At 75.4% G+C, this 56,253-nt stretch carries 54 protein-coding genes (1 of these 54 only partly in view); 31 read left to right on the plus strand and 23 right to left on the minus strand.

Annotation, left to right across the window (positions count from 1 at the left end; translation table 11 throughout):
• Positions 1-642: O-antigen ligase family protein (locus VE546_RS09460; RefSeq protein ID WP_324920617.1), on the plus strand; the 642-nt coding region annotated here is incomplete at its 5' end.
• A 58-nt stretch (positions 643-700) separates the two neighbouring features.
• Here VE546_RS09460 and VE546_RS09465 read toward each other — a convergent pair.
• Positions 701-1,492: a glutamate racemase gene (locus tag VE546_RS09465; RefSeq protein WP_324920619.1), complete on the minus strand. Its 792-nt coding sequence runs from the start codon at positions 1,490-1,492 to the stop codon at positions 701-703.
• 85 nt (positions 1,493-1,577) lie between these two features.
• Positions 1,578-2,828 (minus strand): TerD family protein, encoded by a 1,251-nt coding sequence (locus VE546_RS09470; RefSeq protein ID WP_324920621.1) that lies wholly within the window; start codon positions 2,826-2,828, stop codon positions 1,578-1,580.
• A 255-nt stretch (positions 2,829-3,083) separates the two neighbouring features.
• On the opposite strand from VE546_RS09470, the gene VE546_RS09475 reads away from it, so the two are divergent.
• Both VE546_RS09475 and VE546_RS09480 read left to right on the plus strand, forming a co-directional pair.
• Positions 3,084-3,584, plus strand: coding sequence for a DUF6643 family protein (locus VE546_RS09475; protein WP_324920622.1), 501 nt, complete (start codon positions 3,084-3,086; stop codon positions 3,582-3,584).
• A gap of 37 nt (positions 3,585-3,621) precedes the next feature.
• Entirely contained in the window at positions 3,622-4,449 is an 828-nt protein-coding gene (locus VE546_RS09480) for an MOSC domain-containing protein (RefSeq protein WP_324920624.1), read from the plus strand.
• A gap of 358 nt (positions 4,450-4,807) precedes the next feature.
• Here the strand turns inward: VE546_RS09480 and VE546_RS09485 are convergent, their stop codons facing one another.
• Positions 4,808-6,118 (minus strand): GAF domain-containing protein, encoded by a 1,311-nt coding sequence (locus VE546_RS09485; RefSeq protein WP_324920626.1) that lies wholly within the window; start codon positions 6,116-6,118, stop codon positions 4,808-4,810.
• 266 nt (positions 6,119-6,384) lie between these two features.
• Between VE546_RS09485 and VE546_RS09490 the strand changes: the two genes are divergently transcribed.
• From VE546_RS09490 to VE546_RS09500, 3 genes are all read left to right on the plus strand, one after another.
• Positions 6,385-8,763 carry a phosphoketolase family protein gene (locus tag VE546_RS09490; RefSeq protein ID WP_324920628.1) on the plus strand — a complete coding sequence of 793 codons (2,379 nt, stop codon included), beginning with the start codon at positions 6,385-6,387 and terminating at the stop codon, positions 8,761-8,763.
• A gap of 300 nt (positions 8,764-9,063) precedes the next feature.
• The gene (locus VE546_RS09495; RefSeq protein ID WP_324920630.1) at positions 9,064-9,648 is read left to right on the plus strand and encodes a hypothetical protein; all 585 of its coding nucleotides are present in this window, start codon (positions 9,064-9,066) and stop codon (positions 9,646-9,648) included.
• A gap of 132 nt (positions 9,649-9,780) precedes the next feature.
• Positions 9,781-12,234 carry a right-handed parallel beta-helix repeat-containing protein gene (locus tag VE546_RS09500; protein ID WP_324920632.1) on the plus strand — a complete coding sequence of 818 codons (2,454 nt, stop codon included), beginning with the start codon at positions 9,781-9,783 and terminating at the stop codon, positions 12,232-12,234.
• On the opposite strand, the gene VE546_RS09505 is transcribed toward VE546_RS09500, so the two are convergent.
• Complete coding sequence (locus VE546_RS09505; protein WP_324920634.1) at positions 12,231-14,678, minus strand: hypothetical protein; 2,448 nt, start codon at positions 14,676-14,678, stop codon at positions 12,231-12,233. The two genes, VE546_RS09500 and VE546_RS09505, sit on opposite strands and share 4 nt — an antisense overlap.
• Positions 14,679-14,911: 233 nt before the next feature.
• Here VE546_RS09505 and VE546_RS09510 point away from each other — a divergent pair, with 233 nt between their 5' ends.
• From VE546_RS09510 to VE546_RS09520, 3 genes are all read left to right on the plus strand, one after another.
• Positions 14,912-15,748 (plus strand): DeoR/GlpR family DNA-binding transcription regulator, encoded by an 837-nt coding sequence (locus tag VE546_RS09510; RefSeq protein ID WP_324920636.1) that lies wholly within the window; start codon positions 14,912-14,914, stop codon positions 15,746-15,748.
• A gap of 234 nt (positions 15,749-15,982) precedes the next feature.
• On the plus strand, positions 15,983-16,324 hold the full coding sequence (locus VE546_RS09515) for a hypothetical protein (RefSeq protein ID WP_324920638.1): 342 nt from the start codon (positions 15,983-15,985) through the stop codon (positions 16,322-16,324).
• Positions 16,325-16,542: 218 nt separating this feature from the next.
• Positions 16,543-17,139 carry an ATP-binding protein gene (locus tag VE546_RS09520; RefSeq protein WP_324920640.1) on the plus strand — a complete coding sequence of 199 codons (597 nt, stop codon included), beginning with the start codon at positions 16,543-16,545 and terminating at the stop codon, positions 17,137-17,139.
• Between the two features lie 103 nt (positions 17,140-17,242).
• Here the strand turns inward: VE546_RS09520 and VE546_RS09525 are convergent, their stop codons facing one another.
• The 3 genes from VE546_RS09525 to VE546_RS09535 form a co-directional block, all read right to left on the minus strand.
• Positions 17,243-17,512 (minus strand): SHOCT domain-containing protein, encoded by a 270-nt coding sequence (locus tag VE546_RS09525; protein WP_324920760.1) that lies wholly within the window; start codon positions 17,510-17,512, stop codon positions 17,243-17,245.
• Between the two features lie 169 nt (positions 17,513-17,681).
• Positions 17,682-18,914 carry an ROK family protein gene (locus VE546_RS09530; RefSeq protein ID WP_324920642.1) on the minus strand — a complete coding sequence of 411 codons (1,233 nt, stop codon included), beginning with the start codon at positions 18,912-18,914 and terminating at the stop codon, positions 17,682-17,684.
• A 412-nt stretch (positions 18,915-19,326) separates the two neighbouring features.
• The gene (locus VE546_RS09535) at positions 19,327-20,214 is read right to left on the minus strand and encodes a LysR family transcriptional regulator (RefSeq protein WP_324920644.1); all 888 of its coding nucleotides are present in this window, start codon (positions 20,212-20,214) and stop codon (positions 19,327-19,329) included.
• 198 nt (positions 20,215-20,412) lie between these two features.
• On the opposite strand from VE546_RS09535, the gene VE546_RS09540 reads away from it, so the two are divergent.
• Both VE546_RS09540 and VE546_RS09545 read left to right on the plus strand, forming a co-directional pair.
• On the plus strand, positions 20,413-20,802 hold the full coding sequence (locus VE546_RS09540) for a VOC family protein (protein ID WP_324920646.1): 390 nt from the start codon (positions 20,413-20,415) through the stop codon (positions 20,800-20,802).
• Between the two features lie 369 nt (positions 20,803-21,171).
• On the plus strand, positions 21,172-21,750 hold the full coding sequence (locus VE546_RS09545) for a DinB family protein (protein ID WP_324920648.1): 579 nt from the start codon (positions 21,172-21,174) through the stop codon (positions 21,748-21,750).
• 124 nt (positions 21,751-21,874) lie between these two features.
• On the opposite strand, the gene VE546_RS09550 is transcribed toward VE546_RS09545, so the two are convergent.
• Both VE546_RS09550 and VE546_RS09555 read right to left on the minus strand, forming a co-directional pair.
• Positions 21,875-22,540, minus strand: a complete 666-nt coding sequence (locus tag VE546_RS09550) for a response regulator transcription factor (RefSeq protein WP_324920649.1) — start codon at positions 22,538-22,540, stop codon at positions 21,875-21,877.
• Entirely contained in the window at positions 22,537-23,778 is a 1,242-nt protein-coding gene (locus VE546_RS09555) for a sensor histidine kinase (RefSeq protein WP_324920651.1), read from the minus strand. Before VE546_RS09555 ends, VE546_RS09550 begins: the two co-directional genes overlap by 4 nt.
• 283 nt (positions 23,779-24,061) lie before the next feature.
• Between VE546_RS09555 and VE546_RS09560 the strand changes: the two genes are divergently transcribed.
• On the plus strand, positions 24,062-24,850 hold the full coding sequence (locus VE546_RS09560) for an AfsR/SARP family transcriptional regulator (RefSeq protein ID WP_324920653.1): 789 nt from the start codon (positions 24,062-24,064) through the stop codon (positions 24,848-24,850).
• Positions 24,851-25,003: 153 nt separating this feature from the next.
• Here the strand turns inward: VE546_RS09560 and VE546_RS09565 are convergent, their stop codons facing one another.
• Positions 25,004-25,705, minus strand: coding sequence for a TetR/AcrR family transcriptional regulator (locus VE546_RS09565; RefSeq protein ID WP_324920655.1), 702 nt, complete (start codon positions 25,703-25,705; stop codon positions 25,004-25,006).
• Positions 25,706-25,839: 134 nt separating this feature from the next.
• On the opposite strand from VE546_RS09565, the gene VE546_RS09570 reads away from it, so the two are divergent.
• Entirely contained in the window at positions 25,840-26,307 is a 468-nt protein-coding gene (locus tag VE546_RS09570; RefSeq protein ID WP_324920657.1) for a nitroreductase family deazaflavin-dependent oxidoreductase, read from the plus strand.
• 49 nt (positions 26,308-26,356) lie between these two features.
• Here VE546_RS09570 and VE546_RS09575 read toward each other — a convergent pair whose 3' ends face one another.
• Positions 26,357-27,565 (minus strand): geranylgeranyl reductase family protein, encoded by a 1,209-nt coding sequence (locus VE546_RS09575; RefSeq protein WP_324920659.1) that lies wholly within the window; start codon positions 27,563-27,565, stop codon positions 26,357-26,359.
• A gap of 170 nt (positions 27,566-27,735) precedes the next feature.
• Here VE546_RS09575 and VE546_RS09580 point away from each other — a divergent pair, with 170 nt between their 5' ends.
• The gene (locus tag VE546_RS09580) at positions 27,736-29,100 is read left to right on the plus strand and encodes a dipeptidase (RefSeq protein WP_324920661.1); all 1,365 of its coding nucleotides are present in this window, start codon (positions 27,736-27,738) and stop codon (positions 29,098-29,100) included.
• Positions 29,101-29,198: 98 nt separating this feature from the next.
• On the opposite strand, the gene VE546_RS09585 is transcribed toward VE546_RS09580, so the two are convergent.
• Both VE546_RS09585 and VE546_RS09590 read right to left on the minus strand, forming a co-directional pair.
• Positions 29,199-30,236 carry an NUDIX hydrolase gene (locus tag VE546_RS09585; RefSeq protein WP_324920662.1) on the minus strand — a complete coding sequence of 346 codons (1,038 nt, stop codon included), beginning with the start codon at positions 30,234-30,236 and terminating at the stop codon, positions 29,199-29,201.
• A gap of 86 nt (positions 30,237-30,322) precedes the next feature.
• Positions 30,323-31,264, minus strand: a complete 942-nt coding sequence (locus tag VE546_RS09590; RefSeq protein ID WP_324920664.1) for an ROK family protein — start codon at positions 31,262-31,264, stop codon at positions 30,323-30,325.
• 195 nt (positions 31,265-31,459) lie between these two features.
• Here VE546_RS09590 and VE546_RS09595 point away from each other — a divergent pair, with 195 nt between their 5' ends.
• The 3 genes from VE546_RS09595 (at position 31,460) to VE546_RS09605 (ending at position 33,811) form a co-directional block, all read left to right on the plus strand.
• On the plus strand, positions 31,460-32,455 hold the full coding sequence (locus tag VE546_RS09595; RefSeq protein ID WP_324920761.1) for a LacI family DNA-binding transcriptional regulator: 996 nt from the start codon (positions 31,460-31,462) through the stop codon (positions 32,453-32,455).
• Positions 32,456-32,582: 127 nt separating this feature from the next.
• Positions 32,583-33,368, plus strand: a complete 786-nt coding sequence (locus VE546_RS09600) for an SDR family oxidoreductase (RefSeq protein WP_324920666.1) — start codon at positions 32,583-32,585, stop codon at positions 33,366-33,368.
• Positions 33,369-33,439: 71 nt separating this feature from the next.
• A complete protein-coding gene (locus VE546_RS09605; RefSeq protein WP_324920763.1) occupies positions 33,440-33,811 on the plus strand; it encodes a MerR family transcriptional regulator in 372 nt (123 codons plus the stop codon).
• Positions 33,812-33,917: 106 nt separating this feature from the next.
• Here the strand turns inward: VE546_RS09605 and VE546_RS09610 are convergent, their stop codons facing one another.
• From VE546_RS09610 to VE546_RS09625, 4 genes are all read right to left on the minus strand, one after another.
• Complete coding sequence (locus VE546_RS09610) at positions 33,918-34,880, minus strand: electron transfer flavoprotein subunit alpha/FixB family protein (RefSeq protein WP_324920668.1); 963 nt, start codon at positions 34,878-34,880, stop codon at positions 33,918-33,920.
• A 61-nt stretch (positions 34,881-34,941) separates the two neighbouring features.
• Complete coding sequence (locus VE546_RS09615) at positions 34,942-35,727, minus strand: electron transfer flavoprotein subunit beta/FixA family protein (RefSeq protein WP_324920670.1); 786 nt, start codon at positions 35,725-35,727, stop codon at positions 34,942-34,944.
• 177 nt (positions 35,728-35,904) lie between these two features.
• Positions 35,905-36,435, minus strand: coding sequence for a flavin reductase family protein (locus VE546_RS09620; RefSeq protein ID WP_324920672.1), 531 nt, complete (start codon positions 36,433-36,435; stop codon positions 35,905-35,907).
• A gap of 118 nt (positions 36,436-36,553) precedes the next feature.
• A complete protein-coding gene (locus VE546_RS09625) occupies positions 36,554-36,883 on the minus strand; it encodes a TlpA family protein disulfide reductase (protein WP_414720438.1) in 330 nt (109 codons plus the stop codon).
• A 398-nt stretch (positions 36,884-37,281) separates the two neighbouring features.
• On the opposite strand from VE546_RS09625, the gene VE546_RS09630 reads away from it, so the two are divergent.
• On the plus strand, positions 37,282-38,001 hold the full coding sequence (locus VE546_RS09630) for a lysophospholipid acyltransferase family protein (RefSeq protein WP_324920676.1): 720 nt from the start codon (positions 37,282-37,284) through the stop codon (positions 37,999-38,001).
• Positions 38,002-38,637: 636 nt separating this feature from the next.
• Here the strand turns inward: VE546_RS09630 and VE546_RS09635 are convergent.
• The 3 genes from VE546_RS09635 to VE546_RS09645 all read right to left on the minus strand — a co-directional run bounded on the left by VE546_RS09635 (position 38,638) and on the right by VE546_RS09645 (position 41,986).
• On the minus strand, positions 38,638-39,759 hold the full coding sequence (locus tag VE546_RS09635; RefSeq protein ID WP_414720439.1) for a threonine aldolase family protein: 1,122 nt from the start codon (positions 39,757-39,759) through the stop codon (positions 38,638-38,640).
• A complete protein-coding gene (locus tag VE546_RS09640; RefSeq protein WP_324920679.1) occupies positions 39,738-40,511 on the minus strand; it encodes an SDR family oxidoreductase in 774 nt (257 codons plus the stop codon). Before VE546_RS09640 ends, VE546_RS09635 begins: the two co-directional genes overlap by 22 nt.
• Positions 40,512-40,573: 62 nt before the next feature.
• Complete coding sequence (locus VE546_RS09645) at positions 40,574-41,986, minus strand: DUF6421 family protein (RefSeq protein ID WP_324920680.1); 1,413 nt, start codon at positions 41,984-41,986, stop codon at positions 40,574-40,576.
• 275 nt (positions 41,987-42,261) lie between these two features.
• On the opposite strand from VE546_RS09645, the gene VE546_RS09650 reads away from it, so the two are divergent.
• The gene (locus VE546_RS09650; protein WP_324920682.1) at positions 42,262-42,945 is read left to right on the plus strand and encodes a glycerophosphodiester phosphodiesterase; all 684 of its coding nucleotides are present in this window, start codon (positions 42,262-42,264) and stop codon (positions 42,943-42,945) included.
• Here VE546_RS09650 and VE546_RS09655 read toward each other — a convergent pair.
• Complete coding sequence (locus VE546_RS09655) at positions 42,929-43,540, minus strand: GNAT family N-acetyltransferase (protein ID WP_324920684.1); 612 nt, start codon at positions 43,538-43,540, stop codon at positions 42,929-42,931. The genes VE546_RS09650 and VE546_RS09655 overlap by 17 nt on opposite strands.
• A 74-nt stretch (positions 43,541-43,614) precedes the next feature.
• Here VE546_RS09655 and VE546_RS09660 point away from each other — a divergent pair, with 74 nt between their 5' ends.
• From VE546_RS09660 to VE546_RS09685, 6 genes are all read left to right on the plus strand, one after another.
• Complete coding sequence (locus VE546_RS09660) at positions 43,615-44,007, plus strand: VOC family protein (RefSeq protein ID WP_324920686.1); 393 nt, start codon at positions 43,615-43,617, stop codon at positions 44,005-44,007.
• Positions 44,008-44,150: 143 nt separating this feature from the next.
• Positions 44,151-44,735, plus strand: a complete 585-nt coding sequence (locus tag VE546_RS09665; protein WP_324920687.1) for a DUF5134 domain-containing protein — start codon at positions 44,151-44,153, stop codon at positions 44,733-44,735.
• 90 nt (positions 44,736-44,825) lie between these two features.
• Entirely contained in the window at positions 44,826-45,770 is a 945-nt protein-coding gene (locus tag VE546_RS09670; RefSeq protein WP_324920689.1) for a M56 family metallopeptidase, read from the plus strand.
• A gap of 109 nt (positions 45,771-45,879) precedes the next feature.
• A complete protein-coding gene (locus VE546_RS09675; RefSeq protein WP_324920691.1) occupies positions 45,880-46,557 on the plus strand; it encodes a phosphatase PAP2 family protein in 678 nt (225 codons plus the stop codon).
• Positions 46,554-47,249 (plus strand): HAD-IA family hydrolase, encoded by a 696-nt coding sequence (locus VE546_RS09680; protein WP_324920693.1) that lies wholly within the window; start codon positions 46,554-46,556, stop codon positions 47,247-47,249. The genes VE546_RS09675 and VE546_RS09680 overlap by 4 nt, the downstream gene beginning before the upstream one ends.
• A gap of 185 nt (positions 47,250-47,434) precedes the next feature.
• The gene (locus tag VE546_RS09685; protein ID WP_324920695.1) at positions 47,435-48,094 is read left to right on the plus strand and encodes a helix-turn-helix domain-containing protein; all 660 of its coding nucleotides are present in this window, start codon (positions 47,435-47,437) and stop codon (positions 48,092-48,094) included.
• 19 nt (positions 48,095-48,113) lie between these two features.
• Here the strand turns inward: VE546_RS09685 and VE546_RS09690 are convergent, their stop codons facing one another.
• Positions 48,114-49,598: a hypothetical protein gene (locus VE546_RS09690; protein WP_324920696.1), complete on the minus strand. Its 1,485-nt coding sequence runs from the start codon at positions 49,596-49,598 to the stop codon at positions 48,114-48,116.
• Between the two features lie 187 nt (positions 49,599-49,785).
• Here VE546_RS09690 and VE546_RS09695 point away from each other — a divergent pair, with 187 nt between their 5' ends.
• Together VE546_RS09695 and VE546_RS09700 are read left to right on the plus strand one after the other, a co-directional pair.
• Positions 49,786-50,496 carry a DUF305 domain-containing protein gene (locus VE546_RS09695; RefSeq protein ID WP_324920698.1) on the plus strand — a complete coding sequence of 237 codons (711 nt, stop codon included), beginning with the start codon at positions 49,786-49,788 and terminating at the stop codon, positions 50,494-50,496.
• A gap of 134 nt (positions 50,497-50,630) precedes the next feature.
• Positions 50,631-52,016 carry an FAD-dependent oxidoreductase gene (locus VE546_RS09700; RefSeq protein WP_324920699.1) on the plus strand — a complete coding sequence of 462 codons (1,386 nt, stop codon included), beginning with the start codon at positions 50,631-50,633 and terminating at the stop codon, positions 52,014-52,016.
• A gap of 53 nt (positions 52,017-52,069) precedes the next feature.
• Here the strand turns inward: VE546_RS09700 and VE546_RS09705 are convergent, their stop codons facing one another.
• Positions 52,070-52,429 carry a helix-turn-helix transcriptional regulator gene (locus VE546_RS09705; RefSeq protein ID WP_324920701.1) on the minus strand — a complete coding sequence of 120 codons (360 nt, stop codon included), beginning with the start codon at positions 52,427-52,429 and terminating at the stop codon, positions 52,070-52,072.
• A gap of 111 nt (positions 52,430-52,540) precedes the next feature.
• Between VE546_RS09705 and VE546_RS09710 the strand changes: the two genes are divergently transcribed.
• The 4 genes from VE546_RS09710 to VE546_RS09725 all read left to right on the plus strand — a co-directional run.
• The gene (locus VE546_RS09710) at positions 52,541-53,623 is read left to right on the plus strand and encodes an NADH:flavin oxidoreductase/NADH oxidase (protein ID WP_324920702.1); all 1,083 of its coding nucleotides are present in this window, start codon (positions 52,541-52,543) and stop codon (positions 53,621-53,623) included.
• 84 nt (positions 53,624-53,707) lie between these two features.
• The gene (locus VE546_RS09715) at positions 53,708-54,385 is read left to right on the plus strand and encodes a uracil-DNA glycosylase (RefSeq protein WP_324920703.1); all 678 of its coding nucleotides are present in this window, start codon (positions 53,708-53,710) and stop codon (positions 54,383-54,385) included.
• On the plus strand, positions 54,382-55,368 hold the full coding sequence (locus VE546_RS09720) for an N-acetylglucosamine kinase (RefSeq protein WP_324920705.1): 987 nt from the start codon (positions 54,382-54,384) through the stop codon (positions 55,366-55,368). Before VE546_RS09715 ends, VE546_RS09720 begins: the two co-directional genes overlap by 4 nt.
• Positions 55,369-55,526: 158 nt before the next feature.
• Positions 55,527-56,253: the 5' portion of a hypothetical protein gene (locus VE546_RS09725; RefSeq protein ID WP_324920706.1), read on the plus strand. It continues 236 nt past the right edge of the window; 727 of the gene's 963 nt are visible here — the first part of the coding sequence; its start codon is at positions 55,527-55,529; the stop codon falls past the right edge of the window.

Below are 56,253 nucleotides of genomic sequence, written 5' to 3' on the forward strand. Positions count from 1 at the left end.
GTCGCCGGCGCCGTGGTGCTGGGCTGTTGCGCCGGCTGGGCGCTGGTCTCCGCGGCGGGGCTCGCGGTCGGCTCGGCCGCCGGGGCCGCCGCGGCGCTCGGGGTGCTGCTGTGTTCCCTGGCCGCGGGCCGGGTGCGCCGCCGGCTGCCGGCGCTGGCCGCCCTGGTGGTGGTCGCGGTCGGCGCGGTGGGCGCCGTCTGGGCGGCGGCCGACGACGCCCTGCCGCCCGGGCTGGGGGGCCCGCTGGAGGGGCAGCTCGCCCCGGACCGGATCGCGCTGTGGCACGACGCGCTGGCGCTCGCGGCGGAGGAGCCGGTGCGGGGCGCGGGCCCCGACCGGTTCGGCGAGCTGAGTCCGGCCGTGGCACAGGGCGCGGCGCCGGACGGCAAGCCGCACTCGGCGCCGCTGCAGATGGCGGCCGAGCAGGGGCTGCCCGGCGTGGTGCTGCTGGGCGCCGTCTTCGGCTGGCTGCTGCTCGCGCTGTACCGGTCCCCGCGCCCGGCCCCGGTGGTGCTGGCGGCGGGCGCCGCGCTCACGGCGCTGGCCGTCCTGGCGAGCGTGAGCAACGCGCTGAGCTTCAACCAGGTCACCATGGGCGCCGGTCTGCTGGCGGGTCTGGCGACGGCCCGGCGGCTGCCGTAGCGGCGCGCCGACGGCCCGCACGACCCCGCGACTCGGCGGCCCGGCGCCCCGGCGCCCGTCAGCCGGCCCGGACGGCGCCGGCCCCGGCCAGCAGGCGGCCCTCGGCGTAGGACCGGGCGGGGCGGGTCAGCTCGGCGGGCCGACCGCTGAGGAGGACGGTGAGGCCGCCGGTGGGGGCCGCCTGCGGGTCCGGTTCCACGCCGATCCGGCGCAGCGCCTGGGCGGCGACCGCCGCGGCCGAGCCGTACAGGACGGGCTCGGGGGCCCGCGGGGAGCGGACGGCGGCGCGGATGCGCTCGCCGACCAGTTCGTAGTGGGTGCAGCCGAGCACCACCGCCCGCACCCCCGGCGGGGTGAGGGCGGCGGCCGCGGCGACGGCGGCGCCGACGGCCGTCTCGTCCCCGCTCTCCACCGCGTCGGCCAGTCCGTGGCAGGGCACCTCGGTGATCGCCGCGCCGTTGCCGAACTCCTCGATCAGGCGGCGCTGGTAGGGGCTGCCGGTGGTGGCGGGGGTGGCCCAGACGGCGACGGGCCCGCCGGTGGCGGCGGCCGGTTTGACCGCGGGGACGGTGCCGACGACCGGCAGTCCGGGTTCCAGCTCGGCGCGCAGCACGGGCAGGGCGTGGACGGAGGCGGTGTTGCAGGCGACGATCAGCGCGTCGGGGTTCAGTTCCGCCGCCGCCCGCGCACAGGCCAGGGCGCGGGCGGTGATGTCGTCGGCGGTCCGCGGTCCCCAGGGCATGCCGTCGGGGTCGGAGGACAGGACGAGGTCGGCGTCGGGTCTGGCGCGCCGTACCGCGGCGGCGGCGGCCAGCAGCCCGATCCCGGAGTCCACAAGCGCGATCTTCACGGGGACCAGCGTACGGGCCCGGTCCGGACGCGCCGCCCACCGGAGGCGGGGCCGGGCGGTACGGGCGGGGGCGGTGCGGCCGGGGTCACTTGCGGCCGGGTGTCCACTGCATGCCCCAGCCGTAGGCGTAGTCCACCGTCCGCTGCGGGCTCACCCCCCGTTCGGGCACCAGGTAGCGCGCCTCACGCTGGACGACGAGGTCGCCGCCGTGGTTGGTGATCAGGGCCAGGGCGCAGACGGTCGAGGGGATGGTGCACTCGTCGAGGGAGAAGTCGACGGGCGCGCCGTGCTGCGGCGTGAGCGTCACCGTGGCGTTGAGGCCCGCGAAGCTGCGGGCGCCCTCGTAGATCGTGACGAAGATCAGGATGCGCCGGAAGGCGTCCTTGTGGTCGAGGTTGACGGTGAGGTTCTCGCCGGTCTCGACGGCGCCGGTGCGGTCGTCGCCGTCGAGGTGGATGTACGGCGGCCGGTGGAGGGAGCCGAAGGCGTTGCCGAGCGCCTGGACGACGCCCTTGCTCCCGTCGCCGAGTTCGTACAGGGCGCACAGGTCCAGGTCGAGGTCGGAGTGCAGGGCCATGGCCCGGCCGAGCTTGCTGCCCCAGCCCGTGAACTGCTTGCGCACCCGCCAGTTGAGGTTGACCCGCATCGTGCCGGAGGTGCCGCCCTGCTTGGTGAGGGAGACCGTGGGCGCCTCCTTGGTCAGCGTGACCTTGGTCAGCCGCACCGGCTGCGGTGGCGCGGCCGGGGCGGGGGCGGGCCGCGGCGCGGCAGGGGTGGAGGCGGGGGCGGGGGTGGAGGCGGGGGCGGGCTGCGGGTCGTCGACCGTGATGCCGAAGTCGGTGGCGAGACCGGCCAGCCCGCTGTCGTAGCCCTGGCCGACGGCCCGGAACTTCCAGGTGCCCTGACGCCGGTACAGCTCGCCGAGCACGAAGGCCGTCTCCACGGTGGCGTCCCGGCTGTCGAACCGGGCGAGCTCGGCCCCGCCGCGGGCGTCGACCACCCGCACGTACAGCCCCGGCACCCGGCCGAAGGTGCCGCCGTCCGCGGAGGCCGCGATGACCACCGTCTCCACGGCGGGCTCCACCCGGGCCAGGTCCACGGCCAGGGTGTCGGTCACGGTGCCGCCCGCGGAACGCTTGCCCTCGTGGCGCACGGCGCCGGAGGCGTGCCGGGCCTGGTTGTAGAAGACGAAGTCGCCGTCCGAGCGGACCTTTCCGGAGACGAGCAGCAGCGCCGAGGCGTCCACGTCCGGCACTCCCGGCCCGCCGCGCCATCCCACCTCGACCCGGACCGCCTCCGCCGGGACCGGGACGTTGGTGCCCTTGAGCATGGTCATGCTTTCCCCTCCGATGGCCGGGCCGTCACGCGCCCGTCGCGTTCCGCACGGCCGTCGACCTGCCGTCAACCTATTGCACCCGGCCGCGCCGTACGGGTCACCGCGGGAAGTCGGGCTTTTCCAAGGCTTGACCGGAACGGGATGGGCGTTTTCTTCGTCTTTGGCCACAACGGTGGTCCATAACCCCGGAGACCCCGTCAAATGACCTTCTTATCGCTCTCCCCAACCAGCACATCGTGGGCTTAACTTATGAGTATGACGTCCCCCCGCAGCACCTACGGTGGTGGCTACTACTCCACCCCGTCCTTCGCTGACACCCCGATCTACGACAGCCTGGTCGCCGAGCGGGGTAGGCCTCAGATCGCCCCCATCCGCGTTCCGGCGGCCCCGTACGACACCTCGGACCACCTGCCCGCCCTCCCGGCCGCACTGCCCGCCCTGCCCTCCGGGACCTCCTACCCGTCGCAGCCGGCGCAGCAGCGGAACTACCCGGCTCCGGCCTACCAGCAGCCCGCGCCCGCCCAGCAGCCCGCGCCGCTGCAGCAGGCGCCCGCGCCGTACATCCCGCAGCAGGCCGCCGCACCGCGCGGCCACGGCTACGGCTACCCGAACCAGCCGCAGCCGCAGATGCGTCCGGTCGCCGCCCCGCGTCCGGCGCCGCCGCGGCAGATGCCCGCCCCCGCGCCGGCCCCCGCCCCGCACCCCGGTGCGTACGAGGAGCCGTACGGCCACCCGTACCAGGGGCGTGGTTACTGACCGATCCGCTGTCGGACCCGGGTGACAGGATGGGCGCATGACCACGCCCAGGCTGGCCGCGCTCCACCTGTACCCGGTGAAATCGCTCGCGGGTGTCGGGACCACCCGTGCCGTCGTGGAGCCATGGGGACTGTCGGGCGACCGGCGCTGGATGGTGACCGGTCCGGACGGCACGCTGTTCACCCAGCGCGCGCATCCGCGCATGGCGCAGGCCGCCGCCGAGCCGCTGCCCGGCGGCGGCCTCCGGCTGTCCGCTCCCGGGATGCGGCCGCTGACCGTCGAGGTGCCGGATCCGGCCGCCGGGACGACCGTGGCGCGGATGTGGCACACCGAGGTCGAGGTGGTGGAGGCGGCGGCCGAGGCCTGCGCCTGGTTCACGGCGTACCTGGGCACCGACGCGCGGCTGGTGCACCTCGACGCGCCCGAGCGGCGGCGGCCGGTCGACCCGGAGTACGGCCGCCCCGGCGAGACGGTCAACCTCGCCGACGAACTCCCCCTGCTGCTGACCACGGTGTCGTCCCTGGAGGCCCTCAACCTGCTGGTGGCCCAGGGCGACCACCCGGACGAGGGTCCCCTCCCGATGGACCGCTTCCGGCCCAACGTGGTCGTCGGGGGCACCCCGCCCTGGTCCGAGGACGGCTGGCGCCGGGTCCGGATCGGCGAGGTGTCCTTCCGGGTCGCCCGGCCCTGCGGCCGCTGCGTGATCACCACCACGGACCAGGCCACGGCCGAGCGGGGCAAGGAGCCGCTGCGCACCCTGGCCCGGCACCGCCGTTTCGGGGACCGACTGGTCTTCGGGCAGAAACTCGTCCCCGAGCACACCGGCGTCCTGCGGACGGGCGACCTCTTCGAGGTCCTGGAGTGAGCTGACGGGGTGCCGCGGGAAGTGGTGCGGCGGGAGGCCGGTGAGGGGCCCGCACGCGTCGGGCGCCCCGCCGGCCGCCGTCCGCCCTGCTCGCCGTCAAGCAGGCCGCACGGTCCGCCGCACCACTCCGGATCGTCCGGGAGCGGGACGCCGCTCCACGCCCCGCTCCCAGGTGTTGCACACTGCCCGGGAGGGCAGCCCTCCCGGTGCCCGACGGCCACGGGGTCATCGACCCGGGCCGGGCCCGGGCGCCGCCGGACGACCGGGGGCCTTTCCGGAGAACGTCCCCGCGGAAAAGGGCGGAGGCCCCGGCACGCCGGCCGCCGGAGGGCGGCCGGACGACGGTGCACCGGAGACGTTAGGTGACGGCACGTTGCGCGGACGTTGCACCCGGGGCGGCCGGGGCGCCGGGGGCGTCCGGGGCGAGTCCCCAGGCGCTGCGCAGGGCCCGCAGCCGGGCGGCGGGCACCGCCCGGGCGCCGGGGGGCAGCGCGCCGACCAGCGCCTCCCACGCCTGCAGGTCGTCCTCGCCCCAGGGGGTGCGCACCCAGGCGTCCAGCAGCGCCGGATCACGGCGGGCGAGCAGGGCCTGCCGCAGCCGGTCCTCCAGCAGCCGCCGCAGCCGCACGACGCCGGGGGCCTCCGACATCGGCAGCAGGGGCCCGCGGTAGGCGGCCAGCGCGGCGGGCAGGTCGCCGGCGTCCAGGGCGTCGGCGACGGTGTCGTGGTCGGTGCGCACCCGGGCGGTCAGGCGGTACGGGCGGGAGGCCAGCAGGGGGCCCAGCAGCCGGCGCAGCCGGGAGAGTTCGGCGCGCAGGGTGACGGGGTTGACGTCGCGTTCGCCGTACAGCTCCAGGGCGAGCCGGTTGCCGGTGAGCCCGTCGGGGTGGGCGGCGAGCAGCAGCAGGATCTCGCTGTGCCGCCGCCCCAGCCGCAGCGCCGCGCCCGGGCCGGTGTGGAGCAGCGCCTCGTCGCGGCCCAGCACCGCCAGGAGGCACGTGGCGGCGGCCGGGACGAGGGAGGCGAGGTGGGCCTCGGCCGCGCGGGCGGTGGCCTGGACGAGGGCGAGGCTGTGCGGGGAGGCGAGGTGGTCGCCGCCGGTGATGTCCACGGCGCCCAGCAGGCGGCGGGTGCGCGGGTCGTGGATCGGGGCGGCGGCGCAGGTCCACGGCTGGACGGGGCGGCAGTAGTGCTCGGCGGCGAAGATCTGCACGGCGTGGTCGACGGCGAGGGCGGTGCCGGGGGCGTTGGTGCCGATGTACGGCTCGGCCCAGCGGGCGCCGGGCACGAAGTTCATCGCCTCGGCGCGCCGCCTCACCTGCGGGTGGCCCTCGACCCACAGCATCCGGCCGTGCTCGTCGCACACCGACAGCAGGTGGGCGCCGTCCTCGGCGATGGCGCCCAGCAGTTCCCGGAACAGCGGCATGACCCGGGCCAGGGGGTGCGCCTCGCGGTACTCGGTGAGCTCGGCCCCGTCGAGTTCGACGAGGGCCACGCTGTCCGGCTCGACCGACGCCCTGGCCGAACGGCGCCAGGAGTCGGCGATCACGTCCCGGACGGACGCGCCGATCGCCCCCTCGGTCAGGAACGCCTCGTGGGCGCGGCGTACCGCTCCGGTCCGCTCGGCCGGGTCCGCGCCCGCCTCCAGTGCCAGCCATGGATTGAGCACGCGGCCATCGTGGTGCCGGGAGCGGCGCCGCGGCAACGGGGAAACGGGGCGGTGTGTCGCACGGGGGCGCGCGGAGCCGCGCGCGGTGCCGGAGCGCCACCGGACGGGCGAGGGGACGGGCGCCGGACGGACGCGGCCGCGGCGGTACGGGTGTGATCCCCCGCGGTGCGGGGACACGGGCCCGGGAGGGCCCCCGCCCGCACACAGCCCGCACACACCGCCCGCCCACCGCAAGGCCGCCGACCCGAGCCGCGGCAGGAGGTCCGATGGAGACGCACCACCCGCTCACCGACCGCGAGTGCGCGGAACTGGACGCGCACTGGCGCGCGCTGAACTACCTGGCCGCGGGTCAGCTCTACCTCCGGGACAACCCGCTGCTGCGCGAGGAGTTGCGGCCCGAGCACATCAAACCGCGGCTGCTGGGCCACTGGGGCACCTGTCCGGGCCTCGCCCTCGTCTACACCCACCTGAACCGGGTGATCCGCGCCCGCGACCTGGACGTGCTGTGCGTCTGGGGGCCGGGCCACGGCGCGCCCGCCGTGCTGGCCGGGAGCTGGCTGGAGGGCACGTTCGGGGAGCTGTGGCCGGACGTGGGCCGGGACGAGGCCGGGATGGCGCGGCTGTTCGCCGAGTTCTCCTTCCCCGGCGGCCTGCCCAGCCACACCGCGCCGGTGGTGCCCGGCTCGATCCAGGAGGGCGGCGAGCTGGGCTACTCCCTGGCGCACGCGTACGGGGCCGCCTTCGACAACCCCGGCCTGCTGGTCGCCTGCGTCATCGGCGACGGCGAGGCCGAGACCGGTCCGCTGGCGGCCTCCTGGCACGCCAACAAGTTCCTGGACCCGGTGCACGACGGGGCGGTGCTCCCCGTGCTCCACCTCAACGGCTACAAGATCGCCAACCCGACCGTCCTCTCCCGGCTCCCCCGGGAGGAGCTGGACGCGCTGCTGCGCGGCTACGGGCACGACCCGCTGTACGTGACCGCCGCTCCCGGCACACCGCCCGAGCAGGCGCACCGCGCCCTGGCCGCCGCCCTGGACGAGGCGCTGGAGAGGATCGCCGCGCTCCGGCGGGCGGCCCGCGAGGAGGGCGCGGCCGCCCGGCCGCGCTGGCCGGCGATCGTCCTGCGCACCCCCAAGGGCTGGACCGGCCCGCACGAGGTGGACGGCGCCCCGGTGGAGGACACCTGGCGCTCCCACCAGATCCCCCTGGCGCAGGTGCGGGAGAACCCCGCGCACCTGCGCCAGTTGGAGCGGTGGCTGCGCTCGTACCGGCCCGGGGAGCTCTTCGACGGCTCCGGCCGCCCCCGCCCCGGGGTGCTGGCCTGCGTACCGCGCGGACGGCGGCGGCTGGGGGCCGTCCCGTACGCCGACGGCGGGCGGCTGCGGCGCTCCCTGCCCCTGCCCGACCCGGCGTCCTTCGCGGTGCCGGTGGAGAAGCCGGGCGCGTCCTCGCACGAGCCGACACGGGTGCTGGGCGGGCTGCTGCGCCGGCTCGTCGAGGCCACCGAGCGGCGGCGGGACTTCCGCCTGATGGCCCCCGACGAGGCCGAGTCCAACCACCTGCAGGAGGTGTTCGCCGCCACCTCCCGCGCCTGGCAGGGCGCCGTGCTGGAGACGGACCGGAACCTGGGACGGCACGGCCGGGTGATGGAGGTGCTCTCCGAGCACCTGTGCGAGGGCTGGCTGGAGGGCTACACGCTCACCGGACGGCACGGCCTCCTCGCCTCCTACGAGGGGTTCGCGCCCGTCGTCGCCAGCATGGTCACCCAGCACGCCAAGTGGCTGCAGAGCGCCCGTGAGGTGCCCTGGCGGGCCGCGGTCCCGAGCCTCAACCTGCTGCTGACCTCGCACGTGTGGCGCCAGGACCACAACGGCTTCTCGCACCAGGACCCGGGCTTCGTCGACCACGTGCTCAACAAGAGCCCGGACGTGGTGCGCGTCTACCTCCCGCCGGACACCAACACCCTGCTGTACACGGCCGACCACGTCCTGCGGACGACGGACGTGGTGAACGTGGTCGTCGCGGGCAAGCAGCCCTGCTTCGACTGGCTCGGGCCCGAGGAGGCCCGCGCCCACTGCGCGCGCGGCGTCGGCATCTGGGAGTGGGCCGGGACCGAGCGGCCGGGCGGGGAGCCGGACGTGGTGCTGGCCTGCGCCGGGGACGTGCCCGCGCAGGAGGTGCTGGCGGCGGCCTCGCTGCTGCGCGACCGCCTGCCGGAGCTGGCCGTGCGCGTGGTGAACGTCGTGGACCTCACCCGGCTGATCCCGCGCTCGCGGCACCCCCACGGGCTGCCGGAGGCGGAGTTCGACGCGGTCTTCACCCGCGACCGGCCGGTGGTCTTCGCCTACCACGGCTATCCGTGGCTGGTCCACCGGCTCGCCTACCGCCACACCGGCCACGACCGGCTGCACGTGCGCGGCTACCGGGAGAGCGGGGCGACCACCACCCCGTTCGACATGGTGCTCCGCAACGACATGGACCGCTACCGGCTGGTCATGGACGTCATCGACCGGGTGCCGGGCCTGGCGGTGCGGGCGGCGGGCCTGCGCCAGCGGATGCAGGACGTGCGCAACCGGCACCGGTCCTGGGTCCGCGAGCACGGCACCGACCTGCCCGAGGTCACCGAGTGGACCTGGCCCGGCTGACGGGGTCCGGCCGGGCCTGACGGGGCCTCACGGAGGCCTCACGGGGGCCGTGCCGGGCGCGCGGAGCCGGCGGGGCGCGGAGCCGTGCGGCGGGCTCCCGGGCGCCGTGCCGCGCGGGCCGGACCACTGGGCGGGTGACCGGGGGTGCCACTAATCTCGTCGCAGAAGAGGACGCGATGTTTCCGGGCACCGCACTCAACCCCGGACCCGCGATATCGCTCTCTCTTCCTGTGCGCCCGTCCTCTTCCGCAGAACCGTGGACGGGTGGTGACCAGCAGGGAGAAATGGGGGTGAGCGATCGTGAGATCGATCGCCGGGCTGTGGCGCTGGCGGGGCAACCCGCTGTGCCGGAGCACCGACCGCGCGGAGGGGTGGCTGGCGCTGGCCGCCGTGCTGCTGACCGTCCTGGCCGTGCCCGCCGTCGCGGTGTGGGGCGGCCGGGCCGCGCACGGGGCGCTGATGGAGATCGTCCGCGAACAGCACCGGCAGCGGCACCAGGTGTGGGCGACGGTGGCCGAGACCGCGCCGCCGCCGGCCGCCGACCCCGAGCCCGGGTCCGGCCGCCGGGTGGCCGCCACCTGGACGGCGGTCGACGGGCGCACCCACTCGGGCACGGTCACCACCGACCGCGCGGCCGAGTCCGGGGACCGGCTGCGCGTGTGGACCGACGCCCGCGGCGAGCTCGCCCCGCGCCCGATGGACGCGGCCACCGCCTCCTCGCACGCCGCCCTGGCCGGGATCGGGGCCGCGCTCGTCGCGGCCGGGCTGGTGGAGGTCCTGCGGCGGCTGGCCGTACGGCGCCTGATGGACCGTCGGTACGCGCGCTGGGAGGAGGAGTGGGCCCGGGTGGGCCCCGACTGGGGACGCGCCGGACGGGCGAACTGACGCGATCCCTCCCGTACCGGCCGTCGCGGGCGGTGGACCGGTCATCCCATCGGTCCGGCACGCGCTACGGTGGTGCATCCAGTAGGCGGCAACGCGGTCGACGTTCGCACGAGGTTTGGGGCTAGGCGGTTCATGGCACAGGGCTCGGTCCAGGTGACGCACACCGGCACGTCGCGGTGGCGGCGGCGCACAGGGGACTACGCCACCCTCTCCGACGCCCTCCAGGCCGCGGGGGACGGCGACATCCTCACCGTCGCCCCCGGCACCTACCGCGAGAACCTGGTGATCGAACGGGCCGTCACCCTGCGCGGTCCGGAGCGCTCCGACGGCGGCTCGGTGCGGATCGCCCCGGCCGACGGGGTCGCGCTGACCGTGCGCGCCGCGGCGGTCGTACGGGACCTCCAGCTCGAGGGGCAGGACGCGGCGGCGCCCGCGCTGCTGGTCGAGGACTGCACCGCCGAGCTGACCGGGCTGCGGGTGGTGACGCGTTCGGCGGCCGGCATCGAGGTGCGGGCCGGGGCGCGTCCGACCCTGCGCCGCTGCACGGTGGACAACCCGGCCGGGCTCGGCATCAGCGTCAGCGGCGGCGCGGGCGGGCTGTTCGAGGAGTGCGAGGTGGTCGCCGCCGGGCAGTCCGGGATCGCGGTGCACGACGGCGCCCACCCCCGCCTGGAGCGCTGCCGCGTCCACCACGCCTCGGGCGCCGGGCTGTCGCTGACCGGCGAGGGCAGCGCGGTGGAGGCCGTGGGCTGCGAGGTGTACGAGATCAAGGGCGCCGGGGTGCAGGTCGCCTCCCGGGCCACCGGGCACCTCGCCGACTGCCGGGTGCACCGCACCTCGGCCGACGGCGTCACCCTCGACACCGACGCGGTGCTCACCCTCGCCGACTGCGAGATCCACGACATCCCGGAGAACGCCGTCGACCTGCGGTCGCGCTCGGTGCTGACGCTGACCCGCACCACGGTGCGCCGCTTCGGCCGCAACGGGCTGTCGGTGTGGGACCCGGGCACCCGGGTGGACGCCAACGGGTGCGAGATCCACGAGAGCACGGGCGACTACCCGGCGGTGTGGGTGAGCGACGGCGCCTGTGCGGTGCTGGACTCCTGCCGGGTGCACGACGTCCCCGACGCGCTGTTCGTCCTGGACCGGGGCTCGCGGGCCGACGTCCTCGACAGCGACCTGACGCAGGTCCGCAACACGGCGGTGTCGGTGAGCGACGGCGGGACCGTCCAGCTCGACGACTGCCGCATCCGGGAGGCCACCACCGGCGCCTGGTTCCGCGACCACGGCAGCGGCGGCACGCTGGCGAACTGCACGATCGACGCGACGGGGACGGGCGTGATCGTCACCAAGGGCGCCGACCCGGACGTCGAGCGCTGCACCGTGACCGACTCCCTGGAGGCGGGTTTCTACGTCTCCGCCGAGGGCCGCGGCACCTTCACCGGCTGCCGGGTGACCGGCTCCCAGGGCTACGGCTTCCATGTGATCGACGGCTGCCGGGCGACGCTGCGCCGCTGCCGCACCGAGCGCTGCGCGCGCGGCGGGTACGAATTCGCCGACGGCGGCGCCGCCCCGGGCCAGACGGGCCCCGTGGTGGAGGACTGCACCAGCGACCAGAGCGCCGCGCCGGTCGCCCCCGCGCCCGACCCCGTCCGGGCCCCGGCCGTCCAGACCGCCGGCCTGCTCGGCGGCATACCCCAGCAGTCGGCCGCCCCGGCGCCCGCCGCCGGTCCCGCGCCCGCCGCCGACCGGGAGTCCGCCAAGGCCGCGCGGCCGCCGAAGGAGGTGCTGGGCGAACTCGACGCGCTGGTGGGCCTGGAGAGCGTCAAGCGGGAGGTGCGGGCCCTCACCGACATGATCGAGGTGGGCCGCAGGCGCCAGGAGGCCGGTCTCAAGGCGGCCTCCGTGCGCAGGCACCTGGTGTTCACCGGCTCCCCCGGCACCGGCAAGACCACGGTCGCCCGGCTCTACGGGGAGATCCTGCACTCCCTGGGGGTGCTGGAGCGCGGCCACCTGGTCGAGGTCTCCCGGGTGGACCTGGTCGGCGAGCACATCGGTTCGACGGCGATCCGCACCCAGGAGGCGTTCGACCGGGCGCGCGGCGGGGTGCTGTTCATCGACGAGGCGTACGCCCTGTCCCCCGAGGACTCCGGGCGGGACTTCGGCCGGGAGGCGATCGACACCCTGGTGAAGCTGATGGAGGACCACCGGGACGAGGTGGTCGTCATCGTCGCGGGCTACACCGCGGAGATGCAGCGCTTCCTGGAGGTCAACCCGGGTGTGGCCTCGCGCTTCTCACGGACCATCACCTTCGGCGACTACACGCCCGAGGAGCTGCTGCGGATCGTGGAGCAGCAGGCGGAGGAGCACGAGTACCACCTCGCCGAGGGGACGGCCGAGGCGCTGCTGAAGTACTTCACGGAGCTGCCCAAGGGGCCGACGTTCGGCAACGGCCGCACCGCGCGGCAGACCTTCGAGGCCATGGTCGAGCGGCACGCCGGCCGGGTCGCCCAGCTCGACGACCCGGACACCGACGACCTGACCCTGCTCCACCCCGAGGACCTGCCCGAACTCCCGCGGTCCTAGCGGGACTCGGCGGCGGGCCGCCCGGACCGTCCGGACCGTTCGGACTCCCCGTACCGGCCGGGCCCGCCCGGCTGGGCCGGTACGGGGGGCGGCCCGGCCGCCGCGGCCAGCCGGTCCAGCAGCGCCGCGCGTTCGGCGGCGAAGGCGGGGTCGGCCTGGTAGTCGCCGTGTCCGAGGATCGGCGCGGGCAGCGGATGCTCGGGGGTGCGGCCGTACTCCAGCGGGTCCTTCAGCGGCTCGCGGTCCACCGGATCGCAGTCGTCGCCGCCGTCCTCGGTGCCGTCCTCGATCCTCACCGGGCCGCCGATCGGGTCGGTGAGCCGCCACAGGTTCCGCCAGCAGTCCACCTCCCGGCGCAGCGCGCGCAGCGGGCCGGGACCGAAGCAGGCGGGGAACCAGCGCCCGTAGAGCCGTTCCAGCGGGGAGCCGTAGGTGAGCAGCGCGACCCGCTTGCGGGTGGCCGGATCGAGCTGCCAGACGGCGGCCGCGGCCAGCACGCTGCCCTGGGAGTGGCCGGAGATCACCAGGCGTCCCCCGGTGCGTTCGGTCCAGGTGCACATCCGCCAGGTCAGATCCGGTACCGCGCGCTCGGCGTAGCAGGGCGGGGCGAAGGGGTGGGCGGCGCGCGGCCAGAAGGTGCCCACGTCCCACAGGATGCCGATGGTGCGGCGGGCCGCGGCGTCGCGGTAGGCGCGGCGGCCCGTGGCCACCAGCAGCACCACCAGCGCGCCCATCAGCCAGGAGCCGAGCGCCTGGACCGTCTCGGCCAGCGCGGGCAGCGGCCCCGGCCAGGCGCTCGCGGCCGGTCCGGGCGGTGCTCCGGTCAGCGCGGCGCCCGCCAGGGCGCCGCCGCCCAGCAGCAGCGTGGCGAAGGCGACGGAGGCGACCAGGGCGGGCGCGGAGTCGGTCAGCCGCGCCCAGGCGACGGCGCGGGCGATCTGCCGGCTGCGGGAGTCCAGCTCGCGCGGCGCGCCCTCGTAGAGGCGGACGACCCGCGGGGTGAGCCGCCGGCGCTCCCGCCACACGCGCACCGCGGCGATCAGCACGAAGGCGATCACGACCAGCAGCAGCACGGGGATCACGGAGGCCTGCCAGTTCAGCAGCACCGGCGGCCCGGCGACGGCGCCTCCGGCCGCGCCCGGGGAGCCGCCCCTGTCCAGCCAGTCCGCCACCCGCTGGGCCACCCCTCCGGTGAGCACCCCGCCGAGCGCGCACGCCAGCAGCGCCACCGCCGCCCCGCCGAGGCCGCCCATGGCGCACCGCCCCCCGCACGTCCCGGGCGGCATGGCCCGGTGCAGGACGTACGCGGCCACGGCGAGGGCCGCCACCAGCACGCCCTGCAGGAGCACGAGCCAGGCGAACGCGCCGGTGCCGGGCAGCCGGGCGGAGGAGGACCAGTCCGGGCGGTACCAGGCGGTGTGCACGGCGACCAGCGCCAGCACGCCCAGCGCGGCGCACGGCAGGACCTTCGACGCCCAGCGGTCGATCCGCTCGTCCGGCTCCGCCTCGGTGCGGCCCCTGCGGACCGTGACCACCACGACCGCCGCCCAGCCCGCCGCGACGGCGGCCGTCAGCGTCCAGCCCAGGACCTCCAGCGCCGCGCTCCCGCCGGGCCGGTGGTCGTACCGGGCGGTGGCGGTCAGCAGCGCGGCGGCCACCGTCAGCAGCCCGGCGGCGGTGTGGGCGGCGCGCAGCCGGGACACCAGGCGGCGGCCGTACCAGAAGCCCGGCAGGGACAGCGCGGGCCGTTCGCCGCCGGGGACCGGCTGGGACGGGCCCGGCGGGCGCGGGGGCGGCGAGGCGGACTCGTAGGCGCTCCAGGTGCGGTGCGACAGCCACCACAGCAGCGCGGTGAGCGCGACCGGCGGCAGCGCGGCGAGGACGAGGCGGCGGCCGGGCAGCGCCCACCAGCCGCCGGTGAGCGGCCCGAGCCAGGACTTGTCCTCCGCGCAGCGCTCGGAGGCCGCGCACTGCCAGGCCAGGAGGTCGAGCGTCACCTCGCAGGCGGCGGCGGTGAGCAGCACGGTCAAGGAGAGCGCCACCAGGCGGACCAGGACGTCGTAGACCCGCTGGGCGGGATGCCGGGCGGGGGCGGCGGGCCGCATCCAGTGGGCGAGGTTGGCGACCATGAACGGCAGCAGGAGCAGCCACAGGGCGCGGGCGCTGTTGCCGGAGGTGAGGTTGGACCAGCAGTACGCCTCGGGGATCGGCCGCCGCCGGGCGAGGTCCGCGGACGGGTCCCCGCGGCTCTCCCCGAAGCGCTCCTCGGCGTCCGCGTCGTCGGTGCGGCGGTGGATGCCCGCGGTGCCGTCGCCGGTGATCCGCACCGTGCGCGGGTCGCCGAGCATCTCCTGCGGCGTGGTGCCGCCGACGCCGTGCACGAGCAGTTCCAGCGCCGGCGCGCGATGTGCCTCCGCCGGCGGTCCCGGACGGTCCTCGGACATGGTGTGGCCCCCGATCCGCGTGCTTCCCCCGTCTTTCCGGCGTCTCCAGGATGGTGGCTGGAGCGGCCCGGCGCAGCCCCGACGGGCGTACGGGCGCGTCACAATCGTGCTGCGGACGGCGCCCGGAGCCCGTGGGCGGCGCGTGGAAGGATGGATGCCGAACAGATGCCCGTACGACCACCCGTGCGGCGGCCCGTGGACGAGACCGTGGACGAGAAGGGACGGACCGGTAGGTGAGCGACAACCACAACCTCCTGGCGGAGCAGCGGCGTGCGCTCATCCTGGAGGAGGTCAGGCGCCGCGGCGGGGTGCGGGTCAACGAGCTGACCCGCAGGCTCAACGTCTCGGACATGACGGTGCGTCGGGACCTGGACGCGCTCGCGCGGCAGGGCGTGCTGGAGAAGGTGCACGGCGGCGCGGTGCCGGTGTCGGGGGCGAGCACGCACGAGCCGGGCTTCGAGGCGAAGTCGTCGCTGGAGCTGGGTGCCAAGGAGGACATCGCGCGGGCGGCGGCGCATCTGGTGGCCCCGGGCAGCGCGATCGCGCTCTCCGGCGGGACGACGACGTACGCGCTGGCCCAACACCTGCTCGACGTACCGGACCTGACCGTGGTGACCAACTCCCTGCGGGTCGCGGACGTCTTCCACGCCGCGCAGCGCGCGGACGGCGGCGCGCGGGACGGCCGGACGGCGACCGTGGTGCTCACCGGCGGGGTGCGCACCCCCTCGGACTCCCTGGTGGGCCCGGTGGCGGACGCGGCGATCCGCTCGCTGCACTTCGACACGCTGTTCCTGGGCGTGCACGGCATATCCGCGGAGGCCGGGCTGTCCACCCCCAACCTGGCCGAGGCGGAGACCAACCGCCGTCTGATGCGTTCCGCGCGGCGGGTGGTGGTGGTCGCGGACCACACCAAGTGGGGGACGGTGGGCCTGAGTTCGTTCGCCTCGCTGGATGAGGTGGACACGCTGGTGACCGACGGCGGAATGCCGGAGGCGGTCCGCGCGGAGATCCGCGAGCACCTGCCGGAACTGGTGGTGGCGGGCGGGGACGCGGAGCGTGGGGAGGGCTGAGGAGGGGGCCGGACGGTGATCGCCCAGGGGCGCCGGCCCGTCCCGCGTGCGCATATGACGTCCCCACGTGCGCATATGACGTTCTCGCGTACGCATATGACGTTCTCGTGCGCGCTCTGGCGCACCGGCGGGGACGCATGCAGACTTCATGACAGGGCACCCGGTGGGGGTGGCGCCGACAGCGGCCCGGCCGTGACGGCGGGCCGACGGTGACGAGGTGGGAGGCGGTGCACTGTGGCGGAACCCGAGTTCAGTGCCACCGGAGTACGGATAGCGCGGTGGCTGCGTTCGCTCACCCGGGCCGGACAAGTCCTCGTCCGCGACGGCCGGCTGGTGCTGCTGACCAGCTACGGCCGGGAGATCGACAGCGCGCCGGTGGAGCAGGTCCGGATCAGCGGGCCCTGGTACGCCGCGCGCGACCGGGTGCTGGCGACCGTCAACGGCAACCGGTACGCACTGCGCCTGAAGGGGCAGGTGCGCGACGGGCTGGTGGCCGCGCTGCACGGCGCCCGCCGGACCCGTGCCCACGGGCCCGGGCCCGGCGCCGCGGCGGAACGGCGCGCGGCCTCGCGCTGAACCGGCCGCCGGGCCGAGCACTGGCCGGATACCGAACCGAACAACGAGTCGAACAACGAGCCAAAGGGTGCCCTCGGGGTGCACTGCCCCGTTGACACGCCCGACTTGCACCCTTTTGTTACCTGAATCACGCTGATGTCTGTGTCGTAGCGGCCGTCAGCACGCTTGACGCGCTCTCCGTCGTCCGGACCCTCAACCGTCATCAGGGAGCCGCAGCCGTGATCAGCCACCCCAGCACGTCCGGTCGACAGCGGACGGTGGAGTTCCAGGCCCTGCCCTCACGGACCGGCCTGGTCCACAGGATCGTTTCCGCCCAGTTGCGCTACTGGAAGCTCGACACCCTCATCGACCCGGCCGCCGTCGGCGTCACCGAGTTGCTCGCCAACGCCCACCGCCTGGTGGGGCCGGACCGGCGCTGCACGGTGGAGCTCGTGCTGCGCCGGGACCGGTTGACGATCTCCGTGCGCGACCACGACCCGCACCTGCCGCCCGTCCTCCCCCCGGGGACGCTCGTCACCGACGGGTGCGGGCCCGCACCGGTGGCCCCGGCCGGCGGCGGCTGGGGCGTGCGGGCACGGCACGACGGCACCGGCAAGGTGGTGTGGTTCACCCTGCCGGTGCCGGCTCCGGCCGCGGCGCAGAAGGCGGAGGACGAGACGCCGCCCGGTCCGCGGCACCGGGATCCGCTGCCGTCCCCGGAGCCGCTGCCCGCGCCGGAGCCCCTGCCGAAACCGGAGCCGCTGCCACGCGCCCACGTCTCCGCCGAGGGGCCGCCCGTGCAGGCGCCCGTCGGCGCCCCGGCCACGCGCCCCTGACGGCCGCCGGGCCGTCCGGCGCCCGGACCGCGCGTCCACGACGGACGGGACGCGGGACGGGACACGGGACGGAACGCGGCGACGCCCGGCGCCGGGGCGCGGGTCACGCCGGGCCTCCCGGCGCCTCGTTCAGCACGGACAGCCGGCGCCGGTACTCGTCCTCGTCGATCTCCCCGGCTGCGAAGCGCCTCTCCAGCAGGGCGACGGCGGAGGGCCCGTCGTGGACGGCGCGCGCCCGCCAGGGGCCGCGGCCGTACCGGGCCGCGCGGCCCAGTAGCAGGACCAGGCCGCCGATGACGAGTGCCCACAGCAGCGGCACCAGCAGGATCCATGGGCCGGGCCCGCCACCGCCCCAGTGCGCCAGTTCGTGCAGGGTGTCGATCGTGTCCACGGTGGTTCAGCTCCTCGGTCGGAACGGGGTCCGTCACCTCTGAGCCTCGTCACCGGCGGCCGCGGTGTCGTCGTCCGGGCGTCGGCTCCGCGCCTGCTCCCCGGGGAGTAGGGCGGCCCCCGCCGCGGGAGCCGCACGGGCCGCCCGGGGCTCAGGCCGACAGCGCCGCCATCGGGTCGTCCAGCACGGGCTGCCAGGCCAGTTCCGCGGCGCCGACCAGGCTGCTGTGCTCCAGCTCGCAGGCCAGCACCGGCACCCTGCCGCTGCGTCCCCACAGACTGCGGTCCGCTATGACGGCGTGCAGCCGTTCCGCGTCCGCCTCCAGCAGGGCGCTGTGGAGTCCGCCGAGGATGATCCGGTCCGGGGCGAGGATGTTCACCAGCCCGGCCAGGCCGAGGCCGAGCCGGTCGATGAGGAGGTGGGCGGCGTCGCGCACGGCCGGATCGGTGGCGTACTCCGTGCGGAGCAGGTCGAGGGCCCGCCGGAGCATGCCGGTCTCCGGCCCCGGCTCGCGGCCGGCGGCCTCCAGGAAGGCCAGCGGATCGGTCTCCACGTCCAGGCAGCCCCGCCCGCCGCAGTGGCAGGGCCTGCCGTCCGGGTCCACGGTCAGGTGGCCGACCTCCAGGGCCAGCCCCGAACTGCCGGTGTGGAGGCGGCCGTCGAGGACCAGCGCGCCGCCGACACCGCGGTGCCCGGTGGCCACGCACAGCAGGTCGCGGGAGCCGCGGCCGGCGCCGTGGCGGTGCTCGGCCAGGGCGACGAGGTTGATGTCGTTGGCGGCGTGGCCGGTCGCGGGGGCGTCGCCGGACGGGCCGGGGATGCGGGCCTCGGCCAGGCACCGGGTGAAGATCTCGCGCACGGGCACGCCCGGGGGCCAGGCCAGGTGCAGCGGGTTGAGGGCGGTGCCCTCGGGCTCGGCGACCGCGGAGGGCACGGCCAGGCCGGCGCCCAGGCAGCGCCGCCCGGTCTCGCGCAGCAGACGGGCCCCGACGTTCACGACCTCGGTGAGGACCTGGGCGGGGTCGGCCTCCACGGTCATGGCGACGGGCGCGGTGGCGACGATCCGGCCGCCGAGCCCGACGAGCGCGGCGCGGAAGCCGTCGGCGTGCACCTGGGCGGCGAACACGACCGGGCCGTCGGGGTTGACCGAGAGCCGGTGGGAGGGCCGGCCCTGGGAACCGGCGGCGACGGCGGGCCGGGAGTCGACGGTGATCAGCCCGAGCGCCTCCAGCTCGGCGGCCACGGCCCCCGCGGTCGCCCGGGTCACACCGAGTTCGGCGGTGAGCACGGCGCGGGTGGGCGCGCGCCCGGTGTGCACGAGTTCCAGCGCCGGGCCGAGGGCACCGCGGCCTCTCTCCAGCTTTGTTGTACGCGTCGGGGTCACGGTTCCATTCTGGCTTTGTATCACTGCCAAACAAAGCCTGGTCACCCCTGGCGGCCCGGCACCCGTCCCGCCGTTCCCGTTCCGGAGCCCGGAAAGGGCCCGGTACCGGCGCCGGCGGCGCCCGTACGACCAGCGCGGGACGTGGTTGACGGGCAAGGGTACGGGTACGGGTCGGCGGCCGGTGAGGCGGGCGGCCGGACGCCGGGGCTCCGCCGGGCTCGGGCCGGTGGGCGGAGAGGTTCCGTTTCCGCGCTCCCGGCGCCCGGTCCACGGGCGCGCAGGACGGTCAGGCAGACGTGGGCGGCCATCCCGGGGAGAGGAGGGGGGACGTGGCGGCACCGGCCGTACCGTGACCAACGGCATTCTCCTCCGGCTGCGGCGGCGGTGGCGACCCGCCGGCCCCTCCGGACGGTCATGCGTCCGGGGACGGCCCGCCGACGCCCAGCAGCGCAAGGAAGGCGGCGGCCGCCGGTGACGGGGGGAACCGGCTCCAGACCAGGTGCTCCACCCGTACCGGCCCGTCGGTGATCGGCACCCGCCGCAGTCCGTGCAGACCGGCGGCGAACGTGGCGGGCAGCAGGGCGATGCCCAGGCCATGGCGGACCATCCGGACCATCAACTCGACGCCGGAGACCTCGAAGGCGACCTCGCGCCGCAGGCCGGCCGCGGCGAACGCCCGGTCCGACTGGGCGCGGGCGGCGCTGCCCTCGGCGAAGTCCACGAACACCTCGTCGGCCAGGCGGCGGAGGTCCACCTGGTGTTCGGTGGCCAGCGGGTGGTCCGGGGCGACCACCGCGACATGCCGGCCGTGGGCCAGCTCCCTGTCCCGGACGCCCTGCGGCCGGAAGCCGGGCGGTACGCCGAGGAACGCCGCGTCCAGCCGGCCGTCGCGCACCTGCTCGACGAGCTGCTCGCTGGAGCCCGTCCGCAGCCGGATCCGGACCTGGGGGTGGCGCAGGCGGTAGTCCCGGAGCACCGCCGGGAGATCGACGGCCGCCACGGTGGGGATCGATCCGACGGTCAGTCCGCCCCGGATCTCGCCGGTGGCCGCCGCCACCTCCGCCCGGGCCCGCTCGGCCGCTTCCAGGGCCTGGCGGGCGGCGGGCAGGAACGCCTCTCCGGCGGTGGTCAGCCGCACCCGGCGGCTGGTCCGCTCGAACAGCCGGGCGCCCAGTTCCCTCTCCAGCCGGGCCACCTGGTGGCTGAGCGCGGACTGGACGACGTGGCACCGCTCGGCGGCGCGGGTGAAGCTCGCGGTCTCCGCCACCGCGAGGACGTAGCGCATCTGCTGGAGATCCATCGATCCATCGTGGGACACGATGGATCGGATGACAAAGATGCGTTGGACCGATGGATGCCTGCGCGGCGATGCTTGGCGTCAGGGGCAGGCCACAGCGGTCGGCGACCGGCCACCGCCCCGGACCGGCGAGGCCCGGAGCAGCCAACCCCGCCGTACCGCCACCGGCGCCCCCGGCGCCCCGACCCCGCGGAGACACCCATGCGCGTGACCGCCTTCGACCACCTGGTCCTGAACGTCGCCGACATCGAGCGCTCGCTGGCCTTCTACACCGGCCCCCTGGGGCTGCGGCCGGTGCGGGTGGAGGAGTGGCGGGCCGGTCGGGCACCCTTTCCGTCCGTGCGGGTGAGCCCCACCACCCTCATCGACCTCGTCAAAGCGCCCGCCGATCGGCCGGCGGGCGCCAACGTCGACCACCTCTGCCTGGTGGTCGAGCCGCTGGACTGGCAGCAGGTCATCGACTCCGGCGTCTTCACGGTGCTGGACGGTCCCGGCGAGCGCTTCGGCGCCCGGGGCACCGGGGTCTCCCTGTACGTGCAGGACCCGGACGGCAACACCGTGGAGCTGCGCTGGTATCCGCAGGACGCCTGAGGACCACCCCCACGGCACCCCACCGGGCACCCCCTGGCCCCCGTCCCGGCCGCGGTGCGTCCGAACACCCCGTACGTGCCCGCCGCATCCGGCCGCCCGCACCGTGCCCGCCGCCGACGTGAACCACGCCGTCGACCGGGCCGCCGGGCCCGCCCCCGCCGGCCGGACGATCAGCGGGGCGAGGCGGAAAGGTCCCGAACCAACCGACAGCGCGGTGGATTCCAGGAGCCGTTGCGGCACGTGGTCGGTTTGCCCACGCGGCGAGGAGCCGGGGCGAGTGGACGCCGCGGGGACGGAAAACGGTCGGCCCGCCGACGGCTGACGCGGTATCCGGTGGCGGACGGTGCCGGCGCCCACGACAATGCGCGGATGGACCCAGGCGAGCACAACGACGAAGCGGCGGTGACCCGGTGGACGCTCTCCACCGTCCACCCCGACATGTGGGCCGACCCGGACGACGACCCGCGCGAGACCGACGTCGAGACGTTCGATGAACGCGGCACGCTGCTCGACGGCCTGCGCCATCACCGCCTCACCATGGAGATGAAGTGCGCGGGCCTGGACGCCGAACAGATGGCCCGGCGCTCCGTACCACCGTCGACGATGTCCCTGCTCGGGCTGGTACGGCACCTGGCCGAGGGCGAACGGCACTTTCGCCGGACGGCCGGCGAGGACCTGCCCAGGATCTACCGCACCCCCGAGGACCGCGACGGCGACTGGAACGGCGCGATCGCCGATCCGGCGGTCGTGGAGGACGCCTGGTGTCAGTGGCGGGCCGAGGCGGAACTGACCGACCGGTTCATCGCCGGCTTCGCCGACCTCGGCACCCGCCCCGGTGGGGATGTGCAGCTCCGCGACATCCTGGTGGCGCAGATCGCGGAGTACGCGCGGCACTGCGGCCACGCCGACCTGCTGCGTGAGCGGATCGACGGCCGGGTCGGCCAGTGACCGGCGCACCCGGCGCACCGGCCCGGAGCGCGACGCGACGCGGCCGGCCCTGGCCTTCCTCCCGGCCGGACCGCTCCTCGCCCGCGGCGGACCGGGAACCCGCGGCCGGAAGCCCGCAGCGGGGTCAGCCCAGCCAGCCGGGACGGACCAGACCCGTCTCGTAGGCCATGACGACGAGCTGGGCGCGGTCACGGACGCCCAGCTTCACCATGGCGCGGCTGACGTGCGTCTTCACGGTGAGCGGGGAGACCACCAGGCGGCGGGCGATCTCGTCGTTGGACAGGCCGATGCCCACCAGCGCCATCACCTCGCGCTCGCGCTCGGTCAGCCGCTCCAGGTCACCGGCGGACGCGGGCTCCCTGGAGCGGGCCGCGAACTCCGCGATCAGCCGCCGCGTCACCCCCGGCGACAGCAGCGCGTCGCCGGCCGTGACGGCCCGCACCGCCCGGATCAGCTCCTCGGGCTCGGTGTCCTTGACCAGGAAGCCGGAGGCGCCGGAGCGGATCGCCTCGAAGACGTACTCGTCCAGCTCGAAGGTGGTCAGCATGACCACCCTCACCGCTTCCAGTTCCGGGTCCCCGGTGATCCGGCGGGTGGCGGCCAGACCGTCGAGCAGCGGCATCCGGATGTCCATCAGGACCAGGTCGGGGCGGAGCTTCCGGACCAGGGCCAGGGCCCGTTCGCCGTCCGCGGCCTCCCCCACGACCTCGATGTCCTCCTGGGCGTCGAGCAGGGCCCGGAAGCCCGCGCGGACCAGCATCTGGTCGTCGGCGAGCAGTACGCGGATCACGGTGCCTCCCCGTCCGGTTCGTCGGCCGCTCCGGTCCGCCCGGAACGCAGCGGCAGGCGGGCCAGGACACGGAAACCGCCGTCGCCGCGCGGACCGGCCTCGACCGTACCGCCGAGCGCGGCGGCGCGCTCGCGCATGCCCACCAGGCCGTTCCCGCCGCCGGTCGGCCCGTTCCCGGTCGCCGGGCCGTCGTCGTCGACGCGGATCTCCAGCTCCCCGGGGCCGTAGCGCAGCCGCACCCGGGCCAGCCGGGCCCCGGAGTGCCGTACGACGTTGGTCAGCGCCTCCTGGACGATCCGGAAGGCCGCCAGGTCCGCGCCGGGCGGCAGCGCCACCGGGGTGCCCTCGGTCCGGGTCTCCACCCGCAGTCCCGCCCGGGCCGCCTGCTCGGCCAGCTCCGGCAGCCGGTCCAGGCCCGGCGCGGGGGCGCGGGGCGCGTCGCCCGGCGCGCGCAGGGTGTCCAGGAGCTGGCGCACCTCGCCCAGCGCTTCCTTGCTGGTCGTCTTGATGCTGGTCAGGGCGGTACGGGCCTGCTCGGGGTCGGAGTCGAGCAGGGCCAGTCCGACCCCGGCCTGCACATTGATCACCGAGATGCTGTGGGCGAGCACGTCGTGCAGCTCGCGGGCGATCCGCAGCCGCTCCTCCCCCGCCCGGCGGCGTTCGGCGGCCTCCCGCTCGGCCTCCTCCCGGGCCCGCTGCTCGCGCCGGATCCGGACGAGTTCGGAGACGGCGAGCGCGGCCACCATCCAGGCCGCGATGAACAGGTCCCGGCCCCAGTCCGACGGCGGGTCGCCGGGCGGCGGCAGCCGGCGGTACAGCCAGTGGCCGACCAGCAGGTGACCGGTCCACAGCATCGCCAGCGCGGCCTGCGCCGCGTGCCGGTGGCCGGTGACGACGGCGGCGAAGCAGCCGGCGACGACGCTGAGGAAGACCGGCCCGTAGGGGTATCCGGCGCCCAGGTAGACCAGCGCGACGGCCGCGGTGCCGAACGCGGCGAGCCTCGGCCGGCGGTGGCGCGCCACCAGCAGGGCGGGGCCCGCCACGAGCAGCAGCAGGGCGAACGGGTCGAGCGGGACCCGCGTCCCCGCCTGCCCGTGGGCGGCGAAGTGCGAGCCGACGAGCTGGACGGCGGCCAGCGCGAGCGAGGAGGCCCACGGCAGCCGCCCCGGGGCGTACGGGCCCGCCGCACGCCGCCGGGGCGGGCCGCTGCCGCACGCGGCGGTGGTCCTGTCGCTCATGCGGACAACGCTAGACCGGGGAGGGCGCACCGGGCGTCCGCCCCGCGCGGTGCCCGCACGTACTACCAGTGGAGTACGTCCCTCCCCGGGCTTCCCCAGGCCCGGGCGGCCCCGTCCTCCCCGCTGCCCCGTGCGCCCGGCGCACGCCCCCGTGCCATCGGCGCGTGCTCCTTCCGTACGCGGTGCCGGCGCGGCCACGCTCACGCGGACCGCGGCCTTCCGCTGGAAGATCCACTGGAACGCCGTTCAGGACGTAGGCTCATAGGGCAGCGAGGGAGGGCACATGGCTGAGGGTCTGCGATTCGAACTACTCGGTCCGCTGCGCGCCTTGCACAACGGGACCGAAGTGCCGCTGGGACCGCCCCGGCAGCGGGCGGTGCTTGCCGTCCTGCTGCTCCAGGAGGGGCGGCCGATGTCGTACGACGCGCTGGTGAGCGCGGTCTGGGGCGGCGAACCGCCGTCGCACGTGCGGAATCTGGCGCAGAAGTACGTCTCCGGCCTGCGCCGGGCCTTCGCGTCGGTGGGCGGGGGCTGCTCGGCGCCGGAGCTGGTGTGGACCGGCAGCGGCTACCGCCTGGAGAACGCGACGATCGACGACCTGGCGGAGCGCCGGACGCTGCTGCGCGCGGCGCTGGCCGCGCGCGAGTCGGGCGATCTGCGCCGGGCCGGGGCACTGGCCCGGGAGGCGGAGGAGCTGTGGCGCGGCGAGTTCGCCGAAGGGCTCACCGGCCCGTACCTGGCCGGGGAGCGGCGCCGCTGGGCGGAGAAGCGGCTGATGGTGCTGGAGACGCGGCTGGAGGGCGATCTGGAACTGGGCCGCTACCACGAGTGCGTCCACGAGCTGGCGCGGCAGGTGGCGGAACACCCCCTGCGGGAGCGGCTGGTGGGACTGCTGATGCTGGCCCTGTACCGCAGCGGGCGGCCCTCCGAGGCGCTGCTGGCGTACGAGGAGGCGCGGCGGCGGCTCGCGGAGGAGATGGGCTCGGACCCCGGCCCGGCGCTGCGGGACCTGTACGAGCGGATCCTGCGTCAGGACCCCTCGCTGCTGCCGGAGTCGGCGCTGGCGTCGTGACGCCGCCGTGACGCTGTCATGATGACGGGCCCGCGGTGCCGCCCGGCTCCCCGTCCCGCTGACGGCGGGCCGGGGGCTCGTGACGGCCGGGCGTCCCGGCGGGCAGCCGGCCGTCCGGGGGCGCCGCGGGCCCCGCTTTCGTCCGTCAGTCCGTCAGTCCGTCAGTCCGACGGCTTCGGCCAGGCGGATGACGGCGTGGTCGAAGAACTCCTCACGGGCCTCGACCAGCCGGTTGAACTGGCCGAAGACCTCGAAGCCGATCAGGCCGAACAGCTCGGCCCAGGCCGCGACGAGCGCCGTCGTCACCGGGGCGGGCAGGTCGAGGCCGAGCTGTTCCATCAGGCGGTCGGCGTCCTCGGCCACGGCCGGGGACACGGCCGCGCCGGCGGCGGACTCGCGCAGGACGCCCGCCGCACGGGCGTCGCGCACGACGGTGATCAGGGCCAGGCCGACGCGTGAGGCGGGGGCGACGGTGGTCCGGGGGGCGGAGTAGCCGGGGACGGGCGAGCCGTAGATCAGCGCGTACTCGTGCGGGTGGGCCAGGGCCCACTGGCGCGCGGCCCGGCAGACGGCGCGCCAGCGGGCGACGGGCCCGTCCCGGTCCGCCGCGGCCAGGGCGCGCTCGGCGGCGGCGCCGATGGCGTCGTAGGCGTCGACGATCAGGGCGGTCAGCAGGTCGTCGCGGCTGGGGAAGTAGCGGTAGAGCGCGGAGGAGACCATGCCCAGCTCGCGGGCGACCGCGCGCAGGGAGAGTCTGGCGGCGCCCTCCTCGGCGAGCTGTCTGCGCGCCTCGTCCTTGATGGCCGCGGTGATCTCGGCGCGGGCCCGTTCCCTGACCCCTCGGATCGCACTCATGGGACCAGTGTGCCATTTCCGGAGCAGCAGAACGATACGAGAGCACTGCTCTTGCCCGGCGAGGACGACCGTGCAACACTGATCTCATGCGAGAGCAGTGCTCTCGCCCTCGGGATCGGCAGGAGGCGGACGACATGAGCGGACCCACGGGCGAACGGCCCCACTACAAGGAGGCCGGGGCACTCACCCGGCTCGTCAACAACCGGGTGATGGGCTGGCTGCTCGGCCGGGGCATCAGCCCCGCCGGGGCCCGGATGCTGGCGGTGCGGGGGCGTACGAGCGGCCAGTGGCGCACCACCCCGGTCAACCCGCTGGCGCTCCGGGGCGCGCGCTACCTCGTCGCGCCGCGCGGTCACACGCAGTGGGTGCGCAACCTGCGGGCGGCCGGCTCCGGCGAGCTGCGGATCGGCAAGCGCGTGGAGCGGTTCACGGCCGTGGAGCTGCCGGACGGCGAGAAGCCGCCGGTGCTGCGGGCCTATCTGGAGAAGTGGCAGTGGGAGACGGGGATGTTCTTCGAAGGGGTCGACAAGAGGTCCACCGACGAGGAGCTGCTGGCCGTGGCCGGCCGGCACCCCGTCTTCCGGATCGACCCGGAGGGGTGAGCGGCGGGCGGGGCCGCCCGCCGGGCCCGTCCCCGTACCGGGCCGCCGTTCAGCGGTCCATCGCCTCCAGGGCCCGCCGGGCCAGGGGGTGGGTGCGGACGAGCTCGCCGAGGCTGGTCGTCCCCCGCGTGATCTTCGCGAAGGCGTTCCAGGCGGGGCGGAAGCCGGTGAGCGCCGCGTGCAGCAGCCCCGGACGGTGGGCGAAGACCGCGTGCATCCGGCTGCCCACCCCCATCTCCACGCCCAGGCCCGACTTGACGGCGAAGGCGTAGTTGAGGGCCTGGCGACGGGCGTCCACCGCGTCGTGCGCCTCGGCGATCCGCACCGCCCACTCCCCCGCCAGGCGCCCGGAGCGCAGGGCGAAGGAGATGCCCTCGCGCGTCCAGGGCTCCAGCAGCCCGGCGGCGTCGCCGCAGACCAGGACCCGGCCCCGGGAGAGCGGGGAGTCCGCCGAACGGCAGCGGGTGAGGTGCCCGGAGGAGATCGCGGGCTCGAAACCGGCCAGCCCGAGGCGGGCGATGAAGTCCTCCAGGTAGCGCTTGGTGGCGGCGCCCTCGCCGCGGGCGGAGATCACCCCGACCGTGAGCGTGTCGCCCTTGGGGAACACCCAGCCGTAACTGCCGGGCAGCGGCCCCCAGTCGACGAGGACCCGGCCCGCCCAGTCCTCGGCCACCGACGGCGGCACCGGGATCTCGGCCTCCAGCCCCAGGTCGACCTGATCGACCTTCACCCCGACATGGGCTCCTATCCGGCTGGCGCTGCCGTCGGCCCCGACCACGGCACGGGCCAGCACGATCCGGCCGTCGGCCAGCACCACGGCGACGGTGCGCCGGTCCGGGACGGACGGGCCGTGCTGCTCGACGCGGGTGACGGTGACGCCCGTCCACAGCTCCGCCCCCGCCTTCCGGGCGGACTCCACCAGGGCCTGGTCGAACTCGGGCCGGTTGACCAGCCCGAACAGCATGGTCCGGGAGCGGCGGGTACGGGCGAACCTGCCGTTCAGCGAGAAGGTCACCGCGTACACCCGGTCGCGCAGCGGGAGTTCGAAGCCGGGCGGCAGGGCGTCCCGGGACGGGCCGATGATGCCGCCGCCGCAGGTCTTGTACCGGGGCAGTTCGGCCTTCTCCAGCAGCAGGACCCGGCGTCCGGCGACGGCCGCGGCGTACGCCGCGGAGGCCCCGGCCGGCCCCGCACCGACCACCACGACGTCCCACACCGGGTTCTGCCGGCCCGTACCCTCGGCGTTCTCGCTGTCCACGTGTGCTACCGCTCCCGCTCTGCCGCTTCCGGTTACCGCCGCATCCTAGGACCCGCGGGCGCCCGGATTCTCTGTGGGAGTATCGGCACCACGTATCCGCACGTGTCCGCCTGTCCGTCCGGTGACCCCGTTCCCAGGCGCACAACGCAGTACCGCGAAGGAGCGTTCCCATGGCGCAAGCACTGGCAGCCACCGTCGCCTCGCTGATGCCCCAGGCCCGCACCGAGCTCGCCGAGCTGGTGGCCTTCAAGTCGGTGGCCGACCCCGCGCAGTTCCCGCCGGCCGAGTGCGAGGCGGCGGCCCGGTGGGTGGCGGACGCGCTGCGGGCCGAGGGCTTCCAGGACGTGGCACTGCTGGACACCCCCGACGGCAGCCAGTCGGTGTACGGCTTCCTGCCCGGCCCGGCCGGCGCGCCGACCGTGCTGCTCTACGCCCACTACGACGTGCAGCCGCCGCTGGACGAGGCGGCCTGGCTGTCCCCGCCGTTCACGCTGACCGAGCGCGACGGGCGGTGGTACGGGCGCGGCGCCGCCGACTGCAAGGGCGGCTTCATCATGCACCTGCTCGCACTGCGCGCGCTCAAGGCCCACGGCGGGGTGCCGGTCGGCGTCAAGATGATCGTCGAGGGGTCGGAGGAGCAGGGCACGGGAGGTCTGGAGCGCTACGCCGAGGAGCACCCGGAGCTGCTGGCCGCCGACACCATCGTCATCGGGGACACCGGCAACTTCCGCCTCGGGCGCCCGACCGTCACCGCGACGCTGCGCGGGATGACCATGGTGACGGTGCAGGTGGACACCCTGGAGGGCAATCTGCACTCCGGGCAGTTCGGCGGTGCCGCCCCGGACGCGCTCGCCGCGCTGATCCGCACCCTGGACTCGCTGCGCGCCGAGGACGGCTCGACGGCCGTCGACGGGCTGCCGGCGGACGCCTCCTGGGAGGGGCTGCAGTACTCCGAGGAGGACTTCCGGACGGACGCCAAGGTGCTCCACGGGGTGGAGCTGATCGGCTCCGGCACCGTCGCCGACCGGATCTGGGCCCGTCCGGCCGTCACCGTGCTCGGCATCGACTGCCCGCCGGTCGTCGGCGCCACCCCGTCGGTGCAGGCCAGCGCGCGGGCGCTGGTCAGCCTGCGGGTCCCGCCGGGCACGGACGCCGCCGAGGCCACCAAGCTGCTCACCGCCCACCTGGAGTCCCACGTCCCCTGGGGCGCCCGGGTGCGCGTGGAGCAGGTGGGCCAGGGCCAGCCGTTCCGCGCGGACACCACCAGCCCGGCGTACACCGTGATGGCCGAGGCGCTGCGCGAGGCGTACGACGGCGCCGAGATGGAGATAGCCGGGGAGGGCGGCTCGATCCCGCTGTGCAACACCCTGGCCGCGCTCTACCCCGAGGCGGAGATCCTGCTGATCGGCCTGAGCGAGCCGGAGGCGCAGATCCACGCCGTCAACGAGAGCGTCTCGCCCGATGAGCTGCGACGGCTGGCGACCGCCGAGGCGCTGTTCCTGCGCGGGTACGCCGAGGCCGCCGGGCGCGGCTGAGGCCGGAGGGCCCGCCGTCCCACGGGGTGGTGCACCGGGGCCGGTGCACCACCCGGCGGACGGCGCCGCGCGGGTGTCCCGCGGGTGTCATGCAGGCGTCATGCGCCGACCGGTGTGCCCGCCTCCAGGTTGAGCGTGGTGCCCCGTTCCCGGGCCCGCAGCGCCCAGCGCAGCCGGTCCATCCGCACCGGGGGCAGCAGTCCGGCCGCCTCGTCCTCGGTGACGAAGCGCCAGCCGCGCAGTTCCGCGCCGGGCAGCAGCAGGTCGCGGGCGGCGGCGGTGGTCAGCAGGCCCCCGTCGAACAGGAGCCGCAGGCCGCCGTAGCCGGGCGGGCTGGGCGGCTCCCAGTCGATGACGAGCAGCCGGAGCCCGGTGTCCAGCCGCAGGCCCAGTTCCTCCGCCACCTCGCGCACCCCGGCGCGGGCGGGCGGCTCGCCGGGTTCGACGACGCCCCCGGGGAACTCCCAGCCGGGCTTGTAGGTCGGGTCGACCAGCAGCACCCGGTCCTCCTCGTCGAACAGCAGGACCCCGGCCGCCACGGTCTCCGCGGTCGGTTCCGGGGTCTGCACGATGTCGCACGCTCCGGCCCCGGCGCGTATCGCCTCCGCCACCCGTTCGGCGGTCTGCCGGGGGGTGAGGGAGGAGGTGTCGACGGTGTGGGCGTCGGCCCGGAGCCAGGGCAGCGCCCGCCGGTACTCGGGGAGGTGCTCCAGGCATCCGGCGCGCGCCGCCGCGTCCGCCCCGTCGTCTTCCGACCTCTCCCCGCGCCGGGCGATCCGTGCGCGGAGGATCGTTTCGTCAGCGTCGAGGAGCACATGGCGCACGGGGATGCGGCGGGCGGCCAGTCCGCCGAAGATCTCGTCGCGGTACTCCTGCCGCAGCAGCGTCACGGGCGCCACCAGGGTGCCGCCCACCTCGCCGTGGAGGGCGGCGGCCGTCTCCACCACCAGCCGCCGCCAGGCGGGCAGGTCCTGGTAGCACGGCACATCGGCCAGCCGCTCCCGCGGCAGGATCATGCGCAGTCCGTGGGCGACCAGTCCGGGATCGAAGAAGGTGCTCTTCGGAAGCAACTCGACCAGTTCGCGGGCCACAGCGGTCTTGCCCGCACCCAAGGCGCCGTTCAGCCAGACGATCACGGTTCCCCCTCCTCCGTCGCCCCCGGTTCACTTGCCCGCTCCACCCCGCCCCGGAAACGCGCGCCCGTCCCTGGTGTCGCACACCGTCACAGAGGGCGGCCCAGCGCCTCCCGGCAGGCCGCCGCGGCCCCCACGAGACCCGCGTCCGTGCCCGTACCGGCCGGGACGACCTCCAGTCCCCGGACGAAGGAGAGCGTGGCGTACTCCTCCAGCATGCGGCGCAGCGGCGCGAACAGCACCTCGCCCGCCTGGGCCACTCCCCCGCCGATCACCGCGATCTCGACCTCGACCAGGGTCGCGGTCGCGGCGATCCCGGCCGCCAGCGCCCGCGCGGCACGCTCGAAGGAGGCCGTGGCCACCGGGTCGCCCGCCCGTGCGGCGGCGGCGACCGCGGCGGCGCTGGCGTCGCCGTCCGGCCCGGGCCGCCAGCCGTTCTCCAGGGCCCGGCGGGCGATGTTGGGACCGCTGGCGATGACCTCCACGCAGCCGCGCGCCCCGCAGGGGCACGGCTCGCCGTCGAGGTCCACGCTGATGTGGCCGATGTGCCCGGCGTTGCCGGTCGGCCCGGGGTGCAGCCGGCCCCCCAGGACCAGTCCGCCGCCCACTCCGGTGGAGACGACCATGCACAGGGCGTTGTCCCGGCCGCGGGCCGCGCCCTGCCAGTGCTCGGCGGCGGTGATCGCGACGCCGTCGCCGACCAGGTTCACCGGCAGCTCCCCGACCGTCTCACGCACCCCGTCCACCAGCGGGTAGTCACGCCAGCCGGGGATGTTGACCGGGCTCACCGTGCCCCGCTGGGCGTCCACCGGCCCGGCGCTGCCGATCCCCACGGCCGCGACGCGCGGCCACTCGGCGGCCGCCCGCAGCTCGTCGAGCACCTCGGTGACCGCGCGCATCACGCGCTCGCCCGGCTCCCGGGACGGGGTCGGCCGTTGGGTCCGCAGCAGCAGCCTGCCGTCGTCGGCCACCAGCGCACCCGCGATTTTGGTGCCGCCGATGTCGAGGGCGGCGAGAAGATCCTGGTCCATGAGCGGCAAGTCTCACCCATGCTTGACAACGTTGTCCACTCCCTTCGCCAGGCCCTATGCTTCTGCGTCATCCGGGTCGCCCGCAGCATCGGCGACGCGTGACCGTGTCACCGCCGACGACAGGACAGGACCGCAGTGGCCGACACCGCCCGCCCCGCCCGCCCCACCCAGCGCCGCTACGGGCTGCGCCCCACGATGAAGGACGTGGCCGCCCGTGCCGGGGTCGGCCTCAAGACCGTCTCCCGGGTGGTCAACGGCGAACCCGGTGTCACGCCCGACACCGAGCGCCGGGTGCGGGAGGCCATCACCGCGCTGGGCTTCCGCCGCAACGACAGCGCCCGCATCCTGCGCAAGGGCCGCACCTCCAGCATCGGGCTGGTCCTGGAGGACCTCGCCGACCCCTTCTACGCCCCGCTCAGCCGCGCCGTCGAGGAGGTCGCCCGGGCGCACGGCGCGCTGCTGATCAACGGGTCCAGCGCCGAGGACCGCGAGCGGGAACGGGAGCTGGTGCTCGCCCTGTGCGCCCGGCGCGTGGACGGCCTGGTCATCATCCCGGCCGGCGACGACCACCGCTACCTGGAGCCGGAGATCGCCGCCGGCGTCGCCACCGTCTTCGTGGACCGTCCCGCCGCGCGCATCGAGGCCGACGCGGTGCTCTCCCAGAGCTTCGAGGGCGCGCGCGAGGGCGTCGCCCACCTCATCGCCCACGGCCACCGGCGGATCGGCTTCATCGGCGACCTGCCGCGCATCCACACCGCCGCCGAGCGCCTGCGCGGCTACCGCGCCGCGATGGCCGAGGCCGGACTGCCGGTGGACGAGTCCTGGATCGCGCTCGGCCCGACCGACCCCGGGCGGGTACGGGCCGACGCCGAGCGCATGCTGGCGGGGAGCGGGCCGGCGGGGCCGGTCACCGCGCTCCTGACCGGCAACAACCGGGTGACCGTCACCGTGGTGCGGGTGCTGGCCGGGCGGCCGCAGCGGGTCGCGCTGGTGGGGTTCGACGACTTCGAACTGGCCGACCTGCTGACCCCGCCGGTCACCGTCATAGCCCAGGAGCCCGCGCTGCTGGGCCGCAAGGCGGCCGAACTGCTCTTCAGGCGGCTGGAGGGCGCCGACGACGCGCCGCGGCGCGTGGAGCTGCCCACCCGGCTGATCCGGCGCGGCTCGGGGGAGATCCCGCCGCACTCCTGACCGCGGCCGGAGGCGCCGGACGCCAGGGGCGCACCGGGCGGCCCGCCCGGCCGCCGGCCCGTCCAGCCGCCCGTCTGCCGACCGCCGCTTGACCCTGCCGCAGGCGGCAGGGTTGGACGCTGTCGCCATGGACGACAACAGCACCGACGACAGCACCGCACGGCGGAGCACACGGCACGGCAGGACCGTCGTCGTCACCGGGGCCGGGACCGGCATCGGCCGGGCCACCGCCCGCGCCTTCGCGGCCGGGGGCGCGCACGTGGTCGCGGTGGGGCGGCGCCCCGCACCGCTGGAGGAGACGGCGGCCGGCCACCCCGGCATCACCCCGCTGGCCGCCGACATCACCGCCGGGGACGGACCGGAACGCGTCGTCCGTGCGGCGGTGGAGGCGCACGGACGGCTGGACGTCCTGGTCAACAACGCCGCCATCGTGCGCGGCGGCCCCCTCGGCACCCACACGCCGGAGGAGATCGAACCCCTGCTCGCCACCAATCTGGTCGCGCCGGTCCTGCTGGCCCAGGCCGCGCTGCCCGCCCTGGAGACCTCCGGCGGCGTGATCGTCAACATCAGCACGGCGGTGGGGCAGCGCGGCTGGCCGGGCAACGCGCTCTACGCGGCGACCAAGGCCGCGCTGGAGCTGCTGACCCGTAGCTGGGCCGTCGAGCTGGCGCCCCGCGGCGTCCGGGTCGTCGCGGTGGCGCCGGGCGCGGTCGACACCCCGATCGGCGAGCACCGTGGGCTGACGCCGGAGCAGCAGGCCGAGGTGCGGGAGTGGCAGCTCGCGCACACCCCGCTGGGGCGGATCGGCCGCCCGGAGGAGGTGGCCTGGGCGATCACCCGGCTCGCGGCCCCGGAGGCGTCCTTCGTCACCGGGGCGGTGCTCTCCGTCGACGGCGGGGCGGTGGTGGCATGACGGCCCCGGCGGCCGTACCGGTCATGCCGGTCGTACCGGCCGTGATAGGTGTGGTCGGGGAGGTGGTGCGGATGCGGATCGGCGAGCTGGCGAAGGCGACGGGGACGACGCCCCGCGCGCTGCGGCACTACGAGCAGGCGGGCCTGCTCCCCTCCGGGCGGGCCCCCAACGGCTACCGGGTCTACGACGAGCGGGCGGTGGTGCGCGTCCGCAACATCCGCCACCTGCTGGACGCCGGACTCACCCTGGAGGACGTGCGGGCGTTCGCGCCGTGCCTGGACGGGGACGTGGCCACGGCGCCGCCCTCCGAGCGGGGGCTGGAGATCGCCCGGGAGCGGCTGGCGGTCCTCGACCGGCGCATCGCCGCCCAGACCGAGGCCCGCGACCGGCTGGCGGCCGCGCTGCGCCGGGCGGCCGGCGGCCGCGTGCGCCCGGTGGCCTGAGGCCGGCCGGAAGCCTGGAGGGGGCGCGTACGCGACCGGGGCCGCGCGGTCGTGTGCGACCGCGCGGCCCCGGTCCGTTCGCCGTGCCCTCCGGCGGGCGTCCGGGTCAGCCCTTGCGGGCCTTGACCTCCTCGGTGAGCTGCGGGACGACCTGGAACAGGTCGCCGACGACGCCGTAGTCGACCAGGTCGAAGATCGGGGCCTCGGGGTCCTTGTTGACGGCCACGATGGTCTTCGAGGTCTGCATGCCGGCCCGGTGCTGGATGGCACCGGAGATGCCCACCGCGACGTAGAGCTGCGGCGAGACGGTCTTGCCGGTCTGGCCGACCTGGTGGGTGTGCGGGTACCAGCCCGCGTCCACCGCGGCGCGCGAGGCGCCGACGGCCGCGCCGAGCGAGTCGGCCAGGTCCTCGATGAGGGAGAAGTTCTCGGCGCCGTTGACGCCGCGGCCGCCGGAGACCACGATCGCGGCCTCGGTCAGCTCCGGGCGGCCGGTCGACTCGCGCGGGGTGCGGGAGACGACCTTGGTGCCGGTGGACTTCTCGCCGAAGGTCACCGAGAGCTGCTCGACCGTGCCCGCGGCCGGGGCGGCCTCCGGGGCGGCGGAGTTGGGCTTGACGGTGATGACCGGGGTGCCCTTGGTGACGCGGGACTTGGTGGTGTAGGAGGCGGCGAAGACCGACTGGGTCGCCACCGGGCCCTCGTCACCGGCCTCCAGGTCCACGGCGTCGGTGATGATGCCCGAGCCGGTGCGGAGCGCGAGGCGGGCCGCGATCTCCTTGCCCTCCGCGGAGGAGGGGATCAGGACGGCGGCCGGGGACACCGCCTCGTAGGCGGCCTGGAGCGCGTCCACCTTCGGTACGACGAGGTAGTCGGCGAACTCGGGCGCGTCGGCGGCGAGCACCTTCACCGCGCCGTGCTCGGCCAGCACGGGGGCGGCGGTGTCGGCGCCGGGGCCCAGGTGCACGGCGACCGGGTCGCCGATGCGGCGGGCCAGGGTCAGCAGTTCGAGGGTGGGCTTGCGGACGGCGCCGTCCACGTGGTCGACGTAGACAAGGACTTCAGCCATGGGGTTGTTCTCCTGCGAGGATTGCGCGGGCGGGTGAGGAGGGGTGCGGCGGGCCGGCCGCTCAGATGAACTTCTGGCCCGCGAGGAACTCGGCGAGCTGCTTGCCGCCCTCGCCCTCGTCCTTGACGATCGTGCCCGCGGTGCGGGCCGGGCGCTCCGCGGCCTCGTCGACCGCGGTCCAGGAGCCCTCCAGGCCGACCTCGTCCGCGTCGATGTCCAGGTCGTCCAGGTCCAGGGTCTCCACCGGCTTCTTCTTGGCGGCCATGATGCCCTTGAAGGAGGGGTAGCGCGCCTCACCGGACTGGTCGGTCACGGAGACCACGGCGGGGAGCGAGGCCTCGAGCTGCTCGGTCGCGGCGTCGCCGTCCCGGCGGCCGGTGACCTTGCCGTCGGCCACGGAGACCTCGGACAGCAGCGTCACCTGCGGCACGCCCAGGCGCTCGGCCAGCAGTGCCGGCAGCACGCCCATGGTGCCGTCGGTGGAGGCCATGCCGCAGACGACCAGGTCGTAGCCGGTCTTCTCGATGGCCTTGGCCAGCACCAGGGAGGTGCCGATGACGTCGGTGCCGTGCAGGTCGTCGTCCTCGACGTGCACGGCCTTGTCGGCGCCCATCGACAGCGCCTTGCGCAGGGCGTCGCGGGCGTCCTCGGGGCCGACGGTCAGGACGGTGACCTCCGCGTCGTCGGCGTTCTCGGCGATCTGGAGCGCCTGCTCGACGGCGTACTCGTCGAGCTCCGACAGCAGACCGTCCACGTCGTCGCGGTCGACGGTCAGGTCGTCGGCGAAGTGCCGGTCGCCGGTGGCGTCGGGCACGTACTTCACACAGACAACGATCCTCAAGCTCACGCCGGCTCTCCTACTTGCGTCGTCATTACTGGCTGCCTTGTCTCACAGGCAGCATAGGCGCCTGATCGGGCGGATTCCGGTCCGGTGGGGCCGGCTCTCCGGCCAGGATATTACTCGTCAGTACAACCGCCCCGTTCCCCGTCTTCAAGGGCGGTGAACTGTGACGTTGCCAACGGCTCAGGGAGGCACCGCGCCCTCGCTCAGGACGTTGAAGCGCCCCGCGTGGTACAGCAGCGGGCGGCCGGTCCCCGAGGCGTCCCCGGCCACCGCCTCGGCGAGGACCAGCCGGTGGTCGCCGGCGGGGACGCGGGCGACGACCTCGCACACCAGCCAGGCCGGCACGTCCTCCAGCACCGGCACCCCGTGCGGGCCGCGGCGCCAGCGGGTGGGCGGGGCGAAGCGGTCGGCCCCGGGGCGGGCGAAGACGGCGGCCAGCTCCCGCTGGTGCTCGCCCAGGACGTGCACCCCCACGTGCTCCGCCTCGGCGATCACCGGCCAGGTGGAGGAGGCGGTGCCGACGTTGAAGGAGAGCAGCGGCGGCTCGGCGGCGACGGAGGCCAGGGAGGTCGCGGTGAAGCCCGCGGGCCGTCCGCGGCCGTGGGCCGTGATCACGGCGACCCCGGCGGCATGCCGCCGGAAGGCCGCGCGCAGCAGCGCCGGCCCGGCGTCCGTGACGTCCGGTGCCCGCCGCGTGCCCGTCGCGCTCATCTGAGATCCCCTGACCACACGGTGTCAGGCTGGCGACATGCGGCGATCTCCGTCAAGCTCGGCCGGGCAGATGGGACCAGGGTCACGCGCGTCCCGGCACGGCCCGCACTCCCGGGGCTCACACGGCCTCGCCGAGCGCGGCGATGACGTCGGCCTTGCGCGGCATGCCGCTCGCCCGCCGTACGATCCGGCCCCGCGCGTCCAGCACCAGGGTGGTGGGGGTGCGCACGATGCCCAGGGCCCGCACCAGGTCCAGCCGGGACTCGGCGTCGATCTCCACGTGGACGACGCCCTCGACCATGCCGGAGACCTCCGCCAGGACGCGCCGGGTGGCCCGGCAGGGCTGGCAGAAGGCGCTGGAGAACTGCACCAGCGTGGCCCGCTCGCCCAGTTCCCCCACGCCGATCGCCTCGGCGGTCAGCCGCTCCCGCACGTCCCGTTCCCGCACCGTCGTCCTTCCGTCCCGCCGTTCTCGCAGCACCCGGGGGTGCCGGCCGGCGCCTGCGCGGCGGCGGCCGGCACCGTCTTTCCACAACGTCTTCCCACAGCGCTCCCGGCCGCCCCGGCGATTCCCGCGTCCGGCCGCCCTCCCCCGGCACGGTACGGAATGCCTGGGCGGCGGACGTCGCGGACCCCGGCGTACGGGGGCCGAGGTGCGCGGCGGCCGGGGATGGCGGCGCCCGGGTGCTCACGGCGGCCTTCCCCGGCGGGGCGGCGGTCCGGCCGCGACGTGACGAGGATCTCCTGTCCCCGGTACTGGCCAAGGAAGTTACGCCAGCGTAGGTTCGGGTAGACCGGTGGGAGAACCCTCCCCAGGCAGCTCATCGGAAGGAAGGGTCCTCCTGTATGGCAGAACTCGTGTACCCCCCCGTCATCGGCGCCGCCCACGCCCTGTTCAAGGCACTCGACCTGCGCTTCGACATCGACGGCACCGAGCACGTGCCGCGGCGCGGGGGCGCGGTGCTGGCCAGTAACCACATCGGCTACCTCGACTTCGTCTTCGCCGGGCTGGCCGCCCGGCCCGCCCGGCGGCTGGTGCGCTTCATGGCGAAGGAGTCGGTCTTCCGGCACCGGATCTCCGGGCCGCTGATGCGCGCGATGAAGCACATCCCGGTGGACCGCTCGCAGGGCGAGCACGCCTACCGGCACGCGCTGAAGGCGCTGCGCTCGGGTGAGATCGTCGGCGTCTTCCCGGAGGCGACGATCTCGGAGACCTTCACCCTGAAGAGGTTCAAGTCGGGTGCGGCCCGGCTGGCGCAGGAGGCGGGGGTCCCGCTGCTGCCCGTCGCGCTGTGGGGCACCCAGCGGCTGTGGACCAAGGGCCGCAAGCGGGACTTCGGCCGCAACCACTTCCCCATCACCATCCGCGTGGGCGAGCCGCTGCGGGCCGCCGCGGGCGAGCCGGTGGCGAGCGTCACCGAGCGGCTGCGCGAGCGCGTGCAGGAGTTGCTGGAGGCGGCGCAGCGGGCGTATCCGGTGCGCCCCAAGGGGCCGGACGACACCTGGTGGATCCCCGCGCACCTGGGCGGCACCGCCCCGGCGCCGGCCGAGGCCGGCATGCGGTGACGGTCCGGCCGTACGCCCGCACCCCGGTGGGCAGCGGCCGCTCCGGCTCCGACCGGTCGGCGGCCCGCCGCGGGGCGTCGAGGACGGGCGCGGGCGGGGCGGCGTAGCGCACCGGGACGCCGTACTCCCCCGCCGCCGGGTCCGGTGTGCGGGCGAGCCGTTCCCGTCGCCCGTCGGGGGAGAAGCGCGCGTCCACACCGGGCTTGCCGCCGCGCGGGTCCTGGCGGACCCGGGGCCGGCCGGGCGGTTCGACGGCGACCGGGCCGTGCAGGACGCCCGGGCGCCGGTGGCGCAGGGCGGCCGGGACGCCCTCGTGGTGCGGCAGGGCGGCCGGTGCGTGCGCCTTGGCGTGGCCGTATGCCGTTGCGGGTGGCGAGCACACCGGAGACGCCGGGCCACCGGGGGTCGCCGCTGTCGGAGGAGTGCGGGAGGGGGCCGCGCACGACGCCGAAGGCGGCCCCGGCGCAGCGCGCGAGGCCGCCGCGGTGACCGACGGCCTCGTCGGCGGCGAGATGAGCGGACGGCTCCGGGACCTGCCGGATCGGCTCCGTGCCCCGGCCGGCCGGGGCACGGGCGGACCGCCCGGTCCTTTCCGCCGCGGCCCGCCGGTCCCCGCCGGTCCCGGTCCGGCGACTGCTACCGCGCCATCTCCTCCCGGAGCGCGGCGAGGAAGCCGTCCACGTCCTCCTCGGTGGTGTCGAAGGAGCACATCCAGCGCACGACGCCGGCCGCCTCGTCCCAGAAGTAGAAGCGGTAGCGCTTGCGCAGCCGCTCGCCGACGTCGCGCGGGAGCCGGGCGAAGACGGCGTTGGCCTGGACGGGATGGAGGATCTCCACCCCGTCGACGGTGCGCACCCCCTCGGCGAGCCGCCGCGCCATGGCGTTGGCGTGGGAGGCGCTGCGCAGCCACAGGTCGCCGGCGAGCAGCGCCTCGAACTGCACCGAGACGAACCGCATCTTGGACGCGAGCTGCATCGACAGCTTGCGCAGGTGCTTCATGGCCCGCACCGCGCCGGGGTTGAGCACCACGACGGCCTCGCCGAACAGCAGGCCGTTCTTGGTGCCGCCGAAGGACAGCACGTCCACGCCCGCGTCCGTGGTGAACTCCCGCAGGGGCACCCCCAGCGAGGCGGCGGCGTTGGCGATGCGGGCGCCGTCGAGGTGGACCTTCATGCCGCGCTCGTGGGCGTGCTCGCAGATCGCCCGGATCTCCTCGGGGGTGTAGACGGTGCCCAGCTCGGTGTTCTGGGTGATGGAGACCACCTGCGGCATCGCCCGGTGCTCGTCGTCCCAGCCGTAGGCCTCGCGCTCGATCAGCTCGGGGGTGAGCTTGCCGTGCTCGGCGGGGACGGTGAGCAGCTTCAGCCCGCCGACCCGCTCGGGCGCGCCGCACTCGTCCACGTTGATGTGGGCGCTGTCGGCGCAGATCACCGCTCCCCAGCGGTCGGTGAGCGCCTGGAGGGCGACGACGTTGGCGCCGGTGCCGTTGAAGACCGGGAAGGCCTCCGCCCCGGGCCCGAGGTGGGCGCGGAAGACCTCCTGGAGGTGGGCGGTGTACTCGTCGTCGCCGTAGGCGGTCTGGTGGCCGCCGTTGGCGAGCGCGAGCGCCGCCAGGACCTCCGGGTGCGCGCCCGCGTAGTTGTCGCTGGCGAAGCCGCGCACCCCGGGGTCGTGGCGGCGCCGGGCGTCGGTCGCCGCGGGTGGATGGGCCCCTGCGGTGGGGTCTCCGGTTGCCTCTACGGTTGCGGGGTCAGCCACAGGCGGTGTCCGTTCACTTCCTCGGCGGGCTCGTCCCAGACCCCGGCGATGGCCTCGGCCAGCTCCTTGACGTCGGTGAAGCCCGCGAACTTGGCATTCGGGCGCTCGGCCCGCATCGCGTCGTTGACCAGCGCCTTGACCACCAGGATGACAGCCGCGGCCGGGAGCCCGGCGTCCGCCCCCTTGCCCGCCTTGCGGAAGGAGTCGGCCAGCGCCAGGGTCCACGCCTCGGCGGCGGCCTTGGCGGCGGCGTAGGCGGCGTTGCCCGCGGTGGGCTTGGTGGCGCCGGAGGCGCTGATCAGCACGTAGCGGCCCTTGCCGCTGCGGCGCAGCGCGCCCTCGAAGGCCAGGGAGGTGTGCTGGACGGTCCGCACCAGCAGCTTCTCCAGCAGGTCCCAGTGGGACAGGTCGGTCTCGGCGAAGGCGGCCGAGCCCCGCCAGCCTCCCACCAGGTGCACCAGGCCGTCGACCCGCCCGTACTCCTTCTCGATGCGGGTGGCCCACTCGTGGGTGGCGTCCAGGTCGAGCAGGTCGATGATGTCGCCGGTGACGGTGGCGCCGCCGTGCGCGAAGCGGGCCCGGTCCACGGCGGCGGCCAGCCGTTCGGCGTCGTAGTCGGCGGCCACGACCGTGGCCCCCCTCTCGGCCAGGCTCAGCAGCGCGGCCTGCCCGGCCGGGCCCGCCGCGCCGGCCACGGCGACGACGGCGCCGTCCAGGGGGCCTCCGTTGCCGTTGTTGGACGTGGTGGTCATGGTGCTAGCCCCTCCTGCTCCCTGCGGTCCCGGCCGTTCCGGGTTTCCCGTGATGGCGGCGCTCACGCCGCGACCGGGGTGGCGGACCCGGCGGTGATGCCCTTGGTCGATGCGATCACGTTCCGCAGCTTCTTGGCGAGGGCCTCGTAGAACATGCTCAGCGGGAACTCGTCCGGCAGCACCTCGTCCACCAGCTTGCGCGGCGGGAGGCTGAGGTCGAGGGCGTCGGGGCCCTTGGCCCAGGTGGAGCCGGGGTGCGGGGCGAGGTACGCCGACACCAGCTCGTACGCCTTGAACCAGTGGACCAGCTTGGGGCGGTCGATGCCCTCCCGGTAGAGGGTCTCGATCTCCTCGCGCAGCCGCCCGGTCACCTCGCGGGCCCGCTGCCAGTCGATGCTGAGCTTGTTGTCCCGCCAGCGCAGGGCGTCGTGCTTGTGGAGGTAGGCGAACAGCAACTGGCCGCCCAGCCCGTCGTAGTTGCGGTTGCGCTCACCGGTGACGGGGAAGCGGAACAGGCGCTCCAGCAGCACCGCGTACTGCACGTCGCGGCCCTGCGGGTAGCCGTCCTCCTCCAGCTTCACGGCCTCGTGGAAGGCGGTGAGGTCGCAGCGGAGCTCCTCGATGCCGTACATCCAGAACGGCTGGCGCTGCTTGATCATGAACGGGTCGAAGGGCAGGTCGCCGTGGCTGTGGGTGCGGTCGTGGATCATGTCCCACAGCACGAAGGTCTGCTGGGCGCGGTGCTGGTCGGTGAGCAGTCCGCGGGCGTCCTCGGGCAGTTCCAGCCTGGTGACCTCGCAGGCGGCGTCGATCACGCGGCGGAAGCGGGCGGCCTCGCGGTCGCAGAAGATGCCGCCCCAGGTGAACCGCTCGGGCACCTCGCGCACGGCGATGGTCTCGGGGAAGAGGACGGCGGAGTGGGTGTCGTAGCCGCCGGTGAAGTCCTCGAAGGTGATGCCGAGGAAGAGCGGGTTGTCGTAGCGGGTGCGCTCCAGCTCGGCCAGCCAGTCCGGCCAGACCACGCGCAGGACGACGGCCTCCAGGTTGCGGTCGGGGTTGCCGTTCTGCGTGTACATCGGGAAGACGACGAGGTGCTGGAGCCCGTCGACGCGCTGCCGGGCGGGGTGGAAGGCCATCAGGGAGTCCAGGAAGTCCGGGACGCCGAAGCCGCCCTCGGCCCAGCAGCGCAGGTCGGTCACCAGCGCGCGGTGGTACGCCTCGTCGTGCGGCAGCAGCGGGGAGAGCTCCTCGACGGCGGCCACGACCCGGTCGAGCTGTCGCTCGATCTCGGCCCGGGAGGGGGCGCCCTCGGCCTCGAAGTCGATGGAGCCGTCCTTGGACTGGGCCGGGCGGATGGCCTCGACGGCCTCCTTGAGCACCGCCCAGGCCGGGTGGTCCACGACGCGGTCGGCGTGCGGACCGCCGGCAGTCAGAACACCACCCACCGTCGTCGCGGGCGAAAGGATTTCCGTCATAGCTACCCCTCCACAGGAGAAACTCTCGTACCAGCACCGTAGCTGCGGAGACTTCCCTGATCAAGCCGAGAGTGAGGAAATCCTTCGGCCCCTCATCGCCAGTACCGATGTTTTTCCTGTTTTCGGCATCTGAAACCGCAGGGACACCACAAATGAGGGGCCCGGTACCCCGCCGCCCCGGCGGCGGTCACGCACGGCTAACCTTGCGGCGCGTACGTACCGTCCGCACCGCCGTCCGTACCGCCGTCGGCGCCGCAGGAAAGCGAGAACGAGCCGTGCCACTGCTCACCGTCGGACACCGCGGAGTGATGGGTGTCGAGCCGGAGAACACCCTGCGGTCCTTCGTCCGGGCCGAGCGCGAGGGCCTGGACGTCATCGAGCTGGACCTCCACCTGAGCCGGGACGGCGCGCTGGTGGTGATGCACGACGCGGACGTGGACCGCACCACCGACGGCTCCGGCCCCGTGGCCGGGATGACCCTCGCCGAGCTGCGCGAACTGGACGCGGGGCAGGGTGAGAGGATCCCGGTCTTCGAGGAGGTCGTGGACGCCGTCTCCGCCCCGCTCCAGGCCGAGATCAAGGACCGCGCCGCGGCCCGGGTGCTCGCCGAGGTCATCGAGCGGCGCGGGCTGCACGAGCGGGTCACCGTGATCTCGTTCCACGACGACGCCCTGCGCGAGACCCGCAAGCTGCTGCCGGACATCCCCATCGCCCTGGTCACCGGCAGGACCACCCCCACCGCCCCGGAGCGCGCCGCGGAACTGGGCGCGGGAATGGTCTCCTGCGAGCTGCGGTGGCTGGACGCGGACGTGGTGGAGCGCTGCCACGCGGCGGGCATCAAGGTGATCTCCTGGACGGTCAACACCGACCAGGACCTGGCCCGCGTCCGCGAACTGGGGCTGGACGGGGTCGTCACCGACCTGCCGGACGTCAGGCGGGCGGTCAGGGAAGGGGCTTGACCAGCAGTTCGAACTCCAGGTCGGGACGCTTGGGGATGCCGAAGCGCTCGTCGCCGTACGGGAAGGGGCTCCTGCGGCCGGTGCGGACGTAACCGCGCCGCTCGTACCAGGCGATCAGGTCCTCGCGGGCGGTGATCACGGTCATGTGCATCTCGCGGGCCCCCCACTCGGCCCGCACCAGCCGCTCGGCCTCCGCCAGCACGGCCCTGCCCAGGCCCGAGCCCTGGAGGGTCGGCCGGACGGCGAACATCCCGAAGTACGCGACGGTCTCCCCCGCCCCGCTCCCGCGGCGCTCCAACTGGCAGCAGGCGACCGGCTCCCCGTCCCGCTCGGCCACCAGCATCCGGCTGCCGGGCGCCCCGATCACCTCGGCGACGCCCCGGTGGTCCGTGCGCTGTCCGTCCAGCAGGTCCGCCTCGGTGGTCCAGCCCGCCCGGCTGGCCTCCCCCCGGTACGCCGACTCCACCAGGGCGACCAGCGCGGGGATGTCCTCCTCGCCGGCGGTCCGGAAGCGCAGCCCGGGCGCGGAAGCGTGCGCGGGGGCCACGGTGCCGTCCGGTGCGTCGGCGGTGTTCACGGTGTCCGGGGCGTCCATGGCGCCGAGCCTAACCGGCCCCCGCGTGCTCCGCCCTGTCGCCCCCGCGGCCGGACAGGGCCTAGGCTCCGCGCATGGTGCACGTGCTGAGCAGCCGGATACTGCTGCGTCCCACCGACCCCGAGCGTTCGCGGGCCTTCTACGGCCAGGCCCTGGGCCTGGCCGTCTACCGGGAGTTCGGCACCGGGCCGGAGCGCGGGACCGTCTACTTCCTCGGCGGCGGCTTCCTGGAGGTCTCCGGCCGGTCCGAGGAGCCGCCGGCCCCCGGGCTGCGGCTGTGGCTCCAGGTCGCCGACGTCGCCGCGGCCCGCGAGGAGCTGGCCGCCCGCGGGGTGGAGGTGCTGCGGGAGCCGGTGCGGGAGCCGTGGGGGCTGGTGGAGATGTGGATCAGTGACCCGGACGGGGTGCGGATCGTCCTCGTCGAGGTCCCCGAGGACCATCCGCTGCGCCACCGGCCCGGCATCTGAGGGCGCCCGTCCCTCCGGGCCGACCCCGCCCCTTGAGTGCTCCGGCCGCGCTCCCGGGTGCCTCCCGGTGCCTCCGCGCGCTCCCGTGCACGAGGGCGGCAGCGGGCATCCTTCCCGCGGAACCGGCCGGGGGGAGGCGCGCGGTGCACGGACCGGAGCTGATCGGCTGGCTGCTGGTGGCCCTGTGCGGCAGCGCGGGCGCGTACTGCCTGTCGCGGATGCGCGGCAGTGCGCCCGACCGGCGGCGGGCGGCCGCGGGCGAGGCGCTGATGGGGTTCGGCATGGCCGCGATGGCCCTGCCCGCCTCGGCGGTGGAGCCGCTGCCGCCGCCGGTCTTCGCCGTGGTCTTCGGCGCCGCCGCGGTGCGCGAGCTGGTGCTGGCCCGGCACGCCCCGGCGCACCACCTGCACCACGCCGTCGGCGCCCTGGCCATGGTCCACATGGCCCTCGCCATGGCGGGTTCCGGCGGCCACGCCGGGCACCACGCGGCCGGCACACCGCCGGTGGTGGCGGGCCTGACGGGGGTGCTGCTGGCCTACTTCGCGGGGTACGTGCTGTGCGCGGGCGTCCGGCTGGTCCCGGCGCCGGCCGCCGGTACGGGCGGCGGACACGGCGGCGGCCACGGTGGCGACGGCGCCGGGGGCGGGCTGCTGCGGCTGCCGGGGGTGGCGGTGGCCTGCCGGCTGTCGATGGGCATGGGGATGTTCGCGATGCTGCTCACCCTGTGAGACCGCGCGGTGCGCGCAGCCGTGAGGCGTGCGTCACTTCCCGGCATCCGGCCGGACGCACGGCAGCCGTCGGCTCATAGGCTGTCGTCCATGATGGTCGCGCTCGCACTGCTCGTCCTGGGCGCACTCGTAGCGGCGACGGCGCCGCGCGTGCTGGCCCGTGTCTCCTGGCCGGACCGGGAGCCGGTGCTGGCGCTGTGGGTGTGGCAGTGCGTGGTGGTCGCCGTGCTGCTGTGCTGTGTGCTCGCCATGGCCCTGTCCGCGGCGGCGGCCTGGCAGGCCGTGCGCGGACACGTCTTCGCCCCCGCTCCGAGCCGGGTCGTCGAGGCGTACGGGCTGAGCGCGTTCGGGGAGTCCTGGCCCGCGGTGGTGGCGGTGCTGCTCGCCTGCGGCGGCGTCTGGAGCGCCGCGATGCTCACCCGGGAGATCCGCGACGCGCGCGCCCGGCGCCGGCGGCGGCGCTCCGAACTCCTCGCCCGCGCGCCGGTGTTGCCGGGCGAGGAAGCCGGTTCCCGGGAGCGGCTGGTGGTGCTGGAGGGCGATCGCCCGGACGCCTGGTGGCTGCCGGGGAGCACGCCCCGGCTCGTGGTCACCACCGCCGCCCTGCGGCGGCTCGGGGGGCGGGAGCTCGACGCGATCCTCGCCCATGAGCAGGGGCACCTGCGGGCCCGTCACGACTGGCTGCTGCACTGCTCGTCCGCGCTCGCGACGGGCTTCCCGCAGGTGCCGGTCTTCCGCGCGTTCCGCGACCAGGTGCACCGGCTGGTGGAGCTGGCGGCCGACGACGTGGCCTCGCGGCGCTGCGGGCGCCTGGCGGTGGCCCTGGCCCTGGTCGGGCTGAACGAGGAGCGCGGCGTCTTCACCTCGTACGCGCCGCACCGCGCGCAGGTCCCGCAGCGGGTCGACCGGCTGCTGACGGCCCCGCCGCGGCTGTCGGTCCTCCGGCGGCTGCGGCTGACCGCACTGGCGGTCCTGGTGCCGCTGGTCCCGCTCGCGGTGACCTTCGGGCCGGGGCTGCGGGCGCTGGGCGGCTGACCCCGGACCCGGTCCGCTCCCGGGGAAGCCGCCCGCCGGAGCCCGGCGGGCGGACGCATGCGGTCCGCCGGAGGATTAGGGCGGCCGCCCACGGGTCACGATCGGAACCATGCCGTCCCCTTCCCTCCACCGCACCGCTCTGGTGTGCACCGCGCTGTCCGCCGTACTCGCCGCGCTCGTCGTGGCGGGGTGGGACCCCCTGCTGTCGTTCGACGCCCGCGTCGCGACCGAGCTGCACCGCTCGGCGCTCGCCGAGCCGGGCTGGACGCGGCTCAACCGGCTGCTGTCCGACTGGGTCTGGGACACCTGGACCATGCGGGCGCTGCTGGCCGTGGCGTTCCTGTGGCTGCTGCTGCGCGGCGAGTCGCGGCTGGCGGTCTGGGTGGCGGGCACCGCGCTCGTCGGCACCCTCCTCCAGCAGGGCCTCAAGGCGCTCCTCGACCGCGACCGCCCCCGCTGGGAACACCCCGTGGACTCGGCGGAGTTCGCGGCGCTCCCCTCCGGCCACGCCATGACGGCGGCGCTCACCTGCGGTCTGCTGCTGTGGCTGGTGCACCTGCGCGCGGCCCGCCGCGCCGTGCGCCGGGCCGTGCTGTGGGCGGGCGCGGTCAGCGTCGCCGGGGTGGGCTTCACCCGGGTCTACCTGGGCGTGCACTGGCCCACCGACGTGGTCACCGGCTGGCTGCTGGGCGCCGCCGTGGCCGCGGCCGCGGCGGCGCTGTGGCACGGGCGCGCCGCCCGACCCCTTGGCCGGCGGGACGCCGACCGGGAAGGATCGGCCCCATGACGATCAAGGCCGTGCTCTTCGACTTCTCCGGAACCCTGCTGCGCGTCGAGCCGACCGCGGTGTGGCTGCGCGCCGTCCTGGACGAGGCCGGGATCTCCCTGCCCGCGGACGAGCTGGCCGGGTGCGCGGCGGCGCTGGAGGAGGCCGGCGCGCTGCCGGGCGGCGCCTCCCCCCGCTCCGTACCCCCCGAGCTGCGGGAGCTGTGGCGGGAGCGCGACCGCAGCGCCGAGCGGCACCGCGCCGTCTACACCGCGCTGGCCCGCCGGGTGCCGCTGCCCCGCCCGGAGCTGTACGACGCGCTCTACGACCGGCACCTGCGGCCCGAGGCCTGGCGGCCCTACCCCGACACCGCCGAGGTGCTGGGAGCGCTGCGGGAGCGGGGGGTGCCGGTCGCGGTGGTGAGCAACATCGGCTGGGACCTGCGGCCGGTGTTCCGGGCGCACGGCCTGGACCGCTGTGTGGACGCCTACGTGCTCTCCTTCGAGCACGGCGTCCAGAAGCCGGAGCCGGAGATCTTCGAGCTGGCCTGCAATGCCCTGGGAGTGGCCCCCGAGCAGGCCCTGATGGTGGGCGACGACCGGCATGCGGACGCGGGTGCCGCCGCGCTGGGGTGCGCCGTGCACCTGGTCGACCACCTGCCCTGCGACCGGCGGCCCGACGGACTGCGGCCGGTGCTGGAGCGGGTGGGCTGAGGAGGCCGCCCGCCGGGCACAGAAGGGCACAGAAGGGGCGCGGGCGGTGCGCAGGAGAGGGGCCGGTCTCGGACGATCCCCCGCATCGCCCGAGACCGGCCGGCCGGGCACCGGCCGTTCACCGGTCGGCACCCGGAGACCACTGAGTATATTGGCTTGCAGCCAGTCAACGCAGGAGTTACAGGATGTCCCCTCGCAGCGCGTCGGTCAACGAGGAATTGCGCCGACGGTCCCGGGAGCGGCTGCTGCAGGCGACGGTGGACCTGGTCGACGAGCGCGGCTACGAGGCGACGACGCTGGGGGACATCGCGGACCGGGCGGGCTCGGCGCGGGGGCTGGTGTCGTACTACTTCCCCGGCAAGCGGCAGCTCCTGCAGTCGGCCGTCCACCGGCTGATGCACCTCACCCTGGCCGAGGCGCTGGAACGCGAGCCGCGGCCGGCGGGGCCGGACGCCGGGCGGGAGCGGCTGGCCCGGGCGATCGACGCCATCCTCGGGCTCGCCCGCGACCGGCCGACGCTCATGCGCACGCACATGGCCGGGATCCTGCAGCAGGAGGGCTTCGTCCAGTGCGACGAGCAGCAGCGGCTGGCCGCGCTGCTGCGCGACACCATCGTCCGCTACGGGTCGCGCGCCCCGGACGCCGACTACCCCCTGCTGCGCGCGCTGCTCATGGGGGCCGTCTTCGCCGTCCTGCTGCCCGGGGCGCCGATGCCGATGACACGGCTGCGCGCCGAGCTGTTCGCGCGCTACGGACTGGACTGGGAGATGGGGTTCCCGCCGGACGCCCCGGAGGGGGCGTCCGGCGGGATCTCACTGCTGCCGCCGGCGGACCGGCGGCAGTGAACGGTTCGGTGCCGACCGGTCAGCGGTAGTCGGGCTGGGTCTGGGCGTTGAGCTCCCACAGCCGGACGCGCTCGGCACCGGCCGTGCGCCGGTCCCGGATCTTCAGGACGTCGAAGCCCTTCTGGATGTCGTTCGAGTAGATGTGGCCGTTGTAGTAGTACGCCGACCACGAGCCGCCGATGGCCGTGCTGTCGGCGAGCGGCCCCCGCTCGAAGTAGCCGATCTCCCTCGGCCTGGTGGAGTCGGTGAACTCCCAGACGGAGACACCGCCCTGGTACCACGCCTGGACCATGATGTCGCGGCCCTTGACCGGGATCAGCGAGCCGTTGTGGGCCACGCAGTTCTCGGTGTCGGCCTGGTGCCGGGGGATCTTGAAGTAGCTCTTGAACACCAGCTTCCGGTCGTCGCCCCGGCCGGTGATGTGGTAGATGCCGTTGGCGCCGCGCTTGTCGCCGACCTCCGCGTTGCAGGTGGCGCCGCCACCGCCGCCGAGCTCGTCGGTGAAGACGACCTTGCGGCCGTCCTCGCTGAAGGTCGCCGAGTGCCAGAACGCGAAGTTCTCGTTGTCCTGGACCCGGTCGATCACGCGGGGCGCGGCGGGGTCGGAGATGTCCATCAGGATGCCGTCACCCATGCACGCGCCCGCGGCGATCCTCAGCTTGGGGAAGGCGGTGATGTCGTGGCAGCCCGTGGTCGGCACCATGGCGACCGGGTTCTGCGGCGGGCCCGGGTTGCCGCCGTCCGGGAAGAGCACCGGGAAGTCGACGACCGCCGCCTCCTCGGGTGCCCTGCGCGGGACCTTGACGATGGAGATGCCGTCGTGCGGCGGCCGGCAGTCGGGGAAGGACTCGTCCGGGAAGTAGGACGAGACGTAGACGTAGACGTCCTTGCGGTCGGGCACCAGCGTGTGGGTGTGCGAACCACAGGCGGTCTCGACGGCGGCGACGTACTTCGGGTTCCGCTTGTCGCTGATGTCGAAGACCTTGATGCCCTCCCAGGACTCCTTCACCTCCGGCGACTGCGCGGTGCTGTTGCAGGAGTCGTCGCTGCGCGAGGAGTCGGTGGACAGGAAGAGCAGGTCGCCGGAGACGGAGACGTCGTTCTGCGAGCCGGGGCAGAGGACCTGGCTCACGATCTTCGGGGACTGCGGGCGGCTGATGTCGTAGATGACGAAGCCGTCGTAGTTGCCCGCGAAGGCGTAGCGGCCCTGGAAGGCCAGGTCCGTGTTGAGACTCTTCAGCGCCCCCTTGGGCAGGTTGGTCAGGTGGGAGATGTTCCTGCTGTGGACGACCTCGTCCACGCCGGGTATCTCGCCGCTTCCGATGGCGGCCTCGGTTTCCGCGCGGTCCTGCTTCGACGCCTTCCCCGACTTCGCCGGCGAGTCGCCGGGATCGGGGATGGCCGCCGCCGGTCCGGCGGCGAAGAGCGTGGTCAGCAGACCGAGTACGGCCGCTGCCGCGCCGAGGCGTCTGCGCCGTGCGCGGGGTCTGGGCAACGACGTCACTGCTTCCTCCCTGTGGATCCGCTTGCATCCGTTCCGAGTTGAACGGTGGACGGACCAGGGCAGTATGACCCGTTGCGCACTCCCCCCGACAGTGAAAAACGAACACGTTACCGATGGCGGTGTCCGTTCCGGACACGTCCGTGCCAGGATCGGGACGACCGGCGTATCCCGTGCCACAGGAGGAAGAGTGACGGACCGTCACAGATCCCGGCCCCCCGTCCGCGCGATCCCGTCCGCGCTGGCCGCGCTGACCGTGCTGGCCGTGCTCACCGGGCTGGCCGGCTGCGACGACGGCTCCGGGAAGGCGGCCCCCGCCGGCGGCGGCCCTTCCGTGATCGCGCCCGGCGGGCCGGGCGAGGCCGCCGAGACGCTCTCCGCCGAGGAGGCCGGGAAGGCGGGCGACCGGAGCAGGGGCGAGCCCAACGCGGCGGACTTCGCGTACGTCTCGATGATGATCGAGCACCACCGGCAGGCGCTGGTGATGACCGGCCTCGCCGACGAGCACGCCGGCTCCGGCAAGGTGCAGCGGCTCGCGGACCGGATCGCCGCGGCCCAGCGGCCGGAGATCACGGCGATGCGGAACTGGCTCAAGCGCAACGGCGGCGAGGAGGGCGCGGACGGCCACGGCGCCCATGAGGGTCACGGCGGCCATGACGGGCACGGCGGCGCGCGGATGCCGGGCATGGCGACCGAGGCGCAGTTGGAGGAGTTGCGCGCGGCCCGCGGCGAGGACTTCGACCGGCTGTTCCTGAAGCTGATGATCGCCCACCACCGGGGCGCCGTGACGATGGCCGAGGACGTGGCCGCCGAGGGCCGGGACGTCCAGGTCCAGGAGATGGCCGCCGACGTGGCCGTCCAGCAGACCGCCGAGATCAACCGGATGCGCGCGATGCTCTAGGCGCACCGCCGCCGCGGCCCCGGGGCGGCCCGGCGGGGCGGCGGACGCGCGCCGGCTCCCGCTCGCCGCCCTCCGGTGGGATGCTGGACATCTCCGGACACATCCGGATGCACCCCGACGGAAGGAGCCGTGTCGTGGCCGGTCCGCTTCGTGTCGCGGTGGTCGGTTCGGGCCCCAGCGGGATCTACACCGCGCAGGCCCTGGTGGAGCGGCAGGGGCCGCCTCAGGCGGCGGTCGACGTCCTGGACCGGCTGCCGTGCCCGTACGGCCTGGTGCGCTACGGCGTCGCCCCGGACCACGGGAAGATCAAGTCGCTGCAGGACACCCTGCGCCGGGTGCTGGAGCATCCGCGGGTGCGCTTCGTGGGCAACGTCCCGGTCGGGCGGGACGGGGAGCGGGGGTCCGTGGGCACCGGGGAGCTGCTCGGCCTCTACCACGCGGTGGTGTACTGCGTCGGAGCGCCCGCCGACCGCCGGCTCGGCATCCCGGGGGAGGACCTGCCGGGCAGCTTCTCCGCCACCGACTTCGTCTCCTGGTACAGCGCCCACCCGGACGCCGCCGCGCTCCGCTTCGCCCTGGGGGTGCGGTCGGCCGTGGTGATCGGGGTGGGCAACGTCGCCGTCGACGTGGCGCGCTTCCTGGCGCACGGCGCGGACGAGCTGCGGGGCACCGACGTGCCGCAGGCCGCGCTGGAGGCGCTGGGCGCCGGCACGGTGTCCGAGGTGCACGTGGTGGGGCGGCGCGGCCCCAGCCGGGCGAAGTTCACCACCAAGGAGCTGCGCGAGCTGGACACCCTGCCGGACGCGGAGGTGGTGGTGCGCCGGGACGAGCTGGCGCTGGACCCGGCGTACGGGGACCCCGGCGCCCTGCCCGCCGTCGCCCGCCGGAACGCGGCGGTGCTGGACGGCTGGGCGCGGCGGGCGCCGCTGGGCCGGGCGCGCCGTGTGCGGCTGCGGTTCTTCCTGCGGCCCGTGGCGGTGCTCGGCGGGCCGGAGGGCGCCGTGCGCGCGGTGCGTTTCGAGCGGACGGCGCCCGACGGCCGCGGCGGTGTGGTGGGCACCGGGCGCCACGAGGAGATCCCGGCGGAGCTGGTCCTGCGCTCGGTGGGCTACCGCGGCGTGCCGCTGCCGGGGCTGCCCTTCGACCACCGGGCGGGGACGGTCCCGCACGCCGCGGGGCGGGTGCTGCGCGACGGCGCGCCCTCGCCGGGCGAGTACGTGGCGGGGTGGATCAAGCGCGGTCCGACCGGGGTGATCGGCACCAACCGGCCGTGCGCGAAGGAGACGGTCCGCTCCCTGCTGGCGGACGCCGGGGCCCTGCTCGGCCGGGAGGTGTCCGCCGCCGACCCGCTGGAGGCGCTGCGGGAGCTGCTGCGGCCGTCGGGCCGCGAACCGGTCGGCTGGCACGGCTGGCTGGGCATCGAGGCGGCGGAGGAGGAGCTGGGACGCCGCCTGTACCGCGACAGGGTGAAGATCCCCGACTGGGAGGGGCTGCTGGCGGCGGCGCGCCGCGCGGGATGACGTCCGGGTCCTCCGGCGTCCGCGTCCCGCGCGGTCCCGCGCCGGCCGGCCGGTCAGCCGCCGGGCCGGGCCTCCTGCCGGGCCGCCGCGGTGAGCACGCTGTCCAGCAGGCCGGGGAACAGCCGCTCCAGGTCGTCCCGGCGCAGGGTGCTCATCTTCGCCGTGCCCCGGTAGCTCTGGTGGATCACCCCGCTCTCGCGCAGCACCCGGAAGTGGTGGGTGGTCGTGGACTTGCTGACCGGCAGGTCGAACACCGAGCAGGCCAGTCCTTCCCCGGCGGTCGCCAGGGTGCGGACGATCTGGAGGCGCACGGGGTCGGAGAGCGCGTGCAGGACGCCTTCCAGCCGGATCTCCCCGAGGGCCGGATGGTCCAGTTCTCGGGCGGCGGGCGGGCTCTGGGTTCGGGGCGTCACAGCTCAATGGTACGAGAGTCATCGTAGTTTGACACTCGCCGTACTACGATGCCTATCGTATTAGCTTGATGGCCGGATACGCCGGACCGAGACCTTCGGGAGGAACCTGCCGTGAGCGCTCTCTTCGAGCCGTACGCCCTGCGGTCGCTGACCGTCCCCAACCGCGTCTGGATGTCGCCCATGTGCCAGTACTCCGCCGAGCCCACCGGGCCGGAGGCGGGCGTCGCCGGCGACTGGCACCTCGCCCACTACGGGGCACGGGCGACCGGCGGCACCGGGCTGATCCTGGTGGAGGCCACGGCCGTCAGCCCCGAGGGCCGCATCAGCCCCGGGGACCTGGGCCTGTGGAACGACCGGCAGGCACAGGCGCTGCGGCGGATCGCCTCCTTCCTCACGGAGCGGGGCACCGTCCCGGGCATCCAGCTCGCCCACGCCGGACGCAAGGCGTCGACCGACGCGCCCTGGCGGGGCGGCGCGCCGCTGGACGCCGACCACGGCGGCTGGCTCCCCCTCGCGCCGAGCGCGGTGCCCTTCGACGGGGGACACCCCGTGCCGCAGGAGCTGACGGAGGAGCAGATCCGCACGGTGGTGCGGCAGTTCGCGGACGCGGCGCGCCGGGCGCTGGCGGCCGGGTTCCAGGTCGCCGAGATCCACGGCGCGCACGGCTACCTGATCGGCGAGTTCCTCTCGCCGCACAGCAACCGGCGCACGGACGCGTACGGCGGGAGCTTCGAGAACCGCACGCGCTTCGCCCTGGAGGTCGTCGACGCGGTGCGGGAGGTGTGGCCGCGGGAGCTGCCGCTGTTCTTCCGCATCTCGGCCACCGACTGGCTCGACGAGGGCGGCTGGACCGCCGACGAGACGGTGCGCTTCGCCGGGGTGCTGCGGGAGCACGGCGTGGACCTGCTGGACGTCTCCAGCGGCGGCAACGCGCCCCGGGTGCGCATCCCCACCGGGCCGGGCTACCAGGTGCCCTTCGCCGCGCGCGTGAAGGCGGAGACCGGGATGCCCGTGGCGGCGGTCGGCATGATCACCGAGCCGGAGCAGGCCGAGAAGGTCATCGCCAACGGCGAGGCGGACGCGGTGCTGCTGGGCCGGGAGCTGCTGCGCGACCCGCACTGGGCGATCCGCGCCGCGCGGGAGCTGGGCGAGGAGCCGGCGCGCCTGCCCGACCAGTACCGCTGGGCGGTCTGACCCGCCGGGACGCCACCGCCCGGCCCGGACCGGTGATCGCCGACCGGCTGAGAGGGGCCGGGCGGACCCAGTAGAGTGCCGCCCGTGGCAGCACGACCGTTGAACGAGATCGTCGAACCGGGCTGGGCCAAGGCGCTGGAACCCGTGGCCGGACGCATCGCCGCGATGGGCGACTTCCTGCGCGCGGAGATCGCCGCGGGACGCACCTACCTGCCGGCCGGGCCGAACGTGCTGCGCGCCTTCCAGCAGCCCTTCGACGAGGTGCGGGTGCTCATCGTGGGCCAGGACCCGTACCCCACGCCCGGTCACGCGGTCGGCCTGAGCTTCTCGGTGGCCCCCGACGTGCACCCGCTGCCGGGCAGTCTGGAGAACATCTTCCGCGAGCTGCACAGCGACCTCGGGCTGCCCCGGCCGTCCAACGGCGACCTCACCCCGTGGACCAGGCAGGGCGTCCTGCTGCTCAACAGGGCGCTGACCACCGCCCCGCGCAGGCCCGCCGCACACCGGGGCAAGGGCTGGGAGGAGGTCACCGAGCAGGCGATCCGGGCGCTGGTGGAGCGCGGCAAGCCGCTGGTGGCCATCCTGTGGGGGCGGGACGCGCGGAACCTGCGCCCGCTGCTGGGGCCGTACCCGGCGGTGGAGTCGGCGCACCCCTCCCCCATGTCGGCGGACCGCGGGTTCTTCGGCTCGCGTCCGTTCAGCCGGGCCAACGAACTGCTGGTTCGGCAGGGCGCGGAGCCGGTCGACTGGCGCCTGCCGTGACGGGCTGGGTCCTGGGCGTCGACTCGGGCGGTTCCGGACTGCGCATCGCACTGGCCCGGGCCGGTGACGCCGGTGACGACCGCGCGGCACCGGCACCGGTGGGCACCGCCGCGACGGACGAGCCGGTGCGCACCGGCCCCGCGGGCATCGACGCGGGCCACCTGCTGGACCTGGCCCTGCCCCGGATCCGGTCCCTGCTGGCGCAGGCGGGACGGGAGGACGCGCGGATCGACGCCGTGTGCGTGGGCGCGGCGGGCATGGCCACCCTCGGCGACGAGCTGCGCGCCGTACTGCCCGGCGCGTTCGCCGAGGAGCTGTCGGCGCGTCATGTGGCGCTGGCCGCCGACGCCGTGACCGCGTACGCCGGGGCGCTGGGCGAGCGGCCCGGCGCGGTGGTCGCCGCGGGCACCGGGATGATCGCGACGGGCACGGACCTGCGCGGCTGGCGGCGGGCCGACGGCTGGGGCCACCTGCTGGGCGACTGCGGCGGCGGCGCCTGGATCGGCCGCGCCGGCCTGGAGGCCGCGCTGCGCGCCCACGACGGCCGGCCGGGCGGCTCGACGGCGCTGCTGGCCCGTGCCGAGGCCGTCTTCGGGCCGGTGACCGGTTTGCCGGGGAAGCTGTACCCGCGCACCGACCGTCCGGCGGTGCTGGCGTCGTTCGCCCCGGAGGTGGCCCGGTGCGCCGGGGAGGATCCCGTCGCCGCGCGCGTCCTGGACGAGGCGGCCGCGCAGATCGCCATGACCGCCGCTGCGGCCTGCCCGGCGGCCGAGGGCAGCCGCGTCGCCCTGACCGGGGGGCTGCTGCGGCTCGGCGAGCCGCTGCTCGCCCCGCTCCGCCGGGAGCTGGCCGCCCGGCTGCCGCACGCCCGGACCGTACCGGCGCAGGGCGATCCCCTGGCCGGAGCGCTGCTCGTCGCCGGCCGGCTGGCCCGCGGCGCGCTGCGGCTGCCGGCCGATCCGGCACTCCTCCACCTCGGCTGACGGGCCGTGTGACGGGCCGTGCGACGGACCGGTTGACAGACCGGGTGGTGAGGACAACCAAATCCGTCACCGCGACGCGCGGGAGGAAAGCGGACAGACCGGGACTGCTCCGCCCCGCCCGAACAGCCAAGCCCACCAAGGCATTAGCATGCGGCGCCATGAGCACCCCCACTGGGCCCGCAAATGGCCTGCCCGTACGAATGCCGCGTCCCCGCCAGCCCGGACGGCACCGCCGGCCGGAGCCCGTCGTCGCGCCCGAGGGTGCGCCCGCGCTGGTGCTGGCCGTCCCCGGGGTGCCCTCCGGCACCTCCCGGAGCCTCGCCGAGGAGATCCTGAGCATCGCCCGTTCCGAGCTGCCCGGCCTGGACGCCCGGATCGGCTTCGTGGACGGTGACGACGAGGAGTTCCCCGCGCTGCAGAGCGTGCTGACGCAGGCGGCCGCCGAGCACACCGCCCGCAACGCCGCGGCCGACGCGGCGGCGGCCGGGAGCGAGGGCGAGGGCGAGGGGGACCACGAGCCCTCCCGGCCCCGCCTCCAGGACGCCCCGGCCGTGGTGGTCGTACCGCTGCTGGCCGGGCCGGACAGCGCGCAGATGCGCCGGATACGCCAGGCCGTGCTCGCCAGCGGCTCCGGTGCCGAACTGACCGATGTGCTCGGCCCGCACCCGCTGCTGGCCGAGGGCGTGCACGTGAGGCTCTCGGAAGCGGGGCTGGCACGGGCCGACCGCGCCCGGCTGTTCACCGTGGCGACCGCCGCGGACGGCATCATCCTGGCCGCCATGGGTGGTGAGGAGGCCGTGCAGGCGGCCGGGATCACCGGCATGCTGCTGGCCGCCCGTCTCGCGGTGCCGGTGCTGGCCGCCGGACTGGACGAGGACGGCGCCG

It is taken from the genome of Streptomyces sp. (assembly GCF_035644915.1).
In the GTDB taxonomy this organism is placed as follows: Bacteria; Actinomycetota; Actinomycetes; order Streptomycetales; family Streptomycetaceae; genus Streptomyces.

Coding starts and splice junctions, on each gene's coding strand:
- VE546_RS09640 (WP_324920679.1), bottom strand. CDS start 40,511: ATGACCACCACGTCCAACAACGGCAACGGAGGCCCCCTGGACGGCGCC.
- VE546_RS09680 (WP_324920693.1), top strand. CDS start 46,554: ATGACGATCAAGGCCGTGCTCTTCGACTTCTCCGGAACCCTGCTGCGC.
- VE546_RS09670 (WP_324920689.1), top strand. CDS start 44,826: ATGATGGTCGCGCTCGCACTGCTCGTCCTGGGCGCACTCGTAGCGGCG.
- VE546_RS09560 (WP_324920653.1), top strand. CDS start 24,062: ATGGCTGAGGGTCTGCGATTCGAACTACTCGGTCCGCTGCGCGCCTTG.
- VE546_RS09610 (WP_324920668.1), bottom strand. CDS start 34,880: ATGGCTGAAGTCCTTGTCTACGTCGACCACGTGGACGGCGCCGTCCGC.
- VE546_RS09595 (WP_324920761.1), top strand. CDS start 31,460: ATGAAGGACGTGGCCGCCCGTGCCGGGGTCGGCCTCAAGACCGTCTCC.
- VE546_RS09600 (WP_324920666.1), top strand. CDS start 32,583: ATGGACGACAACAGCACCGACGACAGCACCGCACGGCGGAGCACACGG.
- VE546_RS09535 (WP_324920644.1), bottom strand. CDS start 20,214: ATGGATCTCCAGCAGATGCGCTACGTCCTCGCGGTGGCGGAGACCGCG.
- VE546_RS09475 (WP_324920622.1), top strand. CDS start 3,084: ATGACGTCCCCCCGCAGCACCTACGGTGGTGGCTACTACTCCACCCCG.
- VE546_RS09660 (WP_324920686.1), top strand. CDS start 43,615: ATGGTGCACGTGCTGAGCAGCCGGATACTGCTGCGTCCCACCGACCCC.
- VE546_RS09540 (WP_324920646.1), top strand. CDS start 20,413: ATGCGCGTGACCGCCTTCGACCACCTGGTCCTGAACGTCGCCGACATC.
- VE546_RS09480 (WP_324920624.1), top strand. CDS start 3,622: ATGACCACGCCCAGGCTGGCCGCGCTCCACCTGTACCCGGTGAAATCG.
- VE546_RS09605 (WP_324920763.1), top strand. CDS start 33,440: ATGCGGATCGGCGAGCTGGCGAAGGCGACGGGGACGACGCCCCGCGCG.
- VE546_RS09630 (WP_324920676.1), top strand. CDS start 37,282: ATGGCAGAACTCGTGTACCCCCCCGTCATCGGCGCCGCCCACGCCCTG.
- VE546_RS09505 (WP_324920634.1), bottom strand. CDS start 14,678: ATGTCCGAGGACCGTCCGGGACCGCCGGCGGAGGCACATCGCGCGCCG.
- VE546_RS09570 (WP_324920657.1), top strand. CDS start 25,840: ATGAGCGGACCCACGGGCGAACGGCCCCACTACAAGGAGGCCGGGGCA.
- VE546_RS09685 (WP_324920695.1), top strand. CDS start 47,435: ATGTCCCCTCGCAGCGCGTCGGTCAACGAGGAATTGCGCCGACGGTCC.
- VE546_RS09555 (WP_324920651.1), bottom strand. CDS start 23,778: ATGAGCGACAGGACCACCGCCGCGTGCGGCAGCGGCCCGCCCCGGCGG.
- VE546_RS09620 (WP_324920672.1), bottom strand. CDS start 36,435: ATGAGCGCGACGGGCACGCGGCGGGCACCGGACGTCACGGACGCCGGG.
- VE546_RS09580 (WP_324920661.1), top strand. CDS start 27,736: ATGGCGCAAGCACTGGCAGCCACCGTCGCCTCGCTGATGCCCCAGGCC.
- VE546_RS09490 (WP_324920628.1), top strand. CDS start 6,385: ATGGAGACGCACCACCCGCTCACCGACCGCGAGTGCGCGGAACTGGAC.
- VE546_RS09655 (WP_324920684.1), bottom strand. CDS start 43,540: ATGGACGCCCCGGACACCGTGAACACCGCCGACGCACCGGACGGCACC.
- VE546_RS09500 (WP_324920632.1), top strand. CDS start 9,781: ATGGCACAGGGCTCGGTCCAGGTGACGCACACCGGCACGTCGCGGTGG.
- VE546_RS09675 (WP_324920691.1), top strand. CDS start 45,880: ATGCCGTCCCCTTCCCTCCACCGCACCGCTCTGGTGTGCACCGCGCTG.
- VE546_RS09470 (WP_324920621.1), bottom strand. CDS start 2,828: ATGACCATGCTCAAGGGCACCAACGTCCCGGTCCCGGCGGAGGCGGTC.
- VE546_RS09565 (WP_324920655.1), bottom strand. CDS start 25,705: ATGAGTGCGATCCGAGGGGTCAGGGAACGGGCCCGCGCCGAGATCACC.
- VE546_RS09645 (WP_324920680.1), bottom strand. CDS start 41,986: ATGACGGAAATCCTTTCGCCCGCGACGACGGTGGGTGGTGTTCTGACT.
- VE546_RS09590 (WP_324920664.1), bottom strand. CDS start 31,264: ATGGACCAGGATCTTCTCGCCGCCCTCGACATCGGCGGCACCAAAATC.
- VE546_RS09545 (WP_324920648.1), top strand. CDS start 21,172: ATGGACCCAGGCGAGCACAACGACGAAGCGGCGGTGACCCGGTGGACG.